Below are 45,618 nucleotides of genomic sequence, written 5' to 3' on the forward strand. Positions count from 1 at the left end.
CGGCGGTTGCAGATCGCCCGGCAGTTCTTCCGCTTCGCCAAGAGCCACAAGATGATTCTCATCGATCCCACCAGCGGGCTGTCGGCGAAGGCGGCTAAGGGCTTCATCGGTCAGACGCTCACCCTCGACCAGCAAAGACGCCTCTTCCAGAGATGGGTCACCGACCCGGTTGTCCACCCGCACGAGGCTCTGTTGGGCATCCTGTCTCTGTTGCACGGCGCCTCCAGCGCTGAGGTCCGCCACCTGCGCCTGGACGGCATCGATCCGGGCGACCGTGCCATCCGTCTCGGGCATCGCCCCCAGCTCGTGCCCCTGGATCCGGTCAGCTGGAGCATCGTGCAGCGGTGCATGGCCCACCGCGAGACCCAGCGCACCAGCAACCCGCATCTGATGGTCACCAAGGGCACCAAAGCGGGCCGGAACCCTGCCTCCGTCGCTTATGTCAGCCATATCCTGGATCCGGCCGGCATCTCACCGCGGATGCTTCGCTCCACCCGCCTGATCGATCTGGTCAACATCATGGACGCCAAACTCGTCGCCGCGGCGTTCGGGATGACCCCCGAAGGCATCATGATCTATCTAGCCGACCACGTCGTCGATGGCCGACTGCCCAGGTCGCCCAACAGCGAGACCTGTGGGCATCACAGCTCAAGCACTGACGGACGGGCTTCGGGCCGACCATAGGTCAGAACACGCAACAGTCCATCGCGCAGCTGATCGATGACGTCATCCTCGACAGCCAGGGACGCCTCGATCTCGTGGTCGTCCAGCCCCAACGCATCCAGGCTGTCGGCAGCCACCTTGACGCGCAGTAGTCTGTCACGGAGCGTCACCTCTTCAACGACGCCATAAGCGGTGCCCTGATCTGCGGTGACCAGGCAATAGGTGTCCATCCCAAGATCAATGTCCTGCTCATCGGGCTCGAACAGACCACACATGAACAGCAGCACCATGCCAGCGCCGTCTTCACCCTCTGCGACACCCACCGTCAGGCAATCGTCGGCTTCTTCCTCCACGCCCGCAACCCGGGCAGTGAACCTGATCGTCATGACCAGGAGCGTAACGACCATGACCGACAACGCCGCCCACGCTCACCAGGCGTCCCCGGGCAGGAACCCGTGCTGCTTCGGCAGCACCTCGCACATATTCGCGCGAACATGTGCGCTTTGCCGAAGGACTCATTGGACGCGATCGCGACCGAGGCCTTCTCCTCACGCTCGGTGAGGACCTGGAAGAGGAGTTCCGCGCCGCGGCGGTCGAGTTGCATGTAGCCGAGTTCGTCGATGCAGAGCAGGTCGACGCGGCCGTAGCGGGCGATGGTTTTCGCCAGCGTCATCTCGTCGGCGGCCTCGACGAGCTCGTTGGCAAGCTGGGTCGCCAGGGTGTACTTGACCCGGTAGCCGGCCATGGCGGCCTCGGTGCCGAGTGCGATCAGCAGATGGGACTTGCCGGTGCCGGAGTCCCCGATCAGACACAGCGGCTGTCCCTTCTGGACCCATTCGCACTTGGCGAGGGTGTGGATCACGGCGGGATCGATGTTGGGGTTGGCGTCGAAGTCGAAGGCCCGCAGGGACTTCTCGCGGGGGAACTTGGCGGCCTTGATCCGGCGTTCGGACCGGCGTCGGGCGCGATCGTCGCACTCGGCAAGCAATAGTTCGGCGAGGAACCCGCGGTAAGACATCTGCTCACGCCCTGCCCGGTCGGCGTAGTTGGTGAAGGAGTTGCGGATGGTGGGCATTCGCAGCATCCGGCACGCTTGGTCGATCGCGGCGTCGGCTGCTTCTTCGGTCATTCCACGGCGCTTGGTGGTCACGGTGCGGTTCCTTCGTTCGGGGTGTCACGTCGGCTGGCCAACAGCTGGTCGTACTTCTCCACGCTCGGCAGCGGCCGAGTGTCGGCCGGGATGTGGGCGCGGAGCCGGCGCTCGGTCAGCGATCGCACGGCAGGGATCTCGCCTTCTCCGCGTGCCCTGTCGCCGCTCATCAGGGACTGGTGGTCCGCTGTCGTGTCGTCGGCTCCGCCATCTGCTGTGTCGTTGTACTTGCGCGCTTCCAACGCGACAGCGTCCGCGGTGAGCGCGCCTGCACGCAGCGCCGTCGCGAGTCCGGCGACGACGTGGTCGTGTGGAAGGTGCCGGTGCATCATCAGGACCTCAATGAGGGCACGGGTGCCGTCGGCGTCACCGTGGGCCTTGCAGGCCGCGGCCCACCAGGCGTCGTGAACGGGCGTGAACCGCCCGGATGCCCTGGCCTGCTCCAGCGCTTTCGCACCGGGTAGCGCGCCCGGTTTGCGGAGGAGGGCCTCGAGATAGTGGTCCAGGTCGACCCGGGTCGAGCCCTTGGTCATGAGCCGTTCGTGGCGGGCGATCTCGGTCCTGCCGTCGAACACGACCAGGTCGCTGGCGTTCAGGAGCACCCGGGCTTGACGGCCGACCATGCGCGCGGGCACGGAGTACTTGTTCATCCGGACCGTGACCTGGGCGTACCGGTCCACGCGCGGGGTGAACCAGCGGCCGGTCTCGAACGGCTCGGTCGGAAGGGGCGCGAGGAGTGGCTGCTCGGTGGCGAAGTGTTCCCCGACCGTGCGGGCGCGGGACCCGATCCGCCGGGCGTCGTCGGCTTCGTCCCAGGCGTCGACCATAGCGTTGAGCTCGGCGAGGGAGTCGACTTCTGGGATGGGGACGAGGTGGTTGCGTCGGAACCAGCCGATCTGCCCCTCGACGCCGCCCTTCTCGTGCGCACCTTGGATTCCGGGCTGGCAGTAGAAGGCTTCGATGCCGTAGTGGGAACGGACGGCGGTCCACCTGTCGGCCTCGACCCGCTGGCGGGAGAACCCGATCACGCTCGCGACGGCGGCCTTGAGGTTGTCGTAGCGGATCTTCCCGGTCGGCACCCCGCCGAGCACGTTGAAGGCGTGGACGTGACCCTCGAAGAAGGCTTCCTGCCCAGCCGAGGCACTGACCCTGTGCACGGCCTTGCCCGAGTAGGAGAGCCGAAGGCTGAACAGCGCGCAGGTTACGAGCTCGCCGCGCAGGCGGATGGCGACGTCGCCGAAGTCAACCTCGGCCTCGCGGCCCGGGAGGTGCTCTTGCGGGATGAACGCGTTGGCAGGTTCCCGTCCGACCTCGACGCGAATCTCACGGCGTTGGGTGGCGACGTACTCGCGGACCATCCAGTACGACACCACCCCGGCCCCGTCATGTTCGTCAAGCAGTCGATCGAAGATCCGCTTCGCCGTGTGTCGCTGCTTCCGCGGCGCGTCGAGGTCCGAGCGCAGCCAGTCGTCGATCACCACTCGGTACGCGTCAAGCCGTGAGCCGCGTTTGGGCGGTTGCTTTCTCTCCTTCGGCCATGCAGATTCCAGCGCCGCTGTCACGGTTCGGAAGCCGACGCCGTGCTTGCGCTGCAGCGCGCGGTTGGACATCCCAGATCGGGCATCCCGTCGGATCGCCGCGTACAGGTCGACCCGGGAACGCGGCTGCGTCATCGGTGGCACTCCTGACGTGAGCACGCCGTGAGCACGCCGTGAGCACGCCGTGGGCACGACTTTCGGCACCGGGCCACCGCCCGGGAACGGTGACCGCATGCGACCACAGCCCGGAATCACTGGCCCTACCGAGGTGCCTGGTCATGTGCTGCGCAGGGCTTCGGTGGGCGGTACTGAGTCGGCCCGGAGTGGAGGGTACGACCGACGACGGAGCCGATGAGCAGCGAGTAGGCCAGGTCGAGTCCCACTGAAGCCCAGGTCAGTACGACGGCCCGGCCTTGCGTGGTGACGAAGACGTTGGTGACGAGCACGCCCGGATCAGGCCTGTGATGCCGCCGACGACATCAACCTCGACACCACCTGTCCGCCCCGTGTCCCTGGCGCGACGAAGATCTGCTTGCGCGGTGCCTAATCGGTCTTCCCGCAACACCTCGCAGGCCCCTCAGTGTTCGCTGCTGAAGAACCGTAGCAACAGCGGGCCGACGGTCTGTGGGTCGACGACGTGATCCGGCCCCTCGAGGGTCTCCCGTTGAGCGTGGGGTAATTGGTCTGCAAGCTCGTCGGCTGCGCGGTCGAAGAAGTCCGAGGGCAGGCCTGCCATATAGGGGACCGTGATCGGTCCTCCGGTGGTGACCAGGACCGGTTGGGTGACCGTTGCCAGTCGATCGGCCGGCAATTGGTAGCGGTTGAGGAAGACGCTGTCGTGGACCAGCGTGGGCGCGAGGGCGACCGAATGCGCCCAATGCGCCGTCTGCTTGCCTGCCGCTTTCCTGGCCGCGATGTTGTCGTCGGAGGCGCCGCTCAAGCGCATGAACAGTTCGAGAACCTCCTCGTCTCGCCCGGCGTCGAAGGCGCGTCGGGTGTCCGCGACGTACTCCTCGAATCGCTGGCGGATGTCGTCCCCGACCGCGTAGGGCACCTCCCACACGGCGATCGTGTCGATGGCTGACCCGGCCGCGGCCGCTTCCAGCGCCAGCGCGCCACCAGAGGACGCCCCGAACAGGTGTGCCGAGCCGCCCGCCTCCGCGATCAACGCATCCAGGTCCTCGATCTCCCTCTCCACGGCGTACGGCTCGGTGAAGCCGCTCGCGCCGCGTCCCCGACGGGCATAGTTGTAGACCGTGAAGTGCTCGGCGAGAGCCGGCGCCAAGGGAGCGTTCTCCACCCCCTCGTCGAGTGCTCCGCCCACCAGAATGACGGCCGGACCGCTTCCCTTCCGGTCGTAGGCGATGGTGGTGCCATCGTTTGATGTCACGCGAAAGGCCATCTCGTTCATCTCACATCTCCGTTCGAGAGGTTTGTCTCAGCGCCTGAGCAGCGTGCCGACGACGGCCTCGGTGCGCGACCACCGCGTCCTTGCGATCACGGCCGCCACGATGAGTAAGGCGAGCGGCAGCCAAGGGCTCTGCTCGAGCACGAACTGATCGGTGATGACAGCACCGGTCAGCAATGCCGCCAACCCGAGACTGGCCAGGCCCGCCAGAGCCGGGATCAGAAGTCCAACCCCTCCCGCGACCTCCAGCGCTCCGACCAGGTACTGGAGCCACTGGCCAGCCCCGATGTCGGCGAACATGTCCACCATGACCGGGTCGCCGGCGAGCTTCGAGATTCCGCCGCCGGCGATTATCGCCGCCAGCACGACGTGCAGAATCCAGACCCCGATGCTGCTCGCCCGCCCGGGCGTGTGCGCAACGGTTTCCGAGGTTTTCTTGGGGATGGTGCTCATTCGGCTCTCCTTGTCGTGTCCGGGTCTGGTAGCGGTGATGGCTTTGGCCGAGTGGGCCGGGTTGTCGGAGTTGATTTCGACCAAGTGCTCGCGGTAGCGGCATCTACTTCTTGTTGCGGTAGAGGACCATGGTGATGGGACCGAAGACCGCGACGAGAAGTACGGACGAGACGAGCACCCAGCCGATTTCCCCGGCGGGCACCGAGCCGTCCATCAGGCCGCGTACCACGGTCGCCAGGTGGGTGATCGGGTTGACCTCGACGACCGCCTGCATCCACCCGGGCATCGTCTTCGGGTCCACGAAGATGTTGCTCACGAACGTCAGCGGGAACATCACCATCAGGCTGACCCCCGCCACCGAGTTCGGCGTGCGCAGGATCAGGCTGAGCATCGTCCACAGCCACGACAGGCAGAACGAGAACACCAGCAGCAGCACCACCGAGAGCACCACGCCGACGGCGCCACCCTCCGGCCGGAACCCTAGGACCAGGCCGAGCGTGATCACGATCGCCGACCCGATCGAGTAGCGCATCACATCGCCGAGCAGGGCGCCGACCAGCGGGGACGGTCGCCACACCGGAAGTGACCTGAACCTGTCGAACACCCCCTTCTGGATGTCGGTGTTCAGCGTTATGCCGGTGTTCATGGTGATCATGACGTTCGCCTGCACCAGGATGCCGGGCAGCAGGAACTGTAGGTACGCCTGTGTCGACCCGGCGAGCGCGCCGCCGAACAGGTAGGTGAACATCAGTGTGAACATGATCGGGAACATGGTCACGTCGACGAGCTGCTCCGGGACGTGTTTGATCTTCAGCAGAGCGCGCCAGCCGAATGTCAACGAGGTGAGCACCGGGCCGGGGCGAGACGGCCGCTCACCGGCCAACAGCACACTGCGCAGCGCGTCCTCGGTGACCGGCGCCGACGCCTGCTCCGCGGTCGTGGCGGTCATGCGGCATCCTCCTCGGGTGTCTCCTCGGCGGCGTGTCCGGTCAGGGTGAGGAACACCTCGTCTAGGCTCGGCTGACCGAGCGCGAACTCGGTGACGTCGATGCCGCTGCGGGACAGCTCGGCCAGGGCGCGGGCGACCCGCTCGGGGTCGGAGATCCGCGCGGACAGCGCGGCCGGGTCGGCGGACGGCTCGGCCGGCACCTCGAGGACGCCGGCGAGGACCCGTTCGGCCTCGGCCCGCTGCTCGGGCGCACGTAGCCGTACGTGCAGCGAGCCGGCGCCGACCGATGCCTTGAGCTCGCCGCTCGAGCCCTCGGCGATGACCTTCCCGTGGTCGATCACCGCTATCCGGTCGGCCAGCTGGTCGGCCTCGTCGAGGTACTGCGTGGTCAGCAACACGGTGGCGCCCTCGGCGACCATGCCCCTGACGATCTCCCAGACCTGGTTCCTGCTGCGCGGGTCGAGCCCGGTCGTGGGCTCGTCGAGGAAGATCAGTTCGGGGGTGACGACCAGGCTCGCCGCGATGTCGATGCGCCGGCGCATCCCGCCGGAGTACTTCTTCACCTGCCGGCCGGCCGCCTCGGCAAGGCCGAACGCGTCGAGCAGGTCGGTCGCCCGCTCCCTGCCTCGGCGGCGTGAGTAGCCGAGCAGCCTGGCGAGCAGCAACAGGTTCTCCACCCCGGTGAGGTCTTCGTCGACCGACGCGAACTGTCCGGTGAGGCCCACCCTGCTCCGCACCGCCTGGGCGTCACGCACGACGTCGTAGCCGAGCACTTGCGCCTCTCCGGCGTCGGGGCGCAGGAGCGTGGCCAGCATGCGGATCGTGGTGGTCTTGCCCGCCCCGTTCGGACCGAGCACGCCGTACACGCCCCCGGCGCTCACGGCCAGGTCGACACCGGCGACCGCGTGGGTCTTGCCGAAGCTCTTCTTCAACCCTCTCGTCTCGATCGCGAGCTTTCCCATGGGTTCGATTCCTTCTCTCGGTGTTGCGAACGGATTGGTTGAGCTAGTCAAGTTTGATTACTTGGCCAGAGTGCACGAGGAGGAAACATCTAGTCAAGTTTGATTAGAAGCGCATCTTGAGGTGATCGGGGACCGTTCGCCACGAACCCGGATCATCGGCCATGGTGTAGGCGCCCTCAGACAGTCGTTTGCTCAGGCTCTTCGCCCACTCCAGTTCGGTGCGTGCCTGTCCCGCCCACAGTTCGGCCTGATCGCGGACGTGCTCGGGGGCGTCCCTATTGGGGTGCTCCCGCCACTCGGCCTGCACTACGAGCTCCGCTTCCAGGCGCGCGACCCGCTCGTTAACCTGCGCGATGGCATCTGTCCTGGTCAGCATGGGCAACATGGCGATGGACGCGTTGAGCATGTCCGGGTCGTGGGTGCGCCGCAGACCGTCGCGGACCAGTTCGACCATCTCGTCACGTCCCCGAGCTGTCGCGCGGTACAGAACGCGCTCCGGCCCGGAGTTGCCCGGCTCGGCGTGTTCGGTGAGGAGGCCATCAGCCGCCGCCTTCTTCAGCGCGTGATAAATCGAGCCGGGCTTGATCTTGGCCCAACTCTCCGCACCCCAGCTCTGCAGTTCGGACCGCACCTGGTAGCCATGCGCGCCGCCGGAGAGGTGCACGATACCGAGTACCAGGAGCTTCGTCGCCGACATGCGCCCACCTCCGCTCAACCCTCTCGTCTCGATCGCGAACTTTCCCATGGGTTCGATTCCTTCTCTCGGTGTTGCGAACGGATTGGTAGAGACTAGTCCAGTTTGACTACTTGGCTAGGAAACGTCTAGTCAAGGTTGATTAGAAGCGCATCTTGAGGTGATCGGGGACCGTTCGCCACGAACCCGGATCATCGGCCATGGTGTAGGCGCCCTCAGACAGTCGTTTGCTCAGGCTCTTCGCCCCACTCCAGTTCGGTGCGTGCGTGTCCCGCCCACAGTTCGGCCTGATCGCGGACGTGCTCGGGGGTGTCCCGATTGGGGTGCTCCCGCCACTTGGCCTGCTCTACGAGCTCCGCTTGCGCGCCCGCCAGGGTGGTGTCAACTCCCACCAACACTAGGGTGCCCTCCTGGTCCGGGTGGTGTCAGCACTGACCTACAAACGGTGCTGGTGGAGACCTCCAAAGCCAACGCAGTGACGCGCCCATGGCTCACTAGTCTTGGCTCTAGCTTTTCGGGCATGTTGGCGGCGGGTAGGTGGCCTTAGCCTTTTCTTTGGCCTTTTTGCCCTTCAGTGCATGTTGTCGGTGGAGTCGGGCTCGGGAGACCACCCAGGCGATCGAGCGCGTCCGCCGGCTCTGTAGGTCCTCCGTGAGCGCCGTTCTGAACCTGCTACAGGCCTCTACCAAAGATTCGTAGACGTCACCGGGGAAGGGCTGGTCGTCCTCGGGCAGACCATTGAGATAGATCTCAAGTAATTCCTGCACGTCTCCGTAGCGAGCTCTAGCATTCTCCGAAAGGTACATCCCGCCAGCCGTGGGTGCGGCGTAGTACCACTGCCGCATGGCACGATACCAATCGGTTGCCGATCGATGGGTCAACGTGTTCCGCGGCCACCTTGATGCCTGGGACGTTAATTCCCACACGGCTGGGTACGCTTGCTGTCTGCCTTCGCGGACGTCTTCGCCGGTCTTGGAACGTGTTGCGAGCGCACCGTTCACTATGGCGGCTGCGACTGCGGTGACGATGCCGATCAGCGCGACGATGACCGTGGCGTTCATGACTTTCCTCAGGGTGTCGCCGACCATGCGGAGGAATCGCGAATTACGCGTAGTTCCCGCTGCAGTTGATCCACGGTTTCGCCGGTGCTGCGGACCCACTCGGCAATGTCACCGGGTTCGGCGCTCTTGCTCTCCTGGGCGGTTGACGGTGAGAGCTGAGCCACAGCGCGCTGCAGCGCCTCGACGATCCGAAGGAGTCGCCTGTTGTCCTTCTGCTGCTGTGCGAAGCCTGCGAGTCTGGCCACAGTCCCTGACATCTCGCTCGCCGGCGCGCTCGCGTTGGCGTCCCCGAGGGCGCGTACCTCGGTCGTGACTCGGCGGACTTCTTTGCGGAGTTGCCCGACATCGCGATAGGCCTCGTTGAGCGCGGAGTTGTAGTTGCGCGTCGCATGCAGGCTGTAAATGTACTCGTCGAGATTGGGCTGGCGGGTGAGCGGTTCGGCGGCCGGTGATCTCAGGTAGAGGATCAGGTCGCTGGGCAACAGGCCGAGCTGGGGCCATAGGTTTTCGAAGGCGCTGTCGTCCCCGGTCCGGTAGTGACTGAGGGCGTCGAGGAAGACGTCGGATTCGGCGAGGACGACGTCGTAGACCTCTTCCCAGTCTCGCCGGAACTCCAGGGTCTGTAATGCCAGCACGGTGTCCTGGTCCAGCTTGGGGCGGATCATGGTCTGTAGCGTGTACGCGTTGATGAAGCGCTTCACCTCACGGGGGTTGATGCGGCCTTCCACCGCGATGTACCCCAGGTAGCCTCTGACGCGTCGCCTCAGGTCGTCGAGTTGAGTGGGGCCCAGGCCAGCGGTCGTGTAGATCGACTTCATAAGGTCGTCGAGCTGGGTGGCTGTCATGGGCGGCAGAGCGTAGGGCACCTGGAATATCTTCTTGACGTACTCCAGCTCGGTGCGGTCGACCATGCTCGACCCGTTCATGCCCGGCCGGTCGTGGGCGGGGAACTTCGCTTGAACAGCTCGCTCGACGACGTTCTGGTCCACTCCTACAACGAAGACGAATCCGGGCAGGTCGAAGAAGAGTTTCATCGACTCGAGAAGGTCGAGCGCGTTGGCGGGAAGACAGCGGTCGAGATCGTCGACGAAGACGACGATCCGGGCGAACTCCGCGGCCTGGACCTCCTCGAAGGCGGATGACAACTGGTTGAAGGCGGCGAAGTACATGGATTGCGGGCTGTCGGCAGGGTCGGGATCAGTGGCCCCCATCGCCTGTAAAGCCTTGCCGACGTCAAAGGTCACCTTGGCCACCGAGCCCACTCCGACCTGGGCGCTGAGGCCGGTGGCGAATGCCCGGACCACCGTGCCGACCTTCCGGGCGATACCGCGGGCGCGTTCGGCCGCCTCTGGCCGACGCTGTGCCGCCTTCGCCCAGGTGATCAGCGAGCTTCGGACCGTGTCCAGCAGTGGCACGATTAGATGGGGCTCCTTCTCATAACGCCAGGCGTTGAACTGCACGATCACTAGCTGGTCTGTTGCCAGTTCATTCGCGATGGCGTTCATCAGCGTGGTCTTGCCGCTGCCCCAACTGCCGAAGATGCCGATGGCGAAGCGTGGCTCGCTTGTGCGGATGCTCGTGGCCAAGGCTGCGGCGATGGCAGGAAAACCGAGCTCGGGCTGCTTGGCGGGCATATCGAGCAGGATGCGGGGCGCGTCTTGGCCGACCGTGGTTGTCATGGCATAACCCCTCGTCTCTGCGGCGCCCTGCGCGATCACCTAGCCATAGGGTTCGCCGCCGGTGAAGTGGATCTCGGCGACGTGGCGCATGGCGCCCTCAGGCTCGATCTCATGAAAGTAATCTGCACGGACTGGCATCCGCCTCAGGGGAGGACCCAGGGGCTTCCCCAGGTCGATGCCACGGCGTGTGGCTCAAGCGGCTGGAGCTCAGGCCGCTGTCGGATCGACGGGATGCGTCCTGTCGGGTGAGTGCCCGATATCTTAGACGGGCTTGGATGGGCCATCATCTCCCAGGCGCCGTTCCGAAGCGGCGCGGTTCCGGCTCGGCGTGGAGGCTGTCCGCCGGGGCACTACGGCGCCCTCGGCTGAGCACACCCCGAACGGATTGACGAGTGGGTTGATGTCGGAGCGACATGTTAGCGGTGTGGTGCGCATACGTGAGGCGGTCAAGACTAGGGATGTCCCTAGGCCGTTCCTTGTGGTGTTAATGTCCGTGGCTCTCTAGCGTCGCGAGCCGAGGGTGTCAACGGCCAAGTGCGTGTGGCTCTGGCGCAAAGTGTGTGCCGCGATCACGGGGGGCGGTGCTCTCGCTCGGCATTGATCGCGATGAGGTAACAGGCCGCACATGAGTGTGGGCCGCTCCGTGATGATCGGGTTCGACCAAGAACGTAATCGTCAACAGAGCGGCCTCGGAGTTTCATTGTGCAGCATGCCCGCGTAGGGCGTACCGCAGGTGGCGTTCGTTCCGCACGAGGCAGCGGTCGAGGAGGTCACGGCGGCACGACTGCACCCACCGCTCCATGATCGAGTTCATCTGCGGCATCCGGATACCGGTGAGCACGGTCTTGATGCCGGCTTCGGCGAGGACCTCGTCCATGAGGGCGGGGAACTTCCCATCCCGGTCTCGGATCGGAAAGCGCGCTCGGCAGCCCGCATCGTCCAGATCCATCACCAGATTCTTTATCGCCTGGGTGACCCAGTTCGCGCTTGGGTGCGCGGTGGTACCGAGCACGCGGATGAGCCTGGTGGCGTGCTCGATGACCGCAAGGATGTACTGGAGTTGCCCGTTCAAGGTGACGGTTTCGATGAAATCGCAGGCCAGTAGGGCGTCATCGGCTTGCGAGCGCAGGAAGTCGGCCAACATGGTGGATGCCCGCTGGGATGCTGGATGGAGGCCTTCCTGTTTGAGGATTTCCCAGATCTGGACTTTGCGATCATGATGCCGAGCGTGGCGAGCTCCATGCACCCGCCGATACCCCCAGCCGGGGTTCACGCGAGCCAGACGCAGGATGAGGGTACGGACGGAGCGGACCGTGGGCGGGCGCCCGGGCCGCTTGGGCCAACAGGCATGGGCATGACGCCGTTCCAGCAGATTGCGGTGCCAGCACAGGACGGTGTCCGGCCGGACGAGGAGCCGCAGCCGGTGCAGACTTCGCGGGGTAGCGATGTCAAGAGGGCGGGGAGAAAGGCCCGGTCCTCGAGTGCGAATTTGACTCTGGTGTCGGCGCTGAGCTGGCGTTCCAGGACGGTGATCTGGTGGCGCAGGCAAGGATCTCAACGTCCTTGTCCCGATCTCCCAACGGCAGCAGCCGTAGCGCGGCGAAGGCGTTTGTGACGGTCAGGTAGGCCAGGCGAAGAAGCACAGCCGACCATCATGCTGCACCCGCCTCCCTCTCCTGGTGGCCGGAACTCGCGCACGCCATGCGAAACCCTCACAGGGGCATGACCTCGGTGGATGCAATTATTGGCAGGCGCAGACTCGCAGGCGGCTCCCGAAGGGCCAGACGTGGCCACCGCGTCGGGTGGCTGGCTTCTACTGGTGGGCGCAGGCATCTGGCTCCGTGGCGCATCACACTAGCAAGGCGCTTACCTGGGTCTGACCCATCAGGTCTGGGACGCCCATCGGCCTGCCCTGCTCCCCCAGCGGTCCGATCCACGAGGCCGAGGTCGCCGAGGCGGCTCTTGCCGTGCCCGGTCCTCACCCGCCGAATGACGCTTCCTGCGCTACGCCCTCGCCTACCTGACCGGCAGGTGCCCTACCCGGGTAAAGCAGCTACGGCGAACGCCTGCGCGCCACCACCGGCCCGGTCCTGCACCGCACCGAATGGAGTGGAGTGTCACCCGGCGTCGTAGAGATGCTCAGCGCTGTCCCGCTTGGCAGCGTCCGCCAGTGCCCCTGCGCACCCGCGCGATGTTGAGCCGGCCGTGGTTCAGCCCGTCGCATGAGGGTCCCGTGCCTGCGCCGGTGCTCAGGGGTCGGCTTCGGCCCTACCAGCATCTTGACCGGGTCGGTGACCGCTTCTCGTCTCCCGAATGGACGTGGCGCGACCGCCACAGCCCGCAATGCGCGATAGATCGCCATCGGCGCCAACTGGGGCAAATGTGAAGATCGGCGGCAAAGACAAGAAGGGGGTGTGGCTCTTCAGATGAAGAATGCGGCAAGCTGCCGTACATCGTTGTCATCGCCAGCAGGACATGCTTGCCGGTTGGGTTGCCCCATGTTTGATTTAATCGTGGTCCGTGTGTTCATTCTCGCCAAGGTGCGCCTGTACCGGGAGGGCCTCGCGCAATCGCTGGCCGATAGGGCGTCGATTTCGGTCGTGGGCAGCGCAGCCGACCCCGGGGAGGCGCTGAATAAGATCAGAGAACTTCATCCGGACATCCTGCTCCTTGATTTGGGGGTGGCCGACGGCCCTCCCGCCGCCCGCCGGCTACGCGATGCGGCGCCGGCCATGAAGGTCGTGGCACTCGCCGTTTCGGAAGACACCCAGGACATCATCCGATGGGCCGAATCTGGCATGTCTGGATATGTAACCATCGACGGGACGATTTCGGATCTTGTGGCATCCGTGGAACGTGCCGCCCGTGGCGAGGTCGTGTGCCCTCCCCATATCATCGCGAGCCTGATGCGACGCCTCGCCGACTTATCGTGCGGCGATGCGCCGCAGCCGCTCCGGAGTGGGCTGCTGACCAACCGGGAGAACGAGATCGCCGACCTCATCCGGCGGGGGCTGTCGAACAAGGAGATCGCAAGGTCGCTCTGCATCGCCCTGCCCACAGTCAAAAACCACGTACACAACATCCTACGGAAGCTCAATGTGGAGCGGCGCGCCGACACTGCCGCCCGACTGGCGGCGCACTGGTAGATCCGATAGATCCAGGAGGCGCTGCCCTTTAGTTGAGGACTTTCATGCCGATTTAGGCATATTTGACCCTGTGATCTCACTCGTGTCGCTGACCGTGGTTCCGTGTCGTGTCCGGCGTTGCGCAACGGTTCGCGGACCGACGCGGTTTCGGCCGATGCGGTGGCGTGGATGGGCGGCGAGGTCGTCCAGCGCGGCGACTTGGGCCGCTAGATCGTACAGCGCGTGGTAAACGATCAGCAGGGCCCAGATCTCCTGGCGGGCCGGCTCACCGGATCGCGGGTGCGGCGGCGAGGTCGGGCAGCGTGGCCAGTAGCCGCAGTCGCCTGGTCTTACCTCTGCCGTCGGTCTCGGTGGTGATCAGGTCGAACTCGACCAGGCAGGCGACGGCCTCGGGGCAGCCTGCGACCGCTCGCCTGCTCGCGCCGCCGGTACAGCTTCGCGTTCGATTCGAGCCGGCCTCCCCGAGAGGAGGGCGAGAAGAGCCGCCGCATGGGCTCAGCCGTCGGCCGGATCCGGGCTTGCGGCGATGCCGCACCACCCGGCGCTTCCTGCCCGGACGGCCCCAGTTTGCCGGCCGATCCAACCGCACCCCGCCAGGACCTGCTGCGACCCCCAGACGCAACTGCTCCACCGACGTTGTCCAGCGCATCCGCAGGAACCAGTCCCTTGGATCCACCCGCTGGACGTGATTCCAGATCTGGAAACGGACCGCGACCGAATGAACCGTTGATGAATCTGTCGATCCATTGTCCGACCATCTCTACTGCCGGGAACATCGGATCCGTAAATGCCAAGGAATAGGGCGGAGTCCTGTGAAGCCCACGCGAGTGATGCTGGCCGGAATGCCGACGATACTGCGTCAGATAGTGCGAGGGATCACGGAGAACGAGCAGGACATTATGATCGTCGCCGAGGTCCCGGACGCGCGTCCGGGTATGCCTGAAATGGCCGAGGTCGGACCCGATGTCATCATTCTCGGCGCCGGACAGATGCCCGAGGGCGAGGTCGTGAACCTTCTCTCGGCACGCTGCCAGACCCGCATCCTGGAAATCAGCTCCGACGGCAGCCAGACAATCCTGTCCAAGATGCTGCCCCACCGCGTCCCGCTGGGCGAGTTGGGCCCCGAGTCCCTTCTGGCCGTGATACGCGGTGCCGCTCCGCCGGATGGGGGGACCGGCTGACATGGCTGGTTACGCGGGCATCGCGGCCACGAGCCAGGCTGTCCTCGGACTGCTGGAGTCGGCAGCGGTTGGGGAACCCGACTTCGGGTCGGCCGCCTTCTCGGTCTATACCTCCAGTGACCTTCAACGCCCGCAGGCCGACCGGCTGGCGGTGTCGCTGTACCTGTACCACATCACGATCAACACCAGCAGGCGCAACGCCTCCGGGCGGATCGACGAGCACGGCCGTTGCCTGCTGCCGCCGGTGCCGCTGGACCTGCACTACCTGCTGACGGCCTGGGCGAAGGACGCCACCACCCAACAGAGGCTGCTCGGCTGGAGCGTCCGGGTGCTCCAGGACACCGCCACGCTGCCCGCCGGCGTGCTCAACGCATACTCGCCGGAACCGGTCTTCCGGCCCGCCGAGACCGTTGAGATCATCTGGGAGAACCTCACCCAGCAGGACGTCTTCGGCATCTGGGAGGTGGCCAGGGCCAACCAGCAGCCCTCCGCCGCTTACGTCGCCCGTGTCGTGGAGATCGAATCGACTGTCCGCTCGGCCGCGCATCCACCGGTACGAACCCGCGATCTCCGGTTTGGCACGGTCCCGTCATGACCGGCTCCGGCGTGACCGTGCTCGAAGCGGTCGTCCGTCATGCGCACTGCGGAGTCCGGTTCTGGGATCCGGTGACAGCGCGTCCGGCCGACGCACGATTTTTGGTCACGGTCCGGGCGTCGTGGGGCGGTGTCCCGGCAGAGCGTGCCGTCCGGGCACTGCGCACCCGCTCTGGGGTGTACGCCCTGCACACCGCGCCCAACCCGGGCGGGGCCGGTCCGGCGGGGACGTACCGGATCGAGGTCAGCGACCCGGACGGCGGCTACCAGCCGTTCTCCTTCGAGGCGGTGATCCCCGCTGACGGCCCGTCGGCCGGGCTATCCGTCCCCGCCTGCGGTCCAGCCGGCTCGCCGCCGGGCAGTCCGACCGCAGGCTCGCCGCACCTCCCGCTGGCCCCGGTCGTGCCGGTCTTCTCCGCCCCGGCCCGCATCGTCCCCGCCGGAGTGGCGGTCGTCCGCGCCCAGTTGGAGTTGGCCGCGGGCGTTCCCGCCGCCTGGGCCACGCTGGAGGCGCATCTGCCCGACGGGACTACAGCGCTGGGCCTGGCCGGCGCCGACGGGCAGGTCTGCGTGATGTTCCCCTACCCTGAGCCGCCGGCTCCGGCGCCTTCCCCTCCGGGACCGGGCCTCGTCACGCTCTCCGCCCAGACCTGGCCGATCGGCCTGCGCGCGTACTACGGCTGGGGTCCCGGCAGCCCGCCGGAGCCGGTGGTCGCCCCTACCGGGCCGCCCGACCTGTGCGATCTGCTCGACCAGTTGCCCGCCAAGCCGGTCGCCGACGACTCGACACTGTTCACCTCCGCTCGGCTCCGCTACGGGAGGGATCTCACCGTGGCGACGCAGGGCCGCTCGACGCTGCTGCTGATCCCGCATCCTGGGAGGCTCCATGCCTGAATACCTGGCCCCCGGCGTCTACGTCGAGGAGGTGTCGTTCCGAAGCAAGTCCATCGAGGGCGTCAGCACCACAACCACCGGCTTCGTCGGCCCCACTCGGTACGGGCCGGTGACGGGCGACCTTGAGGTGGTCACCAGCCTGCTCGACTTCGAGCGGGTCTACGGGGACCGCCAACGGCTCGCCTTCACTCCCGAGGGCGGGGGTGACCTAGAGCCGATGCACAACTACATGTGGCACGCGGTCCGGGCGTTTTTCGAGAACGGCGGCTCGCGGCTGTACGTCAAGCGGGTCTTCCGGGCGGCGCAGGGGAAGGATGGCCGGGCGGCTTGCCGGCTGGGCACCGGCGGCACCACCGTCGCCGTGAAGGCCCGGTTCCCTGGCGCGGTCGGCGGACGCCGTGTCCGGTTCACGCTGCGGCGCGGGCAGAACGTGCTCGTCATGGCCAGTGGCGCACCCCAGGTGCGCGGGCTGCTCGACCATGACGTGGTGGCCATCTCCCACGCCTCGCCCGTCTCACCGCCGAGCCCGCCTCCGCCGGTCGGCCCTTCTGTGCCCACCAGCCCTCCCTCGCCGAGCCCGCCTGCGCCTAGTGAGACGGAGTACTACCTGGCCAGACGGACCATGGACGGGTGGAAGTTCGACGACGGCGCCGGAGGGCTGCTGAGCCTTTCCGCACTCAACGCGGAGTACGGCGTCCGGCTGATCACGGTGACCCTGACCGACCTGCCCCCGGACCCGGACGACCTTCCGGGTGTCTGGCCCGACCTTCCCCTCGACCCTCGGCACACCCGTGCGGGCGCGCCCGACTCGATGTTTGACCTCTTCGCCGAGCGCCCGGCCAATCGGGCGGACGCGCTGCGGCTGCCCATCGTCCTGGAACGGGGGACGAAGGTCACCGGTGGTCTGGACTTCCTGAGGCTGCTGTTCGACAGGGAAACCGGCATAAAGGACGCCCTGGACGGGGACACCGCCGACGAAGCGCGGTCCGTCGAGGTCGGGCTGACCGGCGGGGACGACGGCGCGCGGCCCACGGCCGACGACTACGAGGGCCGCATCGACTCCAGCGACGACAAGTTCGGCCTGGTGGCCTTCGAGGACATCGAGGACATCTCCATCGTGGCGGCGCCCGGGTCCAGCTTCGGCTACAACGCGGCGTACAAGCAGGACGCGGCCACCATCGCCCAGTGCCTGATCGCCCACTGCGATCAGATGCGGTACCGCATCGCCGTGCTCGACTCCGGCGAGGGCATGACGATCTCCCAGGTGCGCGAGATGCGTGCGGCCGTCGACTCCTCCCGCGCGGCCTTCTACTACCCCTGGGTGACCGTGCTCGACCCGGTGACCCAGCAGGAGATTCAGTTGCCGCCCAGCGGGTTCGTCACCGGAATCTACGCACGCAATGACATCCAGCGCGCCGTCTACAAGGCCCCTGCCAACGAGGTCGTCACGCTCGCCGTCGGGTTCGAGAAGATGCTGAACAAGGCGCAGCAGGACGTGCTGAACCCTGAGGGGGTCAACTGCTTCCGCTTCTTCCCCGGGCGCGGTCACCGGCTGTGGGGAGCCAGGACCGCCACCTCCGACCCCGAGTGGAAGTACGTCAACCTGCGCCGCTACTTCGCGTACCTGGAGCACTCGATCGACCGGGGCACCCAGTGGGCGGTGTTCGAGCCGAACGGGGAGCGGCTGTGGGCGAACGTCCGTCGCACCATCGAGGACTTCCTCTTCAACGAGTGGCAGATGGGCGCCCTGCTCGGAGACCGCCCGGAGAAGGCCTTCTTCGTCAAGTGCGATCGCACCACGATGACCCAGAACGACCTGGACAACGGCCGTCTGGTGTGTCTGATTGGCGTGGCCCCGCTGCGCCCCGCCGAGTACGTGATCTTCCGCATCGGTCAGTGGACCTCGGATCGCAGGAGCTGACATGGCCGTCCAGCGTGAACGCCCCTACGTGCAGTTCAACTTCGTCGTCAACCTGAATGACGGCAACGAGCGGGTTCCCGTGGGCGGCTTCCAGGAGATAAGCAACGTCGGCATGGAGGTGACCATCGCGGAGTACCGCAACGGTAACTCCAAGGAGAACAGCGTCCAGAAGATCACAGGGCTGAACAAGGCGACTGACGTCACCATGAAGCGCGGCGTCATCGGCTCGCTCAACCTCTACCAGTGGCTGAACGCCATCCGGAACGGCGATCAGGCCGCGTACAAGGATGTGACCATCGAGCTCTGGGACGAGAGCCACAGCCAGGCCGTGCAGACCTGGCGGCTCAAGCGGGCCCGCATCATCAAGCACGTCAGCGGCCCGTTCAACGCCAAGGGCACCGACGTGGCCATGGAGGAACTGACCCTGGCCTACGAACGACTGGAGATGGAGTAACACGACCGTGGCCACCGTCCTGCGCCAGCTGCCGGGGATCGCGTTCGAGTCGTCGTCCCCGCCGCCCGACGACATTCTACCCCGCATGGACATCGCCGGTTTCGTCGGCTTCGCGGAGACAGGGCCGATCGGCGTGCCGGTGGCTGTGCCGGACCTGGCACTGTTCACCGAGGTCTTCGGCGGCCCTCTGGCGCTCTTCCGCGACGCGGTGTCGGGGGAGCGAGTGATGGGGTACCTGGCAGCGGCGGTTGAGGCTTTCTTCCGCAACGGCGGGCGCCGCTGCTGGGTGGTCCGGGTCGCCGGAGCGGGGAAGCCCATGCCCGCGAGCCCGCCTGGCCCGGAGCCGGTACACGAGCGGCTCGCCGCGTTCGAGGCCGGTCTCTTCGTCGACACGGACCTGGCCGAGGTCGGCACCGCCGCGCTGCTCGTCACCGCAGAGTACCTACGTGACCTGGGAAAACGTCCTCGGCCACTGGCCGGGGTGCACGCTCTGCTCGGGATCGACGAGGTCACCCTGGTCGCCGTGCCCGACGCTGCACACACCCCCTGGCAGACGGCGCGCCCGGCACCGCCGCCGCCTCCCATCCCACCTCCACCGCCCCCGCCCAAGCGGGAGGACTGCGCCCACGACCGAGGGCCCGGCTTCCACGACCTCGCCCCGTCCCCGCCGCCCTTGCCTCCGCTCCCGTCGACGCCGCCAGGACTGACCCCGTCCGAGGCGACCGGTGGCCCGAAGGCCGTACCGGAAGAGGGCGCCTGGACTCGCGAACCCGGCACCGGTTCCGATCAGTTGATCGCGGTCCAGGCCGCGGTCGTGCGGATGTGCGCCGCCCGCGGCGACATGCTGGCTGTGCTCGCCGCCCCGTACAGCTCGGGCGCCGACGAAGCGATCGCGCATGCCGCCCGGCTCCGGGTCGCGCTCGGCGACGAGCGGACCCGCAGCTTCGGCGCGCTGTACCACCCGTGGACCGTGACCAGCGGCGGTCAAACGGTCCCGCCGGACGGCGCGGCGGCCGGGGTGCTGGCACGGACCGCTGCGACCCGCGGTTGCTGGACGGCGCCGGCGAACATCCCCTTGGCCGGCGTGGTGGCGCTGGAGCCCACGATCGGCCCGCAGGTGTACCGGAAGCTCCAGGACGGCCAGGTGAACACCGTCCGGCGGGAGCCGCGCGGCTTCCTGTGGTTGTCGGTGGCCACATTATCGGCTGACCCGGACATCAGCCGGATGGGGACGCGCCGGCTGCTTTCCCTGCTGCGCAGGACCGCCCACCGGTACGGCCCGGCGTTCGCCTTCGAGCCGAACGACCGGGTGCTGCGCCGGGCCATGCGGCGGCGTTTCGAGGAGATCCTCGCCCGCCTTCTCGCCAGGGGCGCCTTCGCCGGCGCGACCCCGGACGAGTCGTACCAGGTCACGGTGGTCGGCGGCCCAGCCAGGCTGGGAGAGGACCAACTGATCGTAGAACTCAAGGTGGCCCCGTCGGTGTCGATGCGGTTCCTGACCGTGCGGCTAGTCAACACGGGCGAGATCACCCTGGTCGCGGAGGTGGGTGAGCCATGACCCAGCCGTTCACCGCGTTCAACTTCACCGTCGAGATCACCCCGGACGGTGCGGCCGAACCGCTCTGCGGCGCCTCATTCGCCGAGTGCGATGGGTTGGAGATGACGCTCGACGTGAAGACCATCCGGGAGGGCGGCAATAACGGCGTCCAAATCCGGCTCACCGGACCCGCTGGGTACGGCCAGCTCAGCCTCAAACGCGGTATGACCTCAGGTTTCGACCTGTGGGAGTGGTTCGAGAAGGTGATACGCGACCCAGGGCTCCGCGCCACCGGCGAGGTCGTGATGTACGCCGCGGACGGCCAGGCCGAGCAGGCCAGGTTCGTCCTCACCCGATGCGTGCCGCTCAAGATCAAGGCGCCCGCGCTCAACGCCAGGGAGGGCCTGGTGGCGATCGAGGAGATGCAGCTCGGCTACGAGTCGCTGCGGATGCACCCGGGAGGCGGCGGTGGGTGAGCAGCTGGAGCTGGCCAAGGCCCGGTTGATCGAGCTGGACGCCGCGTTCAAGAAACCGGCCCCTGGGGGCACCAGGGTCGAGGTCCAGTTCAACCCCGAGACCCTGAAGGTGACCTACACCAACAAGCAAGGGGAGCAGAAGAGCGCAGGTGACCAGCGCGGGAATTCGCCGCGCCAGGTGATCGGCGCGGGGGCGAGCAAGCTGGCGCTGCAACTGTGGTTCGACGTCAACGCTCCGGGCGCGGGCGGCGCCAGGGACGTGCGGGAGCTCACCCAGCAGGTGAGCTACTTCATGCGGCCCAAGTCCCCCTCCGGCCGCGGCGGCGGCAAGGGCAGGCGCGACCAACCCAAACCGCCCGGGGTGCGCCTCTCCTGGGGGACCTTCACCTTCGACGGAATGATGGACTCCCTTGAGGAGACCCTGGACTACTTCTCGGCCGACGGCAGGCCGCTGCGTGCGACCCTCAGCCTGGGCCTCTCCGGCCAACTGGAGATCGTGCCCCCCTTGGGCGGCGGCGCCGTACCGGAGGCTTCGGCCGGGCCGACCCCGGGCACCCGGCCCCTGGTCCAGGCCGCCCAGGGCACCTCGCTGCAGAGCCTGGCCGCCGGTGCTAGCGGCGACTGGCAGGCCATCGCAGCGGCCAACGGCATCGAGAACCCGCGGTTGCTCACCGCGGGCCTGCTCATCGACCTCGACCTAGGGAGGCCGTCGTGACGGTCATCATCAACGAGATGGACATGGTGCCCGGCGAGTCCGCGCTGGCGGCCACGTCCGCCGCGGAGACTCCGGTCGCCGAGCCATCCCCGGCCAGGACCGAGCGGCTGGTCGAACGGCTGAATGGGGTCCGGCGCGCCCGCCACGAGCGGCTGCGGGCTTACTGATATGGGCACGCCGACCGGCACGCCGCGCCGCGTCGCCCCCGCCCGCCCGACGTTCGCGGTGGGCGCCCGCGAGGACCCGTCGCTGGCCCAGGGCCTCACGGCGCTGCGCATCCACGAGAACGCGGACGGCCTGTACTCCTGCGAGGCGACCTTCGGCAACTGGGGCGCCAAGGACGGCGCCACCACCTTCCTCTACTTCGACCGCCGCCTGCTCAACTTCGGCCGTGAGCTCACGATCCGGCTCTCCGGCGAGACGATCTTCCGCGGCCGGGTCAGCGGGCTGGAGGCGGCGTTCCCCGAGGGTGGCCGGCCGAGGCTGACCGTACTGGCCGAGGACCGGTACCAGGATCTGCGGATGACCCGGCGGAGCCGTACGTTCGCCGACGTCACCGACGCTGATGTGGTCACCAGGGTCGCCGCCGACCACGGCCTCACCCCCGACGTGCGGCTCACCGGGCCGACCTACCGCGTTTTGGCCCAGTTGAACCAGAGCGACCTGGCCTTCCTGCGCGACCGCGCCCGGGCCGTCGACGCCGAGCTGTGGATGGACGGCTCCACGCTGACCGCCCGCTCCCGCGCCGACCGGGGGAGTGGGTCGCTGCGCCTCGGGTACGGGAACGAGCTTCGGGAGTTCACCGTGCTCGCCGACCTCGCCGGGCAGCGTTCCTCGGTCACGGTGAGCGGCTGGGACGTGGCCGCCAAGCAGGCCCTCGCCGAAACCGCCGACGACGGCATCCTGGGCGGCGAGCTTGGCGGCGGCCAGAGCGGGGCGAAGCTGCTCGCCACCGCGCTTGGCGAGCGGCCCGAGCAGGTCGTGCACAGCGTCCCGTTCACCGGTGGGGAGGCGCGCAGCCGGGCGGAGAGCCTGTACCGGCGGATCGCCCGGCGCTTCCTGATCGCCCGCGGCGTCGCCCAGACCCTCCCCGGGCTGCGCGTCGGCGCCAGGGTGCGCCTGGAACACCTGGGCGAGCTGTTCTCCGGCGACTACTACGTCACCGAGGTCACCCACCTGTTCGACGACGAGCAGGGTCTGCGTACCGAGTTCTCCGCCGAGCGGGCGGGTCTGGGAGGCGGCGGCGGATGAATCCACATGAGGCCATGATGGAGCAGGCGTTCCTGGCCGAGCGGCTGGACCGCTGGTATGGCGTCTACCCGGCGCTGGTCGGCGACGTGCGGGACCCCGACGGCCAGGGCCGGGTCAAGGTGGGCCTGCCGTGGTCACCCGACACGGGCGGCTCCGGGTACGAGGCATGGGCCCGGGTCGCCACGCTGATGGCCGGCGGCGGGCGCGGCACCTGGTTCGTGCCCGAGGTCGGCGACGAGGTTCTGGTCGCCTTCGAGGCAGGCGACCCGCGCCGCCCGTACGTCGTCGGCACGCTCTGGAATGGGGCGGACCGCCCACCGGAGTCGATGGACGGGGCCGGGCGCAACAACATCCGCGTCATCAGGTCCCGCAGCGGCCACCAGATCCGGCTGGACGACACCGTGGGGAGCGAGACGCTGGTGGTGCGCACACCGGGCGGCCAGGTGATCACCATGCGGGACTCGCCGCCGTCGGTGGAGGTGGCCGACGCCGCCGGCAGCTCGGTCAAGCTTGAGCCCTCCGGGATCACCGTCACCACCTCGGCCAAGGTCACCGTCGTGGCGAGCACCGCGGAGATCTCCGCCGGGACGCTCACCGTCAATGCCGCCATGTCGAGGTTCAGCGGGGTCGTTCAAGCCGACAGCGTGATCACCAACTCGGTGGTCAGCACGGCGTACACCCCGGGCGCGGGGAACATCTGGTGAGCGCCGTCGTGACCAGGCGCACGGCGGTGCGGTGGGTGGCCGGCAACCCGCTGTGGACCGCCGTGGTCGACGCCGCCGACCCGGACGCGCTGCGCCGCCCCGCTCTGCTGAGGTTCGGCTCGGACACGTTCATGGAGGACCTGGCCGGGCTGCTCGCCACCGACCCGGCCGCCCTCGCCGCGCACCGGGCCGTACCGGTCAGCTTCCGTGCTGTCCCGCCGGGCGCCCCCGGCGACTACCGGCCGCTGCCCAACCGGCTCAAGCTGTACCAGCCCATCCACGGCGACTTCAACCTGGTCGCCGCGTCCCTGGTGTGCGGCCTCGTCGGCCTCCCGGACCATACGGTGCGGCCTGGCGAGGGCGAGCAGGCGGGGTTCGTCCTGCGCCGGGTGGACGGCTCCGGCGAACTCGCGTGGGCGTACGACCCCATGGGCGGTGCGCGTTGCTGGGTGCCGGTGCCGCCGGGGATGGAGGCGGTGGTCGTCAACGGGGAGGAGATCTTTCCGATGTTTCCCGTGGGCTACCAGGACTCCGAGACCGGTGTCCCGCGGCGGCTGCATGTCGGGCTAGTTCCCACATCCAGCCGGGAGACGTTCCGTACCGCTGCGCGCGCCGAGGCGTTCCCGCAAGGGGGGAGCCCGCCGCCGGGGGGCCGTGCCGACGATGATCCGCGGTGGAACGCCTTCGACGTCGGGGTCGTCGGGCCGCTTGCCGACCTGCGGTCGCTTCAGGGCGAGCTCAGTGAATCGGCGTTGGAGGAGGTCTCGGCGCACCTGCTGCTGGACTTCGCCGAGCTGCTCCGGCGGCACATCCCAGGTGTGTGGGAGGCGGTGCATACCGGTACCCCGCCGTCGCGGCCTGGCGAGGCCGCGCTGTACCGGGCGCTGCTGGCCGTGGCCGATCCGGGGACCGGGCAGAGCTGGGGGGAGGTGCTGCAGGCGGCCATGGCGCAGTGGGCCGCGATCACCGGGGAGGTGCCGAGCCCGGTGGCGCTGCGAGTTGACCTCCGCCGGTCGACGATCACCGTGCGGATCAGGGAGGCGGGTGACCCGCCGGGTGCACCCTCGCTCCAAGGGCTGATCCGCGGAGCGATCGCCGGCCGTGTGCCCCCCGGCGGCACGCTGGACGGGGTGGACGTATCCAAGATCGAGCCCACCGGGGGCGCCGCCTATCGCATCCGCTGCGTCTACCGGCGGCCCCGCTGCACGCCGTTCCCGACCGACCTGGTCAGCCTGCCGACCGAGAACTTCGCGATCGCCCCCGTGTTCGACCCGGACGCCCCCGCGCGGCAGATCAGGATCGCGATGCCGGTCGAGACGGGGGTCAAGGACCTGCGCAAGTTCCGGAAGAACGTTGGCTTCGTGCTCTCCAACCAGTTGCGCGGTCAGATGAACCGGATCACCGGCCTGAGGAAGGCTCTCGACGGCGAGCTGGGTAAGGAGGAGTCCTGGGACCTAGGCGTGATCTGCCAGTTCTCGTTCCCCATCATCACGATCTGTGCGCTGGTCGTGTTGATGATTTTCCTGTTCCTGCTGAACATCGTCTTCTTCTGGGCGGCGTTCTTCCGGATTTGCCTGCCCGTTCCGGTGAGGTCACGGTCATGAGCGACGCGATCATGCGCGACACAGGTGCGCTCCTCGGCCGGGGTGTCGGCTTCCCGCCGCGCGTTGGGGCCGATGGGCGGCTGGCCTGGTCAGCGGGGGAGCCGAACATCCGCGAGGCCATCCAGATCGTGCTGATGACCGAGCCGGGGGAACGGCTGGGGCTGCCCGGCTTCGGCGGGGGACTGGGGGAGCTGCTGTTCGCGCCCAACACCACGGCTACCCGGCACGAGATCGCGGGACGCATCCGTACCGCTATCACCGACTGGGAGTCGAGGGTCACCGTGCACTCCGTGCGCGTCGATCCGGATCCGGCCGACCCGGAGTCGGTGGTGGCGACGGTGACTTACCAACTGGTCGCGACCGGCGACGTCTCGGCACTGACCATGTCGGTCGCGCTCTCCGGCACGGGGCAGGGGTGACGCATGCCGATCAAGGTTCCCGCCATCGACGAGCGCAGGTACGCCGACCTGCTCAGCGAGGCGATCGCGCGCATCCCGGTGCACAACCCGGAGTGGACCAACTTCAACCGCAGTGATCCTGGGATCACCATCGTCGAGTTGTTCGCGTTCTTGACCGAGAGCATGCTGTACCGGGCCAACCAGATCCCGGAACGCAACCGGCGCAAGTTCCTGTCCCTACTGGGCCTGCCGCTGCGGGCTGCGGCCTCTGCCCGGGGCGTGGTGACCTTCGACTACCAGCGGGGACCCCTGGCGACCCGCACCTTCGACGCTGGCCTGGAGGTCCTGGCCGGGCAGGTGCCGTTCCGTACCGAGCTCGGCCTCGACGTGCTGCCGGTCGAGGGGCGGCTCTACCTCAAGCGGCCGGTCGTGCTCACCGACGAGCTGCGGACGGCGTACCGGCGGCTGTACGCCTCGTTTTTGCTCGCCGACGACACGCGGGGCGGGCCACCCGCGGAGCTGCAGCCGTACGAGGTGGTGCTGGTCGACGGGACCGATCCGGGCGGGGTGGATCTGGCCGCCGATACCGCCGACGGGGCGCTCTGGCTGGCGCTGCTGGCCAGGGAGGTGGAGACGGCCGGGCTGGAGGAGATACGCGGGGAGCTGGCAGGGAGCACCCTCAACCTGGGCGTCGTCCCTGTGGTCACCGAGGCCGACGTCGTCCTCCCGCCGACGGGAACGGGGGATCCGGCGGGCACTGGTCACCTGGAGTACGCCTTCCCCGTCGTGCCGCCCGGCGGCGTACTGCCCGCCGACCCCCGGCAGCGGGTCGCCCGGTACGCCGCCGTGACCGCCCGTACCGAGGTTAATGTGCTGCTGGAGCCCGGCGTGGTGCAGATCGCCCTGCCCAGCGCGGCCGGCCTCGCCACCTGGACTGGCCTGGACCCGCTGGAGGAGGGCGTGAACGGGTTCCCGCCCGCCATCGACGACCCGGCGCTGGCCGCCCGGTTGGTGACCTGGCTGCGGATCGGGGCCACGTCGGCGGGGCAGGGCCGCCTGCTGTGGGCGGGGATCAACGCCACCACCGTCAGCCAGCGGTCCGGCGTCCGCAACGAGGCGCTTCCGGACGGTACCGGCCTTCCCGACCAGACCGCCCAACTGACCAGGGCGCCGGTCATCCCCGGCTCGGTCCGACTGACCGTGGTCACCAAGCCGAGCGGCTCGCCACCCCCGCCGCCCCGGGCCGAGGTATGGCAGGAGACTGACGACCTGCTGGCAGCCGGAGCCGAGGTCCCTGTGCCGGACCTGCGGCTGCCCCCCGGCGCTCCGCAGCCAGCTCCGGCCCCGGACAAGGTGTACACGCTCGACGCGGAGGCGGGCGTGCTCCGCTTCGGCGACGGGCTGCGCGGAAGCAGGCCACCGGCGGGCGCCGAACTGCGCGCCGACTACGACTATGGGGTGGGCCGCGCCGGCAACGTCGGGCCGCGCACGATCAACCGCAGCCCCGCCCTTCCCCCGGAGTACGCGGTGACCAACCCGGTCCGTACCTGGGGCGGCGCCGACGCCGAGGCGGTGGCGGATGGCGAACGCCAGGTGGCCCGCCACCTCCAGCACCGAGACCGGCTGGTGACCGCGGCCGACTTCGACACCATCGCCAGGCGCACCCCGGGCGTCGAACTCGCCCGCGTCGACGTGCTCCCCGCCTACGACCCACGGCTGACCCCGGACGCCGCGGGCAATGCCCCCGGCGCGGTGACGCTGCTGATCGTTCCCAGGCACGACCTCGCCCAGCCGGACGCCCCCCGGCCCGACCGGTACGCGCTCAACGCCGTCTGCCGCTACCTGGACGAGCGGCGGCTGGTGACGACCGAGCTGATCCTCCGGGGGCCCGTGTACGTGCCGATCTGGATCTCGATGGGTGTGGACGTAGCGGCCGGGCAGAGCGTGGCCGTCGTCCAGACCCGGGTGGCGGCCGAACTGCGCCGCATCCTCTCCCCGCTGCCCCTCGCCCACCAGTCCGGCCTCGCCGAACCGCCTGCTGGTGCCCTTGCCCCCTACGCCTTCGGCTCCGCGGGAACCCCTGACCCGTACGCATCCCCTGCGGCTCCGTACGCCCAGGCCGGCAGCGGTTGGCCGCTCCGCGCCCCGGTGTCCGCAGCGGAGTTGGCCGCATTCGCCACCCGGGTGGACGGCGTCCGGCTGGTGCGGTCGCTGCTGCTGGCAGCCGGGGGTGACGCCGCCACGGGTTCCGTCGAGCTGACCGGGTTGCAATTGCCACGAGTGGTCGGGATCGCCGTGGTGCCCGGTGACCCGCTGCCGCTTGAGCAGTTGCGCGGCGCGGCCCCGCCGGAGGGGCCGGTGCCCGTGGTGCGGGTGCCCGTCGTACCGGAGGGCTGCTGATGGACGTCAACGGGACGAGGTTCCACCTCCTGCTCGGCGAGGACGACTGGGGGCGCTGCGCCGGCTCCCTCTCACCGCCGGGGGAGTCACCGGTCGCGCCGCCCGTCGGCACCCTCGTGCCGCTGGCGGAGGCGTGGGCCGCCGAGCGGGACACCGAGGTCGTGTACGACCGGCGCAGTGAGGAGCTCACGCTGCGGCCCAGACCGTTCGTCTTTCCTTTCGCGTCGGACGCGGCGCCTCTCGACCCGGCGGTCCGCCGCGGTGCCGCACGCGACCGGTACGGCAACTGGTACTGGGTGGACACCGTGCCCACTCGGCTGCTGGTGCATTCATCCGGCTCACAGGCCACCACCCAGTTCTGGCCCCCCGCCGGGCCACCTCCTGAGATGCGTTCCGCCCCTGGGGGTTTCGTCCCCCGCGACAAGCCCACCAGCATGCCCCTGCCCATGATCTTGGCCGGAGCCGCGGTTACCGAGGACCACTACCTTGTCGTCGGTGTCATCGGGCGCGCCGAGATCGGGCTGTTGGTTTTCGATCTCCAGACCGGTGGGCAGCCTGATTGTCTGAGGTGGCCGGATGGCGTTGGGTTCACTCCCTTTGATATGGCCGCCCGGCCTGGTGGCGGGGTGTACGTCCTCGACCGCGAGCGGCGACGCTACTGGGAGCTGGACCGACACTTCCTGGTGGTGACCAGTGGTCCCGCAGGCGGGGAACGGGTGTTCTTCCAGCCGGTGGGCGGAGCCGTGCCGGGGGCCGAGCCCTGCCCGCTGCCCCGGCGGATCTTCGAAGGCGACGCGGTGAACGTGGGCGACGGGGATCCGATCGCGATTGAGGCCACGCAGGACGGGATGGTGTTGGTGCTGCTGCGCGATCCCGGCGGTGGCGTCTCGTCGCTGCGGCCGTACCGGAACGGTGCGCCGCTGGGTCCTGCCGTGCCCGTCGTCGATCCGCGGGCGCGGCTGGCCGTCGTCGGACACGACCTGGCCCTGATGCCGGCCGATCCCGAGCAGAAGGACTCCACCAGACGGCTGTTCGTGGCCGGCCACCGGGGGGACCAGGTCTTCGAGTTCGGCCTCTCTTCGTCCGACGGAGACCTCGAATTGGTCGCGGCAGAGCGGTACCACCCGTTGCGGCTGTTCGGCGGGAAGGCCGTCGTGGCCGCCGGGGGCCAGGTCTGGTACGACTTCGGCGACCGCTGGCTGCCGATCGCCGAGCAGCCCCGGCGGCGGTACCTCACCACGGGCACTGTGGTCACCGCCGTGCTCGACGGCGGGGAACCGGGCTGCGTGTGGCACCGGCTGCTGCTGGACGCCCGGATGCCGTCGCAGACCGGCGTGAAGGTGTGGAGCGCGGCTGCGGACGACCTGGGGGCGCTGGCCGCGCCCGATTGGCGGGCCGAGCCGGTGCCGTACGCCCGGGGCGACGGCGCGGAGCTGCCGTACCTGGCAACAGGCGACTACCGGACGTTCGAGCTGGCCTTCCAGCACGCCCGCGGCCGCTACCTGCGGGTCAAACTGGAGCTGACCGGCAACGGGCGGTTCAGCCCGCGGCTTCGGGCGACGCGGATCCACTACCCGCGCTTCTCATACCTGGAGCGCTACCTGCCCGCTGTCTACCGGGCCGACGAGCAGTCGGCCCACTTTCTGGACCGCTACCTGGCCAACGTGGAGGGCATCGCCACGGCCGTCGAGGACCGCATCGCCGCGGCGCAGATGCTGTTCGATCCGCGTACGGCCCCCGCCGAGGCGCTGGAGTGGCTGGCCGGATGGCTCGAGCTGGCCATGGACCCGGCCTGGGACGAGGCCAAGCGGCGGCTGCTGATCGCGCACGCGGCGGACTTCTTTCGGTGGCGGGGGACGGTACGGGGCCTGCGGACCGCGCTGACCCTGGCCGTGGAGGAGCACGCCGACCCGAGCCTGTTCGGAGACCGGCCCAGCGCGTGCTCGCTGCGGACGCGGATCGTGGAGATGTACCAAACTGCCGCCGGGCGCGACCGGCGGACCGCGCACCGCTTCCGGGTGCTGCTGCCAGCATCGGCCCGGACCAGGGCCGGACGGGGCACGGCGGCTGAGCGGGACCCGGCCGTCCTGGCGGAGCTGGCCCGCCGTGTCGTCGAGCTGGAGAAGCCCGCGCACACCGTCTTCGACGTCAGGTTCTACTGGGAGGCCTTCCGGATCGGGGAGGCCAGACTCGGCCAGGACACCCTCGTCGACCTGGGCGGTCGGTCCCCTGCCCTGCTGGCCAGCGCCGTGATGGGCCGCGCCCACCTTGGGGAGAGCGTGCTCGCCGGCCCGATCCGCGACCGGAGGCGCATATGACCACCTTCACCCAGGCGATCCCAGACCGGCCCCGCTCGGACCCGGCCAAGCACGTCAACTACGTCAACGGGATGGTGCTCGGGGTCGACGACTTCACCCAGGAGTTCGCGTACCTCTCGGGACGGGACCGCTCGCTGGCCCGGGAGCTCGGCGGCTACGGGACGGTTCACGGGCTCCGCGTCGGGTACGAGGCGGACGCCGGGCACGGGCCGCGGATCACGGTGGCGCCCGGCACCGCATTCACCCCCTCCGGCCAGCTCGTCCGGGTGCCCGTGGCGCAGTGCGCCGACCTGATGGAGTGGCTGGCGGCGCACCGGGATGACGTGGTCGCGGCGCTCGGCGGCCCGCCGCCCGCCTCCGGGACGCTGCGGCTCGCCGTGGTCCTCGGCTACGCCGACTGCCTCACGGACCGGGTGCCAGTACCCGGCGAGCCTTGCCGCAGCGACGAGGAACTGTCCGCGCCGTCCCGGCTCCGCGACGACTTCCTGCTCGAACTGCGTTTCGTGCCGCCCCCGCCCGGCCGGGACCTGCCGTCGCCGCCCGCCCAGGAGGAGGAGACGGCCATCCGGCGCTTCGCCGCCTGGCTGCGCCGGGTCCCCGTGGTCGCCGGGGCTGGGGGCACGGTCGCGGACTTCCTCGACGCGATCCGCACCGCCGCCCGCCAGCCCGCACCGGCGTCCCCGCCCAGTCCGACGTCCCCGCCGAGCCCGCCTGGTTCCGGATCCCCGCCGGGCCCGACGCCTCCTCCCGGGCCGGGTGGCCGCCCGCCCGCGGACATCTTCCTCTCCCAACCGCCCCCGCAGGCGCTGCGCATCCCCGAGGGCCGGGCCGCCGAGTTCCTGCGGGCCGCGTTCCGGCTCTGGGTGACCGAGTTCCTGCCCTGCTTCCGGGTGGAAGGCCCTGAGGACGACGGCGTGCTGCTCGCCCGACTCGACGTGGACATGTTGTACGACCCGCTGGGGGAGCGAGAACTGCTGGTCGGCCCCGGTGGGGTGACCGTGGACGAGGAGCAGCGCCCGTTCCTGGTCCAGTCGCGGCTGGTCCAGGAGTGGCAGATCGCGAGGTACGCGCCATGACCGCCGAGCCGGGTACGCACGCCGTCGGGGAGCCGATCATCGATGGCGTCCGCATCGTCAATTTCTTCAACGGGCGGCTGCTTACCGGCGACGACCTGCGCCGCGAACAAGCCGCCGGCAAGGCGCTCCGCGACCGCCTCGGAGTGGCCGCGGGAGAGGGCGTGGTATCCGGGCTTCAGGTGAGCGTGCCGCCCGGCGCAGACCCGGCCATGCCGCGGGTCGCGGTCACCGAAGGGGTGGCGGTGAACCGGCTCGGCACCGCGCTGAAGCTGCCCCGCGACACACTGGTGACGCTGGCTCGCCCGGCCGGACCCGCCCCGTCCGCCGCAAGCCGCCGGGACGACTTCGCGGCCTGCTCCGGCCTGGCGGACAGTGCCCCGCTCACCGTCGCGGGCGTCTACCTGCTGACGGTCGCGCCCTCGGCGGCCCCGGTGGGCCGGGCGCCGGTCAGCGGCCTGGGCAACGAGACCGCCGCCTGCGCCGCCGACCTGTCCGCCGAGGGGGTGGAGTTCCGCGTCATACGCCTAGACCTCGACCCGGTGCTGCTCGCGGACACCGCGCACCTGCGGAACCGGCTCGCACACCTGATGTTCGGCACCGCCGACCCCCGGCGTGACCGGTTGGCGCGCGATCCGTTCGGCCCTCGCACCGGCCGTTACGGGTTGCTCGACGACCTGACGGCCACCCGGCTCCACCCTACCGAGGTGCCACTGGCCTGCCTGCTTTGGACGCCTGGCACCGGCATCGGGTTCGTCGATATGTGGTCGGTACGACGCCGGCTCGCGCCGCCGCCTTCCGCCGACCCGGACTGGCCGGAGGCGACCGGCGACCGCCGCCCGGCCGAGGGCGAGGCCATCTTCCTCCAGTTCCAGGAGGAGCTCGGGGACCTGGCGACCAGGTTTCCCGGCGCGCCACCCGCGGCCATGGCGAGGGACAGGTTCCGCCACCTCCCGGCGGCGGGCCTGGTGCCGCTGGCCACGGCGGCCTTCCCCCGTGGCTTCACCCTGGCGCGCTTCTTCTCCGGCGTCACCACTCGCCCGGCGATCACCAAAGACGATCCGCTGTACGTGGAGGAGGCGCGGGTGGAGCCGCTGCTGCGTGCCTCGTTCCACCACCCGCCCGTCGAGCTGGCGTCCGGCGAGTTCGTCTGGCTCTACCTAATCCGGCAGAACGCCCTGGCGGCGGGCGGCCCGCTGGGGGCGCGGGCACAGCCGTATCTGCTCTTCGCCACCGGGTTCCTGCCCTGCGCCGCGCACAGCCAGTACGCCCTGTCCCGATACGACTTCGCCAACTACGCGCTCCGGGCGATCTGAGAGGAGCATGCGATGCCGATCAACATTCCCCGGGTGCAGCCCGGTGACCTGATCAGGGCCGACTTCGTCAACAGGCTGATCGCCGGGCTCGAGGAGTTGGACGCCAGGCTGACCGCCGTCGAGTTGGGCGGCGGAGGCGGTGGGGGCAACGCCCCGGTCATCACCGGCCGTTTCCCGATCGGCGACATCACCCGGGGCAGCGAGCTGCGGCTGCTAGGTCGTAACTTCCTGATCCCGGCCAACGACAACAAGGTCGAGATCGATGGGGTCTCCGTGGGAGACCTACAGTTCGGCTCCAACGAAAACATGTTGATCTTCGTGGTGCCACCAAATCTGACCAGCGTGCCCAAGGACGCCGTCGTCACCGTCACCAACCGCAACGGCAGCGCCCGCACGACGGTGCGCATCATCCCCTGACGCTCGACCGAGAAGGAGGGCGCGATGGCCAGACTCTGGCTCGCCGTCAAGGACTCCGTCGTCCCCAACCCCGACATCAACGGCGACACCGGGATTGCCGACCCGGGAGTGGCGTTCCCAGGCCCGGGAGAGTCCGGTTACACCGGCGGCGCCCGGGTGAGCTGGGTGAGCGGTTCCGCACTGCCACAGGTGATCCTCCAGGGCGTTCGGCGGACCGACGGCGACTTCGTCTCGCTAGCGTTCTTCGTCCGGTTCGACCGCGATTTCAGCGATCACGACGCCATCGTCATCGGGTTCCGGAAGAACGCCGCTGGACCGCACGACCAGACCCAATGCCGCCGGATCGACATCTTCCCGCTGCACGCCGGTGCGGGGGCGGGACCCACTCCAGAGCCCGAGGACTCGTCGCCGGATGTGCGCACCGGCCAGCCACCGAGAACGGTGGTGTACCGGAAGGGCATCGGCACCGCGCAGTGGGCGAAGATCACCGCCCCGACCGCCGCAGGCCTCATCGCGGTGCGCTCCTGGCGGCCGCCGACCCCGTCGGGTTGGCGCCAGGAGCGCGCGTGGAGTGTCGAGGCGAAGATCCCAACAAACGCGGCGGCCGGTACGTCGGTCGGGCTCGACTGGATCGACCTCAACACGTCGTCGTTCGGCCTGTACATCAGCGTGATCAGGACGATCGCGGATCCAGTGTCGGGCCTCGGCCTCTTCGCCAACCAGTTCATCTGGCCGACCTCCAGCCCTCCGTTGACCGGCACGCTGGATCCCATCGTCCAGGTTGACAACATCCAGATCGCTCCCGGCTCATACGGCGAGGCCGTTCTCCCCACACCGGGCGCGCCCAACCCCAACAAGGGGGTGAAGTTCGTCAACGGCGAGCTCGGCATCGGCATCCGCCCGCAGGCAGGCGGCGCCCTGGGCGCCACCATCGATCTGACGGGCACCAACACCCTCACCGCGCGGGTGATGAACGACAGCACCGACGCCTCCGGCGACGCCTCACGGGTGACGGCCGAGTTCCGCCTGGCCAACTGGGGCCTGGGCGCCAACACCACCTGGACGCGGATTATCACCCAACCGGGCACCAACCCCAGCACCCCGGCGGTGGACGTGCCGCACGGTACAGCGTCGCTGGATCTGACCACCAACTGGGAGCTCACTGCGACCCAGCGCGTGCAGTACGACACGGACGCCACGAGGCACCAGTGCTTGACCGTGCACCTGGATGCCGCGGGGTCGCGCCGGAATCCTGTACTGGGCGCGACCAACGCCAGCCCGATCGAGATCACCACCCTGGACCCGCACGGCCTCACCACCGGCGACCGCGTTATCGTCACCGACGTGGCCGGGAACAGCGCCGCCAACAACACCGTGACCACCCCCGAGTGGACCGTCACAGTCACCGGCACCAGCACGTTCACGCTGGACGGCTCTGCGGGCGACGGCGACTACACCAGCAACGGCTTTGTGAGGCGCGCGGCGGTCCAGGTGGTGGAGTTCGCGCAGAGCAGCATGCGGCGCAACATGGACTTCCTCGACCTTTCCGACGCGGAGCGGGAGGCCGAGATCAGCGGCGCTGGCTATCCCGAACCGCCGCAGGGCCGCGCCGACCACGACTTCCTGCTGCTGGTGGACGCCCGCGACCTGACGCCTCGCCGGACCATAAGCCGTCATGGGGCCCGCCTGCAGGGCCTGCCGGAGGAGATGGCGGCGGACGTCGCGGAAGGCGAGGGCACCGTCAGGCAGGTATGGGTCTGGGTCGTCCACGGCTACCGGGACACCGGACACACCCTGCGCGTCTCGGGCGCGGAGTACAAGATCTTCGATCCGGCGCCCGGCGCATTCGGATACGTGGCGCAGCACGACGGGCCGGCGACCGACGTGCTCACCTTCGACCTGTCCGGAGGTCGGCTGACCCGGCACGGCGACGGCGTGTACACGCTGCCTGTGCCGCACAACGGGTCGGTGGTCATCCACACCGTGGTGTCCGCAGGCCCCGCGCCGCAGGGCTGCCTCCCGGGCTGGCTGGCGCGGCTCATCGAGGCGGTCAGGAGGCTCCTGGGCCGTTGACCACCCGACAGACCTCGCGAGTTGTCACGATCGGAGGCTTCCGCGCGGTTGACCATGCCGGTCGTGACCGGCATTCGCCCTGGCGCAAGGACCGGGGTTCATCGGAGGAGGTGACAGGTGAAACCGTCCATGATCGTCGGCAGGCTGCGCGTCCGCAGCCGCGACACCGGGCGTGCGGCAGCCGCCGTGCACGTCCTCGCCGATGCCGTCTCGTGGCCCGGCGGCCTCGGCCTCGGCCCCGGCGCCATCCTGGTGATCCGCCGACTGGCCGTCCCCCTTCTCGGCCCCAGCCGAGCCTGCCATGAGGTCGCCCCGGCGGCCACGGGTGTCGCGTGGAGCGGCACCCTCATATCCGGGACCATCCCTCGGCCGGGTGGGACACCCCTGCAACCCGGGGTCGCTTTCCACACGCGCGGTGCCGCCGCTGCACTGGCCCATGCCGTGCGGAACGCCGCCCGACCCGCAGCGGCCTTCGTACCGGCCGGGGCCAAGGCGGTGCTCTTCGCCGACCGGTCGGAGCTGCTGGCCTCGCTGACCGGGGACTGGCTGGCTGGGGTGCTCCACGACCGATGGTGGTGGCGCCAACTCATGCCACGCTGGGCGGCCACCGGCGCGGAGGGCGTCACCCGGGCCTGGCTGGAGGACACCCGGTACGTGCCAGCGGCGCTGGAGTTGCTCGCCGCTGGGGGGCGGGCCGTTCCGTTCTGCGGGGCGCTACCCGAGCTGTCGGCCCTCGCGCTCGCCGCAGCGACGGCCGTGACGTTCGGTGGACCCGACCTGCGCTTCGCCGCCCGCCCAAGCGGTTTCGACCCCTCCGCCAAGGCGCCCGCAGGACCGCTCCGGAAACCTGGGCGACCCTCCCGGCCCGGTCTCTCGGAGGTGGGACACGGGGTACGCCGTCGCCCGTCAGAGCAGGCCCCGCTACCTCGCGTGCCCGAACAAGCCTCTTGGCTTCCTGCATCTGGGCAAGCGCTTCGGCTTCGCATGCCGCCCTGGGCCGAGGCGGTCCCAGAATCCGCCGCCCCCGGGCTGGCCCCCACGCAGAGGCTGCTCCTCGGCACCGGCCTGGCCCTGCGCCGCTGCCCGGTCGTCGCCTCCGGCCAGGTGTTCTGGCAGGGCGTACAAGACTGGCTTGCGGCCGGGGGCGGCGACCCATCCGGTGAGCCGGTGCCCAGGGGTGTCCCGGCAGGTGACGGAGCTGTGGGACGGGGTCTCACTCTGGGGGAGTGTCCTCCCCTTCGTCGGCGTCCGGCTCCTGATGCCTCGACCCCCAGCTTGGGCGGTCTGCAGGCGAGGTGGTGCGATCCGCTCCCCGACCAGGGCAGTCCACAGGCTGGTCGTATGGATGAGAACCAGGGTTCCAGTCTCACCATCCCCAGTGGAACGGGCGCTCCAGAGGGCCCGCGGACGGAACCCCGCGCGGCTGGCTCGGACGGTCCCCGGCCGGATGCCTCCGCTGCCGAACCGGGTGGTGACTGGCGGGCGCCCGGCGGTCCCGGGGTGTCCTCGGAGACCGTCGCCACCAGGTTGGGCGGCCTGTTCTACCTGCTCAACGTGGGGCTCTACCTTAGCCTGTACGGGGACTTCACCCAGCCCGCGCGCCCAGGGATCGCTCTCGACCCCTGGGACTTCATCACCCTCCTCGGGCGGGAACTCCTCGACTCACCCGCCCTCCAGAGCCCTGCCGACTCCGCCGTGGAATCGCCGGGCTCGTCCGCCTTGGAGAGCTCTACGGCCATCCCCGGGGACTCAGTCTGGGGGCTCCTGGCCCGGCTGGCGGGCCGGTCGGGCGGTGAGGAACTGGGACGGGGGTTCACCCCGCCGGGCGGGTTGCGGCGCTGGATCGCCGAGTTGGCCGCCTTGGTCCGAGCGCGTGTGGGGCTCGCCCTCGGCTGGGGACCGGCGGAGGTGGCGGCCCTGCTGCTGGTCCACCGGGCGACGGTCTTCGCGACCTCCGCCCGGGTCGACGTGGCGCTCTCCCTGGCGGAGCTGCCGATCGAGGTCAGGATGTCAGGCCTGGACCGTGATCCCGGCTGGCTGCCCGCCGCCGGGCGGACCGTGGCGTTCCACTTCGACTAGGGAGGGGGGTTGAGGTGAGGAACCCGTTCACGGGACGGCCGCACAGCGCGGCGGAGCACTTCCGCCTGCACTTCTACGGTGCCGTCCTGTACCTGCGTGAACGCCTGGCCGCCGTCGCCCCCGAGCGGGTGGCCCTACTGGGGCCGTACCTGGACGAACTCGACGCGACCGGGTGCGGCAGTCGGGCCGAGTGGGAGGCAGGGCTCGCCGCCTGGGAGGCGAAGTCGCCGGTACGGCTGTCGCTCGCTGGGCTGGGGGACACGGCAGGGATTGGCCGGGACGCGCTCCTCCTGCTGTTCGTCATCGGCCTTGGGGAGGAGGACCCCAGGTTCGGCGCGCTGTTCGAGGCCATCCAGGGCGGGCAGCCGTGGCCCGCCGCCAGGCTGATCGCCAACTGGGACGACGACCCGCGTACCCGGCTCGCGGCCCGCCGCGCGCTGGGTGACCTGCTCGCGCTCGGACTGGTCGAGGCGGTGGACCCCAGTCTCCCCGAGAACGCCTGGACGCTGCGCCCTCAGCCGCTGATCTGGGACGCCGTACGAGGCGACGTACCGCACCGGCTCGCCGAGTGGGCCCGCTACGAACCCGCCGACGCCCTGCCCACCCTGGCCGACCTGATTTTGCCAGAAGACGTCCGGCGCCGGGCCGCAGCCCTGGCGCGGATGTTACCGGGGACGCTGGCTGGGGTACCGCCCGGAACGCCGCCGCCGGGGGCGTTGGCGGCGGGTGTGGTGGCACACGTGGTGGTTCGGGGGCCGCGGACTGGGGGCAGACGGACGTTGCTGCGGGCGCTTGCGGGCGGGCTGGGGCGCGGTGCCCTGGACCTGTCCGCCCTCACCGGCCAGGCCTCCGACCCCCGGTGGCGGATCGCGGGTCTACTGGCCACGCTGCTGCACGCCTTGCCGATCATCACGCTCGACCCGGCGCCGGGGGAGACGGCGCCGGTTCCGCAACTGGCGGCGTACTCGGGACCGGTCGGGCTGCGGCTGCCGATCCATGGGGGTGCGGCGGCGGACGGGACCATGACGCTGGTCCTGGGCATGCCGGGCGAGGCGGAGCGGCGGCGGCATTGGGAGGCGGGGCTGGCCGGGTACGCGGCGGCGGACACCGCCGCGCTGGCCGTCGCCTACCGGATGCCCGGCGGCACCATCCGCCGGGTCGCCCGCTCGGCCGCCGCCGAGGCGTCCGCCGACGGTCGCGCCGAGGTCGTGGCCGCCGACGTGGTCCGGGCGAGCCGGGCCGTCCGCGCCGAGCCGCTGGACACCCTCGCCACTCGGATACCGGTCCACGGCACCTGGGACGACCTGGTCACCGCTGAGGACACCAAGGCCGAGCTGCTGCTACTGGAACGCCGCTGCCGCAATCGGGAACGGCTGCCAGGGACGCTGCCGCCCGCCTTCGGCACCGGATTCGGCCCGGGGGTGCGCGCGATGTTCACTGGTCCGAGTGGCACCGGGAAGACCCTGTCCGCGCATATCCTCGCGGCGATCCTCGGCAAGGATCTCTACCGGCTGGACCTGTCGACCGTAGTCAACAAGTACTTGGGGGAGACCGAGAAGAACCTCGACCGGGTCCTCGGCCACGCCGAGACGCTGGACGTCGTCCTGCTGATGGACGAGGGCGACGCGCTGCTGACCCAGCGGACCGGCGTGCGGACCGCCAACGACCGGTACGCCAACTTGGAGACCGACTACCTCCTCCAGCGGATGGAGTCCTTCGAGGGCGTCCTCGTCCTCACCACCAATGCCGAACAGCACGTCGACGCCGCCTTCGAACGGCGGCTGGACGTGGTCATCGACTTCCCGACCCCGGGACCGGCCGAGCGCTGGGCGATCTGGCGGCTCCACCTCCGCGCCGGGGGCCCAGTGGACGACGGCTTCCTGGCCGAGGCGGCGGCCCGGTGCGCGCTAACCGGCGGCCAGATCCGCAGCGCCGTGCTGCACGCCTCCCTGCTCGCCCTGGACGACACCGGAGTGATCACCACCGCCCACCTGGCCGAGGCCATCCGCCGCGAGTACCGCAAGATGGGCGCCGTCTGCCCCTTGCGCAGGGCGGCTGCCCATGCCTGAACCGTCTGCCCCGGTCCGCCCTGCGGTCCGTGAGCGCGTTGCCGAGCCGGCGCCCGAGCGCCCGCCGCCCCGCCCGGCCACGCCATCCCCGCTGTCGTCCCTGGTGGCCGCGCGGGCGCTGGCTTCCGGGCCCGCGATCAAGCTGTACACGCCCAGCGGCGTACCGCCGGAGAGCCTGCCCGCACCGGTCCGGGAGGCGGTGACCTCGCCCGGAGCCGGGAACCCGCTGTCTCCGCAGGTGGCCGTCCCGCTCTCCATGTCCTTCAACGCCGACGTCAGCTCGATCCGCGTGCACACCGACCGGAAGGCCCAGGAGGCCGCGGAGATCCTCGGTGTTCGTGCCTTCACCTGGGGCGTCAACGTCTACCTCGCCGAGGGCGAGCAGCCGACCGACCTTCCGCTGATCGCCCACGAACTCGCGCACGCCATCCAGCAGGGCGGCGAGCCCGCGGTCCAGTTGTTCGGCGGCATCCACGACCCCTTGGAACACGAGGCCGACCGCGCCTCCGCGGCGGCCGCCCGCGGCGCCCCGGCCGTCGTACGGGGCCGTACCTCCGGCCCCGTCGTGCAAGGCCTCCTCGGCTGGGTGCGTCGCAAACTGGCGGCGCTCAAGAAGCGAGTCCTGGGGTGGCTCAGGAAACACGCCCGCTCCGTTCCCGGGTACGACCTGCTCGCCTTCGCCCTCGGCAAGGATCCGATCTCCCAGGACAACGTCGACCGGAACGCCATCAACCTCATCAAGGGCATCGTCGGCCTCATCCCCGGCGGCGCCGCCATATTCGACAACCTCCAGCGCGCCAGGGTGATCCAGCGGGCCTACGAGTGGTTCTCCACCGAGATCACTAAGCTCAACCTCACCTGGTCCTACATCCGTAGCCTGTTCGCGCAGGCCTGGGACGCCCTCTCCCTCGGCGACCTGCGCAGCCCCAGCCGGGCCTGGGGCAAGATAAAGGCCGTCTTCGGCCCACCGCTGGGCCGGATCCGCGACTTCGTCGTGGCTGCCGGGAAGAAGGTGCTGGAGTTCATCTTCGAGGGCGCCCTCGCCCTCGCCGGAGGCGCCGCCCAGCGCATCCTCGCCATCTTCCGCCGGATCGGCGCCGTTTTCGGCCTGATCGTCTCCAGTCCGGTCCGCTTCCTGTTCAACCTGGTCGGCGCGGTCAAAAGCGGCATCGCGCTGTTCCGGTCCAAGATCGGCCAGCATCTGCGTACCGGAATCTTCGAATGGCTGGTCGGCTCGATGAAGGGCACCGTCCAGTTGCCGTCGGTCTGGGACTTCGCGGGCATCCTCTCTCTGATCCTCCAAGTCCTCGGCCTGACTTATGCGGCGCTGCGCGAGATCCTGGTGAAGGTGCTCGGCGCCCCCGCGGTGGAGTACATCGAGAAGGCCTTCGACTGGCTGCGGCTGATCGTGACCAAGGGCCTCGCCGCGGCCTGGGACAGGATCAAGGAGTACGCGACCAACCTGGCGGACAGCCTGATCCAGTCCATCCGGGAGTGGGCCATCCGCTCGGTGGTGGGCGCCGCCGTCGCCAAGCTGGTCATGCTGTTCAACCCAGTGGGCGCGATCATCCAGGCGGTCATCGCCGTCTACAACACGGTGATGTTCTTCATCGAGCGTGCCCAGCAGATCGCCCGCCTCGTGAACGCGATCCTGGACTCGGTCGAGAACATCGCCCGGGGCAACCTCGGCGCGGCGATCGCGTACATCGAGAAGACCATGGCCGCCACCCTGCCGGTCATCCTCGGCTTTCTGGCCCGCTTTGCAGGTCTGGGCAACGTCACCGGCCACGTCCTGGGCTTCATTAGGCGCGTCCGTGGGGCCACCCTCATTGCCCTAGAGCGGGTCGCCCGCTGGATCGCCGACCGCGTCAAGGGCATTCTCACCGCCCGCGCCAAGGCCACCGGAGGGGCTGCGGTGAAGGCACGCGCCCGGCAGATGCTCCAGCAACGCCTGCGCCGGGCGAGCAATCGCGCGCAGGGCGACCAGGTGATCCGGGAAGTGACGCGCGAACTACGCCCACAGGGCCTCAAGCGGCTGGAGATCATCAAGCAGGAGGCGGACGGCTCCTACGTGATCGGCGCGGAGGCCAGTGCCTTCGAGAACCTCATGAAGTACTTGTTCGAGCGGGACCGCACCGCGTACGGCAAGATCGCGGTCCGCATGCTCACCAAGTTCACCCTCAAAGGCACCGAGGCACCGTTCCCGGACTGGCCGCGGGTCCCCGGTACCAATCCGGTGGTGCAGCAGCCGGGCGGGCAGGGACCTGGCCAGGTCAGCTACGCGGTCATGGCCCCAGTGAAGGCGCTGGCGGCTGGCGGCATTGTGGTCCAGCCCGACCAGTCTAAGCAGGGGGCGACTTCGACGGAGGTGTACACCGGCACCTACAACACCGCCGAGGACGCCAGGGCCTGCGATAACCGGACGCACGCGGAGTACCAGTGGTTCGCCTGGCTCGTGCGCCAGTCCCCGGAGTTCCGCAGGCGTGTCACCCACGTCGAGGTGGAGATGATCCGGTTCAGTCCGTGCCATGAGTGCACAGGAACGCTTATCGATGCCATGGGTCTTTTCTTCGAAAAACCTACCGCGCATCTCACCTACTACGAGCTCTACCGGCACCCGCAGTGCGGCACGACACCCGGTGACCTGGGCCGTTTGCGTGACGTCGGCTGGATCGTCAGGGGCGGCTGATGCGAAGCCTGATCGTCTGCCTCGTGCACGAGGTCCCCGAATGCGTCGTCGACCTGGTCGACAACCTCCGGTTCCTCGACCCGGGCTCGGACGTGCTGCTCTACGACGGCAGCGCCGCCGGGGGCCTGCTGCGGGGGCTCCGCTTGGCGGAGCGGGAGGGCGTTCACGTCCACCCCGCGCCCCGGCCGATGAACTGGGGACGGCTCCACGATTACGCGCTGGATTGCATGCGCTTCGCCCTGGCGAACCTGGACTGCGACACGCTCACGTTCATCGACTCCGACCAGCTCGCGGTGCGCCCCGGCTACTCGGCTCTCCTGGGCCGGTTCCTGGCCGCCCACCCGTCGGCCGGTTGCCTGCTCATGGACCCGCGGGTGCAGCCGCTGGACACTCGGTTCCTGGTGCCCGGCATCGCGTGGCGGGAGGTGGAGCTTTGGCGTCCGTTCCTGCGCCGGTTCCAGGACGGGGAGCGCCGGTTCCCGCACTGGTCGCTCTGGTCGTCCACGGTCTTCCTCCGCGCCGCCGCGCGCGACGTGGTCGAGCTGTGGCCCGACCCCGACCTCCAGGCCGTCATGGCGCGCACGGAGCTTTTCGCCACCGAGGAGCTGGTGCTGCCCACTCTTGCCGCCCTGGCCGGGCACGAACTCGTCCGTAATCCGTGCAGTTACGACTACGTCCTGTTCCGCCGGGAGCTCACCCCGGCCCAGTTGGACGCCGCGATGGACCGGCCCGACGTGTACTGGGCGCATCCCTTCCCCCGTCGCGCCGGCGATCCCCTCCGCGCTCACCTCCGTACCCGGTTCGGCGGCTACCGCTCGGCCACCCGCCCCAAGCGGCATACCCCGCTGGTGTCCTGCGTGATGCCCACCCGGGACCGCCGCGGGTACGTCCCCCATGCGATCCGGTACTTCCTGCGCCAGGACTACCCCGACCGGGAGCTCGTCATCGTCGACGACGGCACTGAGCCGGTGGCCGACCTGGTCCCCGACGACCCCCGCATCCGGTACGTCCGGCTGGCCGGGCACCACACCATCGGCGCTAAGCGCAACATCGGCAACCAGCAGGCGTGCGGAGAGCTGATCGTGCACTGGGACGACGACGACTGGATGGCCGACCGGCGGCTCTCGTATCAGGTGGCGTCCTTCCTGGAGCAGAACGTGGACGTCTCCGGGCTGACCACGCTCCTCTTCTGCGACCCGCGCGAGGGGCGGAGCTGGCGGTACGAGTACCCGTCCGACCAGCGCCCCTGGGTCGCTGACGCGACCTTCTGCTACCGCCGCGAGCTGTGGGCCGCCGCGCCGTTCCCGGACGTCAGCTATGGCCTCGACACCGGGTACCTCTGGGGCGACCGGGCCCTGCGCTTGGGCGCGCTCGCCGACCCCACCTTCTACGTGGCGATGATCCACCCGGGCAACACCAGCGCCAAGCACCTCAACGCCTGGTGGAAGCCGTACCCGCTGGCAGAGATCACCCGGCTGCTAGGCGACGACTGGGCGGGCTACGCCCCGGCCGCCGCCCCCGGCAGCGACTCCAACTTGGGGAAATGGGAGCCCATGTACCGGGGCCTCACTCGGCCCAGGCCATTCGGCGACACTCGAACCTACGAGCTGGGCGCCCGCTTCCTGGCCGACTGCGCCGAGGTCGAGGACTGGGGCTGCGGCGCCGGCTGGCTACGCCGCTACCTGAGCCCGGGCCAGCGCTACCGGGGGATCGATGGCACGGCCACCCCGTTCACCGACGAGGTCGCCGACCTCACAACGTACCGGAGCACCACCGAGGCGATCTTCATTCGGCACGTGCTTGAGCACAACTATGCCTGGCACGACATCCTGGCCGGCGCGGTGGCCTCCTTCACCCGCAAGCTGGTCCTGGTCCTGTTCACGCCCCTGGAGCCGCGGCAGCGGGAGCTCGCCTACTGGCCCGAGTACGGCGTGCCCGACCTGGTGCTGCCTGAGCCCCAGGTGACCGCCGCCCTCGTCGGCTGCACGGTTCACCGCCAAGACCTGGCCACAATCACCCAGTACGGCGCGGAAACAGTCTTTTACGTGGAGCGGCCTCCCCGGTTTCCAACGGCGTGAACCTCCGTGAACGCTTTTGGTGCTTGTCTCGTAAAGACTGCCCACCCTAAGGCGTCGAAGGTCAAGTGACTGGCGCTCCGCGCTGCGTATTGCTGCAAGAGCGAGCAGCTGGCTTCGCAAAGACGCTGAGACGCACCTGCCCCAAGACGGGCAGTAGCAGCCGATGGCGGCTGCGGGGCTCCTTCCGGTGGCGATGCCGTCATGTTCACTGCTCCTCAAGGTGTGTTGTACCGGACGCCTCAGCAACCAGGTCAGCGTATGGGCGTGGCGAGCAGCTGAGTTATGGGCTCCGGCGCCACCATCGGGGCACCGGTGATCAGCGGCTGTACCGCTCGAATATTGAGTTGCGTGCTTTGAGCTGCGGTTAATCGGCGTAGTGGTACTCGCTGATCATGCCTGCCACGACGGGTTTCGGCAGATGGATCGGGGTCGTTGAAGTCGGTCACGTTGCGGAGGGGCTGCATCGTGGCGTCTGGGGGACGTTGGTGCCGGGACTGGTGAGGCCGATGTCCGTTGCAATGGATCAGATATTCCTGGAGCACAAAGGTCAGGTGGCGTTTCGCCGAGGATCAGGATCCGGTCCAGGAGTTCGCGGCGTAGGGCGGTGACCCGCTCGCAGATGGCGTTCATTCGCGGCGTCCGCGGCAGCGTTGTGATGGCCCGCAGCCCTTCAGCTGTGAAGATCTCCCTGAACGAGAAGGTGAAGAGCGGATTGCGATCGTGGATCAAGAACCGTAGCCGGGCGATGCGATCGCCCAGGTCCATGGCCAGGTTGCGGGCCTGCTGCCCCTTCCATGCCCCGGTCGGGTGCGCGGTCACACCGGCCAGGTGCAGTCGCCGGGTGCCGGGCTCGATGAAGACCAGCACATACAGCTGTTTGAGCAGCAGCGTCTCGACCACCAGGAAGTCACACGCGACGATCGCGTGGGCCTGGGCAGCCAGGAATGCCGCCAGGTCGGTCCGGCCCGGCAGGGCGCCGGATCGATACCGGCAGCGTGCAGGATCTCCCACACCGTATAGGCCGCGATCGTGTACCCCAGCCGGACCAATCTCACCCTGGATTCTCCGATGTCCCCAGGTCGGGTTCTCCCGTGCCATCCGGACGATTAGTGCCTTGACCGGTCGGCGGGTGCATGGCCGTCTCGGGCGCCGCCTATCCGTGAAGGTCCACTTACGCGCTACGAGGTGGCGATGTCAGCGCAGGATTGTCGCCGGGGTGACCGGAAAATACCTCCGCCCACCGGCGGCGGTGAACTAGTCGCGACAACGCGGCAAGCCAGAGTCGGTCGGTGTGATCCCGCCGCGGCCGGTCACCGAACTGGCGGCGGAGTACCTGGTTCTCGTGGCGGAGCACGAGCAGCTCAACGTCCTGGGACAGGTCAGCGCGGGCCAGCACCGTCAGCAGGCCGTACAAGCCCCTCACCAACCGGTAGGCACGCGACAACAACACCTTGCGATAGTTGCAGCGGCCGCCCTGATCACGCAGCAAACCTCCAGCTCACAGCACGAAACTGTGTTTTCGAGCGGGACAGCATCATGAGTTTGGTCGACAAGGCTCTTTAGCGGTAAGGCAAGTCCAAGCGCCGCTGAGGCGACGATGGGTATGGTGGGCCGGTAGGGTGCCGTCGTGCTCGGTGCGTGCTCGTACGCCCCGTCACACGCCGTCAGAACCCG

37 protein-coding genes are annotated in these 45,618 nt (G+C 69.2%); 25 read left to right on the top strand and 12 right to left on the bottom strand.

Going from position 1 to position 45,618, the window contains the following annotated elements; genetic code table 11:
- The coding region (locus tag ACWDRB_RS62035; RefSeq protein ID WP_449911268.1) for a hypothetical protein at nt 1–684 on the top strand (684 nt) is incomplete at its 5' end.
- Here the strand turns inward: ACWDRB_RS62035 and ACWDRB_RS62040 are convergent.
- The 11 genes from ACWDRB_RS62040 to ACWDRB_RS62090 all read right to left on the bottom strand — a co-directional run bounded on the left by ACWDRB_RS62040 (nt 642) and on the right by ACWDRB_RS62090 (nt 11,701).
- A complete protein-coding gene (locus ACWDRB_RS62040) occupies nt 642–1,049 on the bottom strand; it encodes an Imm10 family immunity protein (RefSeq protein ID WP_449911270.1) in 408 nt (135 codons plus the stop codon). The two genes, ACWDRB_RS62035 and ACWDRB_RS62040, sit on opposite strands and share 43 nt — an antisense overlap.
- Entirely contained in the window at nt 1,046–1,813 is a 768-nt protein-coding gene (gene istB, locus ACWDRB_RS62045; RefSeq protein ID WP_449911272.1) for an IS21-like element helper ATPase IstB, read from the bottom strand. Before istB ends, ACWDRB_RS62040 begins: the two co-directional genes overlap by 4 nt.
- Nucleotides 1,810–3,486, bottom strand: a complete 1,677-nt coding sequence (istA, locus tag ACWDRB_RS62050) for an IS21 family transposase (RefSeq protein WP_449911274.1) — start codon at nt 3,484–3,486, stop codon at nt 1,810–1,812. Before istA ends, istB begins: the two co-directional genes overlap by 4 nt.
- 442 nt (nt 3,487–3,928) lie before the next feature.
- Nucleotides 3,929–4,762: an alpha/beta fold hydrolase gene (locus tag ACWDRB_RS62055; RefSeq protein ID WP_132208546.1), complete on the bottom strand. Its 834-nt coding sequence runs from the start codon at nt 4,760–4,762 to the stop codon at nt 3,929–3,931.
- A 27-nt stretch (nt 4,763–4,789) separates the two neighbouring features.
- On the bottom strand, nt 4,790–5,212 hold the full coding sequence (locus ACWDRB_RS62060; RefSeq protein ID WP_449911278.1) for a DoxX family protein: 423 nt from the start codon (nt 5,210–5,212) through the stop codon (nt 4,790–4,792).
- A 103-nt stretch (nt 5,213–5,315) separates the two neighbouring features.
- Nucleotides 5,316–6,161, bottom strand: a complete 846-nt coding sequence (locus tag ACWDRB_RS62065; protein WP_449911280.1) for an ABC transporter permease — start codon at nt 6,159–6,161, stop codon at nt 5,316–5,318.
- The gene (locus tag ACWDRB_RS62070; protein WP_449911282.1) at nt 6,158–7,123 is read right to left on the bottom strand and encodes an ATP-binding cassette domain-containing protein; all 966 of its coding nucleotides are present in this window, start codon (nt 7,121–7,123) and stop codon (nt 6,158–6,160) included. Before ACWDRB_RS62070 ends, ACWDRB_RS62065 begins: the two co-directional genes overlap by 4 nt.
- A gap of 103 nt (nt 7,124–7,226) precedes the next feature.
- The gene (locus ACWDRB_RS62075; RefSeq protein WP_449911284.1) at nt 7,227–7,820 is read right to left on the bottom strand and encodes a PadR family transcriptional regulator; all 594 of its coding nucleotides are present in this window, start codon (nt 7,818–7,820) and stop codon (nt 7,227–7,229) included.
- Between the two features lie 503 nt (nt 7,821–8,323).
- On the bottom strand, nt 8,324–8,905 hold the full coding sequence (locus ACWDRB_RS62080; protein WP_449911286.1) for a hypothetical protein: 582 nt from the start codon (nt 8,903–8,905) through the stop codon (nt 8,324–8,326).
- Nucleotides 8,887–10,557 (bottom strand): KAP family P-loop NTPase fold protein, encoded by a 1,671-nt coding sequence (locus ACWDRB_RS62085; RefSeq protein ID WP_449911288.1) that lies wholly within the window; start codon nt 10,555–10,557, stop codon nt 8,887–8,889. Before ACWDRB_RS62085 ends, ACWDRB_RS62080 begins: the two co-directional genes overlap by 19 nt.
- Before the next feature lie 697 nt (nt 10,558–11,254).
- Complete coding sequence (locus ACWDRB_RS62090) at nt 11,255–11,701, bottom strand: hypothetical protein (protein WP_449911290.1); 447 nt, start codon at nt 11,699–11,701, stop codon at nt 11,255–11,257.
- A 1,378-nt stretch (nt 11,702–13,079) separates the two neighbouring features.
- Here ACWDRB_RS62090 and ACWDRB_RS62095 point away from each other — a divergent pair.
- From ACWDRB_RS62095 to ACWDRB_RS62210, 24 genes are all read left to right on the top strand, one after another.
- Nucleotides 13,080–13,703: a LuxR C-terminal-related transcriptional regulator gene (locus tag ACWDRB_RS62095; RefSeq protein WP_449911292.1), complete on the top strand. Its 624-nt coding sequence runs from the start codon at nt 13,080–13,082 to the stop codon at nt 13,701–13,703.
- Nucleotides 13,704–14,602: 899 nt separating this feature from the next.
- Nucleotides 14,603–14,884: a hypothetical protein gene (locus tag ACWDRB_RS62100; protein WP_449911294.1), complete on the top strand. Its 282-nt coding sequence runs from the start codon at nt 14,603–14,605 to the stop codon at nt 14,882–14,884.
- Between the two features lies 1 nt (nt 14,885).
- Nucleotides 14,886–15,479, top strand: a complete 594-nt coding sequence (locus ACWDRB_RS62105) for a DUF4255 domain-containing protein (protein WP_449911296.1) — start codon at nt 14,886–14,888, stop codon at nt 15,477–15,479.
- A complete protein-coding gene (locus ACWDRB_RS62110) occupies nt 15,476–16,372 on the top strand; it encodes a hypothetical protein (protein WP_449911298.1) in 897 nt (298 codons plus the stop codon). Before ACWDRB_RS62105 ends, ACWDRB_RS62110 begins: the two co-directional genes overlap by 4 nt.
- Nucleotides 16,365–18,293 carry a phage tail sheath family protein gene (locus ACWDRB_RS62115; protein ID WP_449911299.1) on the top strand — a complete coding sequence of 643 codons (1,929 nt, stop codon included), beginning with the start codon at nt 16,365–16,367 and terminating at the stop codon, nt 18,291–18,293. Before ACWDRB_RS62110 ends, ACWDRB_RS62115 begins: the two co-directional genes overlap by 8 nt.
- A gap of 1 nt (nt 18,294) precedes the next feature.
- Nucleotides 18,295–18,747, top strand: a complete 453-nt coding sequence (locus ACWDRB_RS62120) for a phage tail protein (protein ID WP_449911301.1) — start codon at nt 18,295–18,297, stop codon at nt 18,745–18,747.
- Between the two features lie 7 nt (nt 18,748–18,754).
- Nucleotides 18,755–20,305, top strand: a complete 1,551-nt coding sequence (locus ACWDRB_RS62125; protein WP_449911303.1) for a hypothetical protein — start codon at nt 18,755–18,757, stop codon at nt 20,303–20,305.
- The gene (locus ACWDRB_RS62130) at nt 20,302–20,760 is read left to right on the top strand and encodes a phage tail protein (RefSeq protein ID WP_449911305.1); all 459 of its coding nucleotides are present in this window, start codon (nt 20,302–20,304) and stop codon (nt 20,758–20,760) included. Before ACWDRB_RS62125 ends, ACWDRB_RS62130 begins: the two co-directional genes overlap by 4 nt.
- Complete coding sequence (locus tag ACWDRB_RS62135; protein WP_449911307.1) at nt 20,753–21,475, top strand: CIS tube protein; 723 nt, start codon at nt 20,753–20,755, stop codon at nt 21,473–21,475. Before ACWDRB_RS62130 ends, ACWDRB_RS62135 begins: the two co-directional genes overlap by 8 nt.
- Nucleotides 21,472–21,642: a hypothetical protein gene (locus tag ACWDRB_RS62140; protein WP_449911309.1), complete on the top strand. Its 171-nt coding sequence runs from the start codon at nt 21,472–21,474 to the stop codon at nt 21,640–21,642. Before ACWDRB_RS62135 ends, ACWDRB_RS62140 begins: the two co-directional genes overlap by 4 nt.
- A gap of 1 nt (nt 21,643) precedes the next feature.
- A complete protein-coding gene (locus ACWDRB_RS62145) occupies nt 21,644–22,726 on the top strand; it encodes a phage late control D family protein (RefSeq protein ID WP_449911311.1) in 1,083 nt (360 codons plus the stop codon).
- Nucleotides 22,723–23,430: a phage baseplate assembly protein V gene (locus ACWDRB_RS62150; RefSeq protein WP_449911313.1), complete on the top strand. Its 708-nt coding sequence runs from the start codon at nt 22,723–22,725 to the stop codon at nt 23,428–23,430. The genes ACWDRB_RS62145 and ACWDRB_RS62150 overlap by 4 nt, the downstream gene beginning before the upstream one ends.
- Nucleotides 23,427–25,034, top strand: a complete 1,608-nt coding sequence (locus tag ACWDRB_RS62155; RefSeq protein WP_449911315.1) for a hypothetical protein — start codon at nt 23,427–23,429, stop codon at nt 25,032–25,034. The genes ACWDRB_RS62150 and ACWDRB_RS62155 overlap by 4 nt, the downstream gene beginning before the upstream one ends.
- Nucleotides 25,031–25,453: a GPW/gp25 family protein gene (locus ACWDRB_RS62160; protein ID WP_449911317.1), complete on the top strand. Its 423-nt coding sequence runs from the start codon at nt 25,031–25,033 to the stop codon at nt 25,451–25,453. Before ACWDRB_RS62155 ends, ACWDRB_RS62160 begins: the two co-directional genes overlap by 4 nt.
- Nucleotides 25,454–25,456: 3 nt before the next feature.
- A complete protein-coding gene (locus ACWDRB_RS62165; RefSeq protein ID WP_449911319.1) occupies nt 25,457–27,832 on the top strand; it encodes a baseplate J/gp47 family protein in 2,376 nt (791 codons plus the stop codon).
- On the top strand, nt 27,832–30,150 hold the full coding sequence (locus ACWDRB_RS62170; protein WP_449911321.1) for a phage tail protein: 2,319 nt from the start codon (nt 27,832–27,834) through the stop codon (nt 30,148–30,150). Before ACWDRB_RS62165 ends, ACWDRB_RS62170 begins: the two co-directional genes overlap by 1 nt.
- Entirely contained in the window at nt 30,147–31,226 is a 1,080-nt protein-coding gene (locus tag ACWDRB_RS62175; RefSeq protein WP_449911323.1) for a hypothetical protein, read from the top strand. The genes ACWDRB_RS62170 and ACWDRB_RS62175 overlap by 4 nt, the downstream gene beginning before the upstream one ends.
- On the top strand, nt 31,223–32,539 hold the full coding sequence (locus ACWDRB_RS62180) for a hypothetical protein (RefSeq protein ID WP_449911325.1): 1,317 nt from the start codon (nt 31,223–31,225) through the stop codon (nt 32,537–32,539). Before ACWDRB_RS62175 ends, ACWDRB_RS62180 begins: the two co-directional genes overlap by 4 nt.
- 12 nt (nt 32,540–32,551) lie before the next feature.
- On the top strand, nt 32,552–32,956 hold the full coding sequence (locus ACWDRB_RS62185) for an IPT/TIG domain-containing protein (protein WP_449911327.1): 405 nt from the start codon (nt 32,552–32,554) through the stop codon (nt 32,954–32,956).
- Nucleotides 32,957–32,980: 24 nt separating this feature from the next.
- Nucleotides 32,981–35,029 (top strand): hypothetical protein, encoded by a 2,049-nt coding sequence (locus ACWDRB_RS62190; RefSeq protein WP_449911329.1) that lies wholly within the window; start codon nt 32,981–32,983, stop codon nt 35,027–35,029.
- Nucleotides 35,030–36,529: 1,500 nt separating this feature from the next.
- Nucleotides 36,530–37,108 carry a hypothetical protein gene (locus ACWDRB_RS62195; protein ID WP_449911331.1) on the top strand — a complete coding sequence of 193 codons (579 nt, stop codon included), beginning with the start codon at nt 36,530–36,532 and terminating at the stop codon, nt 37,106–37,108.
- 14 nt (nt 37,109–37,122) lie between these two features.
- The gene (locus ACWDRB_RS62200) at nt 37,123–39,177 is read left to right on the top strand and encodes an ATP-binding protein (RefSeq protein ID WP_449911333.1); all 2,055 of its coding nucleotides are present in this window, start codon (nt 37,123–37,125) and stop codon (nt 39,175–39,177) included.
- Complete coding sequence (locus ACWDRB_RS62205) at nt 39,170–41,866, top strand: eCIS core domain-containing protein (RefSeq protein ID WP_449911335.1); 2,697 nt, start codon at nt 39,170–39,172, stop codon at nt 41,864–41,866. Before ACWDRB_RS62200 ends, ACWDRB_RS62205 begins: the two co-directional genes overlap by 8 nt.
- Nucleotides 41,866–43,944, top strand: a complete 2,079-nt coding sequence (locus ACWDRB_RS62210) for a glycosyltransferase family 2 protein (protein ID WP_449911337.1) — start codon at nt 41,866–41,868, stop codon at nt 43,942–43,944. Before ACWDRB_RS62205 ends, ACWDRB_RS62210 begins: the two co-directional genes overlap by 1 nt.
- Before the next feature lie 390 nt (nt 43,945–44,334).
- Here ACWDRB_RS62210 and ACWDRB_RS62215 read toward each other — a convergent pair whose 3' ends face one another.
- On the bottom strand, nt 44,335–44,955 hold the full coding sequence (locus tag ACWDRB_RS62215) for a hypothetical protein (protein WP_449911339.1): 621 nt from the start codon (nt 44,953–44,955) through the stop codon (nt 44,335–44,337).
- Nucleotides 44,956–45,618 lie beyond the last annotated feature (663 nt).

The sequence above is a fragment of the Nonomuraea sp. NPDC003707 genome, from assembly GCF_053587055.1.

Coding starts and splice junctions, on each gene's coding strand:
- ACWDRB_RS62040 (WP_449911270.1), bottom strand. CDS start 1,049: ATGACGATCAGGTTCACTGCCCGGGTTGCGGGCGTGGAGGAAGAAGCC.
- istA (WP_449911274.1), bottom strand. CDS start 3,486: ATGACGCAGCCGCGTTCCCGGGTCGACCTGTACGCGGCGATCCGACGG.
- ACWDRB_RS62055 (WP_132208546.1), bottom strand. CDS start 4,762: ATGAACGAGATGGCCTTTCGCGTGACATCAAACGATGGCACCACCATC.
- ACWDRB_RS62060 (WP_449911278.1), bottom strand. CDS start 5,212: ATGAGCACCATCCCCAAGAAAACCTCGGAAACCGTTGCGCACACGCCC.
- ACWDRB_RS62065 (WP_449911280.1), bottom strand. CDS start 6,161: ATGACCGCCACGACCGCGGAGCAGGCGTCGGCGCCGGTCACCGAGGAC.
- ACWDRB_RS62070 (WP_449911282.1), bottom strand. CDS start 7,123: ATGGGAAAGCTCGCGATCGAGACGAGAGGGTTGAAGAAGAGCTTCGGC.
- ACWDRB_RS62075 (WP_449911284.1), bottom strand. CDS start 7,820: ATGTCGGCGACGAAGCTCCTGGTACTCGGTATCGTGCACCTCTCCGGC.
- ACWDRB_RS62080 (WP_449911286.1), bottom strand. CDS start 8,905: ATGGTCGGCGACACCCTGAGGAAAGTCATGAACGCCACGGTCATCGTC.
- ACWDRB_RS62085 (WP_449911288.1), bottom strand. CDS start 10,557: ATGACAACCACGGTCGGCCAAGACGCGCCCCGCATCCTGCTCGATATG.
- ACWDRB_RS62090 (WP_449911290.1), bottom strand. CDS start 11,701: ATGTTGGCCGACTTCCTGCGCTCGCAAGCCGATGACGCCCTACTGGCC.
- ACWDRB_RS62100 (WP_449911294.1), top strand. CDS start 14,603: ATGATCGTCGCCGAGGTCCCGGACGCGCGTCCGGGTATGCCTGAAATG.
- ACWDRB_RS62105 (WP_449911296.1), top strand. CDS start 14,886: ATGGCTGGTTACGCGGGCATCGCGGCCACGAGCCAGGCTGTCCTCGGA.
- ACWDRB_RS62110 (WP_449911298.1), top strand. CDS start 15,476: ATGACCGGCTCCGGCGTGACCGTGCTCGAAGCGGTCGTCCGTCATGCG.
- ACWDRB_RS62115 (WP_449911299.1), top strand. CDS start 16,365: ATGCCTGAATACCTGGCCCCCGGCGTCTACGTCGAGGAGGTGTCGTTC.
- ACWDRB_RS62120 (WP_449911301.1), top strand. CDS start 18,295: ATGGCCGTCCAGCGTGAACGCCCCTACGTGCAGTTCAACTTCGTCGTC.
- ACWDRB_RS62130 (WP_449911305.1), top strand. CDS start 20,302: ATGACCCAGCCGTTCACCGCGTTCAACTTCACCGTCGAGATCACCCCG.
- ACWDRB_RS62145 (WP_449911311.1), top strand. CDS start 21,644: ATGGGCACGCCGACCGGCACGCCGCGCCGCGTCGCCCCCGCCCGCCCG.
- ACWDRB_RS62150 (WP_449911313.1), top strand. CDS start 22,723: ATGAATCCACATGAGGCCATGATGGAGCAGGCGTTCCTGGCCGAGCGG.
- ACWDRB_RS62160 (WP_449911317.1), top strand. CDS start 25,031: ATGAGCGACGCGATCATGCGCGACACAGGTGCGCTCCTCGGCCGGGGT.
- ACWDRB_RS62165 (WP_449911319.1), top strand. CDS start 25,457: ATGCCGATCAAGGTTCCCGCCATCGACGAGCGCAGGTACGCCGACCTG.
- ACWDRB_RS62170 (WP_449911321.1), top strand. CDS start 27,832: ATGGACGTCAACGGGACGAGGTTCCACCTCCTGCTCGGCGAGGACGAC.
- ACWDRB_RS62175 (WP_449911323.1), top strand. CDS start 30,147: ATGACCACCTTCACCCAGGCGATCCCAGACCGGCCCCGCTCGGACCCG.
- ACWDRB_RS62180 (WP_449911325.1), top strand. CDS start 31,223: ATGACCGCCGAGCCGGGTACGCACGCCGTCGGGGAGCCGATCATCGAT.
- ACWDRB_RS62185 (WP_449911327.1), top strand. CDS start 32,552: ATGCCGATCAACATTCCCCGGGTGCAGCCCGGTGACCTGATCAGGGCC.
- ACWDRB_RS62190 (WP_449911329.1), top strand. CDS start 32,981: ATGGCCAGACTCTGGCTCGCCGTCAAGGACTCCGTCGTCCCCAACCCC.
- ACWDRB_RS62205 (WP_449911335.1), top strand. CDS start 39,170: ATGCCTGAACCGTCTGCCCCGGTCCGCCCTGCGGTCCGTGAGCGCGTT.
- ACWDRB_RS62210 (WP_449911337.1), top strand. CDS start 41,866: ATGCGAAGCCTGATCGTCTGCCTCGTGCACGAGGTCCCCGAATGCGTC.